We start from the raw sequence: 57,671 nt of genomic DNA, 5'->3' as shown, positions 1-57,671 counted from the left end.
CTCGATTGAAAATGTAAGAAAAAATGACAGAAATAATATTAACCCGTTGGTCAACTTTCGAGGAGAGGAGGGGGGATAATCATTAAATGGAAGATTCACCGAACTTGTTTAAAACCCCTTCTAATCTACAGGAAACGGAAATGCATGCCGACGGGCAAGCCAAAATAGCTATCTATTTCATTCCGCCTTTTGCTTTCTTAGACGGTGGTCCTGATTGAATCTGTGCAATAATTTACCAGATCCAAGAAGGCATGAAAGTAGCGTTTTTAACTATGTGAGTGGGATCGACTTCGCATCTCCCCATAATCGTTCCAGGGAATAATAAGCCCTCATTTCTTCTGTCATGACATGAATACAGATTTCTCCGTAGTCCAGCAGTATCCATCCTGTGGCGTCTTTCGGAAGATCTGTAATGTGATTTCTTCTTTCCGCTAGTTTGAGTGGTTTCATGTACTTTTCGATATCTTTTGCAACGGAACGCCCTTGGGTTTCCGACTTAACTGTGGCGATCACAAAAATCGAAAGATAAGAGTTAACATCCCTTAAATCTAGTGCTTCAATATTCTCACATTTCTTATCTAGTAGGCTTTTCTGAATTTTCTTGAGATGTTCTATGGTTTCTTCGCTAATGGGTGTCATTTTATTCCTTTGAATTTTGAAAATCTTCGCCGAGGACTACTGTCGCATCCAGACCTAGGTCTTTCCGTAAGGCAAAGTAAACTTTCCTTCCTTGAAACGTTTCGGAAATGGTATCGGTATACTGTGTATTTCCAGATCTGTTTAAAATAATACTTTTGTCAAAATTGGAATCCCAAGCATTGTCAACGGACAACACTTTTAGACCTTTATCATTTAACAAGGCTTTGCCGTATCTTGCCAGTCCACTTTTAGAGGTACCATTTAGAATTTCAATACGTGCTCTTTCACCGTCTGAATAGTAGCTTGATCTAACGTCGGAGGAGAATTTGTTAAAAGCAACTTTTACTGTTTCTTCATGTGTCTTAAGTATCTCATCCTTTTTTTTGACTCGGGCAATGGGCTCCGCCGGCAACTCAGAAACACCAAAATGAACTCTATCCTTCTTAAAAAATTCAAAAAACAATTCCCAATCCTTTAACGAGAGATTGTTGTTTATGTGATCGTGTAAGTAGCCAATTTTTTGTTTTGATAGAAGATCGCGTTTTTGGTGAAATGTTTCAAATAGTGATAAAATCGTATTTTCTTGAATCTCTAAACGATGAATGTAAGAAAGTAATTTTCGATCTTCCAGATAAGAAAGAACATCGTAACAGTCCTCCCCATCCAAATTGTAAATCCGATTGACCCTTTTGTATTTTTTGGTGATTCGATTAGACCGAGGTTCAAAAAATAATTCCATTCCCCCAAGCAAATTTACGATTTGATGAAAATTTGTTTCTGTGATCACGATCTTATGCTGAATTGAGTGGTCCAAGGTATCCTCTAGAGACGAATAAATTTCGTCTGGAGCGTCTTTGCCGTAATCTTCCAACGTTTTTTCATCTTCAAATGAAGTTAATGGGTTCACGAAAAATAAAGCAGCCTTCTTCTCCTGATGATAAAATTCTGCATAGAATGAAAATAGATAATCTCCGTTATCTGATATCATACTGATCAGGTAATTTGTTTTTTTAGGCCCGCTTAATTTCAATTCGCTCCCGATGTTGGTTTTGTTTTTTAAAAATAGCGTGAGCATGGCAACGAGTAATACTGCCCCTGCAATCGAAAGGAGTAAAAATGGTTTCTTTTGGTTTACTTGAGATTCTTGTAGCATAATGTTTTATAGTTTAGCTAAGTTTTGATTATAGGTTTCGATTGTTGATTTATGAATTTTACTTTTTGAGTCGAGCAATTGATTTATAGTTTTAGAAGCCTTCAAATAGATTCCAAAATGAAGATTTTTTTCTGTTTCAAGAACCCAGTCTTCTAACTGGTTTTGTTTGAATGCAAATTCAGATCCTAAAAAATCACTCGCGTAAAGGATTTTATCGAGCTCACTCATTTCCACTTTTCCAAGAGTATGAGACCGGATCGCAGAAAATATTTCCTGATTTTGAAAGCCATATTTTGTTGCTAAATAAATTTCAGCACTAAAGGCATGGTATGCTTCTTCAGGTATACCATCAAGTTCGATATCGTGGACATGCTCAAAAAGATTTAAATGAAATTCCTTTTTCTTTTGTTTTGTAATGTCATGTGTAATGCCAGCTAAAAATGCCATCTTGGGGGTATGAAAACCATTAATTGTCGCTAAACGTTCTGCCTGATGCGCAACACGGAGACAATGTTCCCATCTCGTAATTGTTATTTCCTTGGGAACTTCCTGCAGAAAAAATTCAATCCATCTGTCGATTGATTTCATAAAGAAGATGCAAACCATCCGATGGATTTAAGGTAGTCATATGCATCTGAAACCATCCAGTATTTCGCATACTCAATTTCTCTTTCATTTCTTAGTCGCGAAGAAGAAACGTCCCAGAGTTCATTGGATAGAACAATCGATTTATTCTCCAAGACTAAATTTGGAAATTTTATTGGAAGAGGTGATATTGTTTTTCGTCGTAGTATAATGTACCCTTCTAAAATAAAATCGAGATCAAGAAACCTGTGCCATTCCTGTAGTCCAGACAAACTGTCTTCTCCGATACAGAGATGTATGGATTCCTCAGGGTACTCATCCTTTAATACTTCGACTGTATTGAACGTATAACTTGCAGTAGGACGCAGTAATTCAGAATTCCGGATTTCGATTTGTTCATTTAATAGTTCTTGAAATGTCAATTGGCAGAGTTTGAGAATCTCCTGAGAACTAAGAGATTTTTCCTCTTTGAAGGGAGAAATACGATTTGGAAATATGAATATCTTAAAGGCAGACGGAAAGGTTTCCCTCAGTTGTTTCACTATATTGAAATGTCCTAAATGGGGAGGATCAAAGCTACCCCCGTATACGATGATCATTTACTTTCGAATCTGACCATTTCCCGTAACATAAGTAGTCGTTGTTGTTAAATGAACAAGTCCCATCGGTCCTCTTACATGAAGTTTCCCCGTTGAAATTCCTACTTCGGCACCTAATCCAAATTCACCGCCATCATGAAAACGAGTTGAACAATTTACAAAAATGGCTGCGCTATCTAGATTCAGTTGAAATTCACGAATTTCTGTTTCATCCTCGGAAAGTATACATTCTGTATGTCCGGAACTATGCGTTCGAATGAAGTGAAGAGCTTCCTCTAATGATGAGACCATTTTTACACTCAATCTTAAATCCAGGAATTCAGTTTGGTAATCCTCTTCCGTCGCTAATTTACCTTGAGGAAAGATTTTAAGAGCTTCTTCATCTAATAATAGATCAATGCCTGCCTCGTTTAGTTCGCCGAGCAAATCCACGTTGCCGGGGTAATCTTTATGTAAAATTAGATTTTCTAGCGCATTACAAACTCCTGGCCTTTGTGCTTTTGAATTTAGCAGAATGGGTAGAATCAGTTCCTTATTTGCTGATTTCGATACATAAAGATTTGTTACACCTTTGTCATGTTTTACGACGGGGATTTTGCTATTCTGTGATACAAATTTAATCAGAGCTTCACCACCTCGAGGAACGACGATATCAATAAGATCGTCCAATTGAAAGAAGGGGAGCATCGCTTCCCTTTCTGTATTTGTAACAAATACAACTGCAGACTCATCGATTGATTCTGTTTTTAAGGCTTCATGAAACAGTTTACTCAATATGAAATTTGAATGGAAGGCTTCTGAACCTCCGCGAAGTATACAGGAATTTCCAGATTTAAAAGAAAGCGAGGCGATATCTATGATTACATTTGGTCTGGATTCAAATATTGTCATCACCACACCGATAGGCACACGTTTAGTGAGAAGTTCTAAGCCATTTGGCAAGATAACACCACGAACGACTTCTCCCACAGGGTCTGGGAGGGCTTTGATCTCCTCAACACTTTGGATCATATTTTTGATTCGCTTGGGATCGAGTAAAAGTCGATCGAGGAGGGCACTAGATAGGCCTTTCGCACGTCCACTTTCCATATCCTTTTGATTCTCGGTGATGATCGCTGTTTCATTTTCATGAAGAAGAGATGCAAGCTTTGATAAAACTCGGTTTTTGGTCAGCGTGTTTAAGGCTTTGAGTTTCCTGCTCGCCGTTTTTGCACGCACTGCCAATTCTCTTGCTTCTGACATAAATTTTTCTTCCCTCATGGATTTACGTCTCCTCTTTGCTTATCGAAAAAAAACGATTTTGAATTTCTTTTTCATTCAATAGGTGGTGTTGCATCTCTTTATTGGCAATTAAAGTACCAAAGCTAGGATCAAGAAAGAATTTTGAGATTGCATTTTTAACTTCACCGTTGATAATTCCGGTAAAAATTCCGTTTGGTAACAGGAGTTTTGCGGCTTTTAGTTTGGTTGCCATTCCACCTGTACCAGGCCCCGAAGGACCGGTCGCAAATTGCTCCTCTTTTTCAGTCACTTCTTCAAGCAAATCGATTTTAGTATCGTGCACTAGGAAACCATCTACTCCTGTAAGGATGAGAAGTAAATCTGCCCCGACGATGGAAGCTACAATTGACGACAGAATATCATTATCTCCTAAATTGATTTCTTCCGTCGATATAGAATCGTTTTCATTTACGATGGGCAATACACCCCAGTCAAGTAGCTGTCGAAAGGTTGTCTTTAAATTGATAAAATTTCTGTCCTCATTTAAGTCGCGCCTTCCAAATAGAATCTGAGCAATCGGAATGTTAACTCTGCTAAAAAAACTTTCATATATATTAAGCAGGCGGTTTTGACCCATCGCGGCAAATGCTTGTTTCTCGGAAAGTGTTGGTGTAAAAAAAGAACCTTCTTTTTTTATTTCGGAAAATAACTTTTTCCCTTGGGCAATGGCGCCAGAGGAGACTAGAATGATCTCCTTACCCGCATCACGAAGATCTCTAATGTCTCCTGCTAGTCCGAACAAAAAGTCATTGATTTTATCGTTCGATCCTGAGACTCTTGCCGATCCAATTTTGATTACAATCGTTTTGGCATTCTTAATTATTTCTAAATAGTCTTGTCTCGACCGTTTCATTTCATTCTTTCCGAAAAAAAGACTGCATCAATGCGGTCTAGTAAGTAGTCGAGATTGGTTTCCTTATCAGCCGAAATCAAAATGATCTCACCAAACTTTGAATAATTCTGTTTGATTTCCTCCGTGAAAGAAGGATCATCCCAGATATCAATTTTATTGATAACGAGTAAAAAAGGTTTTTCTAAAAGTGTTTCATTATAGGAACCTAACTCGTTACGAAGCATTTCGAGTTCTTCCTCTAGATAGAGATTCCCCCCATCGAAAAGAAACAAAATCCCTTGGACCCTTTCGATATGTTTTAAAAAGGAAAGTCCAAGTCCCACACCCTGAGAAGCGCCTTCGATGATTCCAGGAATGTCTGCGACCGTATAACGGAAACTGTCGTTATCTCTATGAACGACACCTAAATTTGGGGAAAGAGTTGTAAAAGCATAACCCGCGATTTTTGGATGGGCATGGGTTATTTTTGCAAGTAGGGTAGATTTTCCTGCATTCGGAAGACCCACAATCCCAATATCTGCGAGTAGTTTTAATTGGAGGATGATATCAAACGAGTCACCATCTTCTCCTGGTTGCGAAAATCTCGGAGTTTGGTGGGTCGATGATTTGAAAAATGTATTGCCTTTGCCTCCGCGACCGCCTTTGGCAATGACGTATGTTTCGCCTTCTTTTGTGAAGTCGTAAATCAGTTCCATAGTTGTCTGGTCAAAAACTTGTGTTCCAATGGGAACTTTGAGCGTTAAGTCACCGCCATTCTTTCCATGTTTGTCATTTCCTGAACCAGACTCACCATCTTCTGCCGCATACATACGATCGGGTAGATAGTTTTCAAGCGTCATAATGCGAGATTCGGCAATGAGAATTACATCGCCACCTTGACCACCGTCACCGCCATCCGGGCCGCCAAACTCAACAAATTTTTCTTTGTGAAAGTGAACAGCACCTGGACCACCATGTCCGGCCTTTACTCTTATGGGAACTTCGTCTATAAAGCTTGTCATGTTTTCCAATAAAAAAACCCGTTGGAGGTCATCCTCAAACGGGTTTTTCTGGCACTCACACCTTGCATTCGCAGCAAGTAGTGAGGCGTTAGTTTTTCGGGTAAACCGATACTTGTTGTCTTTCTTTAGTTACGTGCTCGAAAGTGACAACGCCATCAGTCAAAGCAAAAAGTGTATGGTCTCTTCCGATTCCGACGTTTTTGCCTGGCTTAAATTCAGTTCCGCGTTGTCTTACGATGATATTTCCAGCGATTGCTAGCTGGCCACCGTATACTTTCACGCCTAATCGTTTCGATACCGAATCACGACCGTTCTTTGTGGATCCCCCACCTTTTTTTGTAGCCATTTTTTACCCCTTTATGATTTCTTCTGAGATCTGAATCGCATTTCCATGTTGGGAGGCTAAGTTTTGGAGGCCGAACCTGACCATCTCACCGATTGTTTGAAAATCAGCTAAATGCTCGCTCTGAACCATAAACCTTAGAAAACCTTCCCTTTTACTTTCTGCTTCCAATCTTTCCTTCCACCCTAGGTAGGAATGAACGGATTGAAGAAGAACGGACACACCAGCGCAGAGGAGATTTTCCCCTTTTTCTCCAAATTCCTTTGGAGCGTGACCTTCTATTTGGAAACCTGCGATCTTACCTTCTTTATAGTATATTTTTGATAATATCAATTAACCACTGATAGAAACTACTTGGAATTTTTGGAGTTGCTGTCTGTGTCCCCAAGCTCGTTTGTAATTTTTACGTTTTTTGTATTTAAAACCGTGGATTTTTTCACCCTTACAGTCTTCAATCACTTTCAAGGTAACTTTCGCACCAGCGAGAGCAGGAGAGCCGATATTGACTTTGTTTTCATCGGAAAGTAATAAAACTTTCGCATCAAAACTATTTCCAACAGCATTAGAAGTCTTATCAGCAACGAAAAATTGGTCAGGAGCAACTTTAAATTGTTTGGCTCCGAGTTCTATAATGGCAAACATATACCTTTCCTAATCTCGAACAAGTGGTTCTTACCAGGATTTCTATGTCTACTAGCTTGTCAATTTTAAATCCACATCGACAGCTGAATGCTTTCCGAATTTTTGGTAAAAACAATGGAAATTCGAAATATTGCTATCATTGCCCACGTTGACCATGGGAAGACCACCCTTACTGATTGTATCTTACGCCATACTGGCGCGGTCACTGCGAAAGAAGACAGAGAACGAATCATGGATTCCAATGCTTTGGAACAAGAAAAGGGGATTACTATCCTCGCGAAAAACACTTCTGTGAAATACAAAAACACACGAATCAACATCGTGGACACTCCAGGCCACGCTGACTTTGGCGGAGAAGTGGAGCGAGTCTTGTCGATGACAGACTGCACGTTGCTCCTTGTGGACGCCTTCGACGGTCCCATGCCTCAGACACGTTTTGTGTTGGGAAAGTCCCTCCAGCTCGGCCACAAGCCCATTGTCGTGGTCAATAAAGTGGATCGTGATGGTGCGAGACCCGCTTTTGCCGTGGATAAGGTATTTGATCTTTTCTCAGACCTCGGTGCTACCGAAGAACAACTCGATTTTCCTATCATCTACGCCTCTGCAAAACAGGGCTGGGCTGTGAATGAGCTTAAAGAAGCTCCAGGGACAGGCATTGAACCTCTCTTAGATAAGGTTCTGGCACATGTTCCGCCCGTAAAGACAGACGACACAAGACCTCTCCAATTCCAAGTTGTTGCTCTGGATTACAATGAATACGTGGGACGTATTGCCATAGGTAAGATGTATGCTGGTACCATTAAAAAAGGCCAGGACGTTACGCTTGCAAAAACGGACGGTAAGACTGCAAATTATAAAATCTCGAAAGTATACGGCTATGAAGGCTTACAAAGATACGAGATAGACGAAGCAAATTCGGGTGATATCGTCGCTATCGCTGGGATCCCTGACATGTTCATTGGAGATACAGTTTGTGATATGGGAAATCCACTTCCTTTGCCTGCGATCCAGGTAGAAGAGCCAACGGTTTCCATGTTCTTTATGATCAACAACTCTCCCTTTGCGGGTAAAGAAGGGAAATTTGTCACGACAAGAAACCTTCGCGAACGCCTAGACAGGGAATTAGAAACAAACGTTGCCTTAAAACTCGAAGAGACCGATGACAAAGACCGATTCAAAATCTTGGGTCGCGGGGAACTTCACCTTTCCATCTTAATTGAGACGATGCGACGTGAAGGATACGAGCTCCAGGTTTCGCGACCAGAAGTGATTTTAAAAACAAATGAGCAAGGCGAGAAAACGGAGCCTTACGAAAATTTGGTGATGGACTTACCTGAAATTTATTCGGGTCAAGTGATCCAAGAACTCAATCGCAGAAAAGGTGAACTCCATGGCATGGAAACACACGCTTCGGGGATCACTCGTGTTGAATACGAAATTCCAACAAGAGGACTCATTGGTTTCCGAGGGCATTTCATCTCTGAAACCAGAGGTGAAGGTGTGATGTCTAGCCGTTTCCTTCGCTATGATAAATACAAAGGCGAAATCCCAGGTAGAAAGAATGGTGCTTTGATATCCATGGACTCAGGAGATGCGACAGCCTATGCGCTTTGGAAAGTGCAGGAAAGGGGTGACCTTTTTATCGAACCACAGGTAGCAGTCTATCCAGGTATGATCTTGGGGATGAATTCTAGAGAATCTGATCTAGAAGTAAACCCTGTGCGGGAAAAGAAGTTAACGAACGTTCGTGCCTCTGGTTCTGACGAAGCGATTCGACTTACGCCACCAAGAAAATTAACTTTGGAGCAATCCATAGAATTTTTAGATGATGATGAACTTTTGGAAGTAACACCACAGAGTTTGCGCCTTCGGAAAAAAGTTTTAGATGCGGCAATGAGAAAAAGATCTGGTGGTGGAAGAAACTAAACTGAGTTTCTAAACCATCATAGACTGTTCTAAAAAAAGCCCAGGGTAGAAATGCCTCGGGCTTTTTTATTATGAATTCGCATATCCACTAACACTGCGCATCGTTACTTGGTTTGCCAGAGCGTACAATCGTTTTAGATAGAGCGCGGTGACCTTATCCTTCGGGTTTACCTTGAGCACCTGATCAAAATATGCCTTGGATTCGCGGTACATCTTCTCATGAAATAATTTGACTGCTTTGTCATAAATTTCTTTTGTTTCCAACTTTGCGGATTTACTTTCCTGCTCGTCCCCGTCCAAAATTTCATAGATCGAAACTGCTTTCATTTTTCCTTTTACTTTCACTCGGTCTAGAAAACGGAAAGAATACGATCCTTCTCTTTTCACTTCCGCAACCGTCTCCTCACTTACCGCAATTTTTGATCCATAAATTTTTGTTAAATTTTCAATGCGAGAGGCTAAATTGACTGTGTCCGAAATGACTGTTCCTTCGAGCCTTTCTTCGGCACCAATGGTTCCGAGCATAAGTGATCCAGTATGGATTCCTATCCCTATTTCAATCGGATCATAGCCACGATTGTTTCGATAGGAATTGTATTCTTTTAAATACAATTGCATCTCAATGCCTGACCTTACTGCATCTATCACTGATTTATCAAAAAGTGCCATCACTGCATCTCCAATGAACTTATCAATGAATCCACGATTCCTTTGGATGATAGGACTCATTCGACTCAGGTAGGAATTGATAAAATTGAAATTTTCTGCGGGCGTCATTTTTTCGGATAGAGTTGTAAAAGCACGAATATCACTAAAAAGGACAGACATCTCTTTTTGGATTTGGTCACCTAACTTTACGTCCAAAATTGATTCTTTTCCTAGATTGGAAAGGAAATCTCTAGGAACAAACCTAGCATAAGACTCAGTCAAAATTTTCTGCATTTCCAGAGTTTTTGCCTGAGCTTCTTCTTTTTCTCTTTTGATAGTGTTGATGCGTGAGGCTAAGGCAAAGGAAAGCAAAACCACTTCCAAACATGACCCTACGTACAATCCATAATCGGTAAAAAAATTGGATTCAATCAGATTCAAAAATTTCATGATCACAAAAAGTCCACTTAAGATTAACATCGTAAAGGCGAGAAGATAATATCTTGCAGGTCGGTACTGACGTAGATAGCTAAAGACTCCTGCATAAATGGCAAGCATGATACTAGGAACGCTAAGGACTATCGCAACGATAATATTAACATTTCTAGGTAAAATGAAAATCAAAGGGAGAAGTAAAAAATTTAAGGCAGCTCCCATTTTTAAAATTAAATTTAACTTTTGGGATAGACCTTTGATATTTAAGAATGATTTTGCAAAGAGTAAGGACATGCTCATACAAATTGAGGAAAAAATTACATAAAGATTTTGCTGCCACCAAGGACTTTCACTCCAAAAGTATTGAAATCCAAGTCCGGTTAACACTAGTTGGATGCCGGAAAGACCGAAGATATATCCTATATAATAAAGATAACTGACATCTTTCACCGAAATAAATATGAACAAGTTGTAGATTAGCATCACAAACATAATGCCAAAATAAAAACCTAGTCCCTGCATTTGTTTGGAATCATGAAGATAAAAATCATCTTGGTTCCAAAGATGGATGGGGAGTATGAGACCTCCCATGGTGCGGATCCTTAGGTAAATGGTTTTCACTTCGCTTGGCTGGAGAGTTATTTTATAAATAAAATTTCGATGAATGGACTTACGAACATGGAAGGGGTAGCTCATTCCCGATCGAAACATTTCATATTCGTTTTCCGTCTCTCCCGAAATCGGATGATAAAAATCCACCTCGTCAATATTATTATAATCAATTTCTAAAATTGATGTCGTAGAATTAGGAGAGCCATTTCTCAAATCAAGTTTTAACCAGTGGCTAAATGAGGTGTGTCCAAAATTTAAAGTCTCTTGTTTGGATGGAACAAAGTGAACATTGGGATGGTTTGCCCTAATGTCCGCGATTGTGTATTTAGAATCTCTGTCTTCGAAAAACGATATGTCTCTCCCAATGAGAGATCCATACTGTAGGTCGGAGACATCTATCGCGAAAATATTTGTTGGAAAAAACAGAAAAGGGAGTAGGTTGAAAACTATGAAATAGCAAAAATTCAGCAATTGATTTAATTTCCTTTCCATCGGATATAGAGATACCAGGCGACTTATCGCTGTTAAGACGCCTGGTGAGAAAACAATACTAGAATCCGAATTTTTTTAACGCATCACCGCCAGGAATTTTTTTCAACTCCTCGCCAATTTTGCCCTTGATTGCTCCCTTAACGGCACCGCCGATCAAATCCGAGAGGGAGCCGATTTCAACTCCCAAGGTGACGGTAGGATTTCTCAAATCACCAGAGGTTTTAAAGGGAATAAAAATTCTCTCATCTTTGATCAAATTTCCTAAAATCTTGTTCCGCAATTCCTTAGGATCGCCCTGACCTTTCGTTGCTTCTTTAATTTTTGCATCGACTCCAGAAATAGATTTTTTAGATTCATCTTCCTCGTATAACATACCCATTCTCATTTCATGGTAATTTGTCGGTATCACGAGAAAGGACCCTTTCTCAATTTGCAGATCATAATTTTTAGAAGGGAAGGTGGGTTCATCCAGGAAGGTTACTTTTCCATCACTGTATGCAATTTTGAATTTCACATCCTTTTTAAGAATTGATTTTTCTTTCAACTTGTCCAATTTTAAACCGGCTTGGTTGAGCAATGGCAATTCTCCTGCTATGGCGTCAAAGGCTGCGAAACCAGAAAGAAAAGAGTTTTCCTCCATTTTTACATTATAAACAACACTCGGATTTACTAAACCCGATTTTTCAACAAACGGTTGCAAGTCTCCATCTGTATCCAAAAGAAATTTAGCAGCTTCTTGTTTGTTTTTACCTATGATCGTAACATCGGCGTCAAAGCCAACTCCAACGTGGTTATGCGAGGATAGATCACTTCCATCGATGTCGATATCAGATAATTTGAAATTCAAATCTTGAACCTTAATCACTTGCCCCGTTTTTTTCATTGTTACTTGAATGTCGCCTTTTTCTGCTCCCACGAGTCCCATCTTGATGGCAACAGGAATATCTTTGGCGGTAAAAGGCTCAGAGGGTTCGTCTTTCGAGGCCCTTCTTTCTTCTTCTGCTTCTTTTTTTCTTTCCGCTATGGCTTCGGGAGTGAGAGCGGGATTTGGTTCGCCATTAACAAGTGCCGGAGATTTAAATAAGGTCGTGAGGTTATTACCGCCATTTTCAAACATGATAAGAGATACTTTTGGCTCACTGATCAAAAGTTTTTTAAGTTCAAATTTTTTCTGTAAAATTCCGATTAGAGAGAGTTTGATATCTGCTTTGCTAATGGAAATGACAGAGGATTTGAGAGGCTTTCTTTCTGGAAGCGGTGTTCCTTTATCAGCCACATCATCACGGTAAGTTAGTTGAATCCCTTCTACTTCGATACTAGAAAGGGCACTAAATAGGTTGATATTGACCTTATCTACATTTGCCCTCACATTGATGGCAGATTCAATTTGTTTTACCAGAAATTCATTGGTTAAAAAACTTCCTGCAAAAACAAGAGCCAATACGAGTACGATGATCAATAGACCAAAGAACCCACCTACGCCGTAGATGATTTTTTTCATGCGATTCTCCTAGATTTTTATATATAAAATGAAAGTAATATCGAAGGAGAATTTTCGGAAGTAAAGAAAAAAATTAAAGAAAACGGATCGAGCTAATGATATTGGATAGGTCGCTGAAGGTCTCATCCCCAATTTCCTCATCTGAATTATAAGTAGCGAGTAGCATTTGTTTCTGGTTTGCTATGATATAGGCAAGCCATTCTCTGTCTTCAATTCTAAATTCGCAAGCCCGAATGGAGGTTCCCTCCTCGTTTTCAAACTCAGCTACCATCTCTTCGTCATAAGCAATGCCATGAATTTTGAGATAGTTTTCAAGTTCCTGGTTTACATCAAAAGAATCTACTTTTGACTCAAACGCATAAAATTGCAAGGCACCGCCTGATTCCGGTTTAAAGAAGGCTGGAATTTCCTCGACTACCATATGCTCCCAATTAGCGGGATACAAAAGAGAATACCATCCCTGTGGTGATCGGAATTGTTTGTACATAGGTCTTGTCATAGAAATAAGAAATCCCTTTTCTTTCCAAGAAACTTGGCCAATCATGACAGTAAAATGATTTTCAAGCTAAGGGAATGTACTTTGATTCGGTTTTCGAAATTCCTCTTCCTCCTTTTCCTTCTGCCGACTCATTTATTTTCCCAGTTTGCGGGTTATTCTCAGGCAGAGTCTGGGAGTTATAATGCGGCTCTCTTCTCTAATGGAGCGGGGTTGCGTGACCCAATGGCAAATCTATCTGGAAATCCCGCTTTTTTGGTTTCGCACGGAAAAAACCTAGCAGAGGCAGGTGGAATGGGGATTTCGGCCGAGAAAGCCCTAGGACCTGTCATCTTCAATGGGGGCGGCTTCTACAGGATTACGGAATCCTTTGGTGTGGGTGTTCGTTTTAAACCGGTTTATACACGATTTTTTCCTTCCGACGAGAGATTGATCAATTATACGGGACAAACCGTACTGAGTTATAAATTCAATGATTCTATTTTTTTAGGAGCGGGACTCGGACCGAGCGTTTCGACCCGACCAGGTGGTTACAGCACATACTCCTTGAATGCTTTTGCATCCATTGGAATCCTCTTTGAAAAAATATCATTGGGAATGGTGGCTGAAAGTCCTGGCACGAACCAGTTTAGTCAATATCTCGGAACAGATACTTTAAAAGAAAGATACCCGGAGAAAATTTCGCTTGGGATACAATATGATCTCAACCAAAGTTTTTTTATTTATGGCGAAATGGTAAGAACCTTTTGGGAGCACGCTATGTTTTCGCAAAATGGTTTAGAAGAAAAGCCACCATTTCCCGTAAGTAGCTCTTACTCAGGCACTTTCGGTACGGGATACCATATCCTTCCGAGTTTGGATTTCCTCATGGCTCTATCAAAATTTTACAACGCGACAAGCAATGGGGCTCTCGATCCTGTGTACGGTTTGTCCGCGGGCATCAAATCAGAAATATTACCTTCCGTTTTTGGAGCCGGGGTTCTGGGAAGTTTATATCTACAGAGAACAGGAATCAGAAAAACTCTAGAGTCCTATGAACCAGAGACTCGTCTTGGCTTTCAAATCCAGACCCAATTCGAAATTGCAAAATCCGACATAAATTCGTCTGGCATTTAAGTAAACTGCTATAAATATATACTCTTCCTCTAGGTATATGTGTAAATTACGTACACTATGTAGAAAAATCCATGATTAATCGGCTTTTTAGAGCGAGATGCCTAGTCGGTACGATTTTTGCAATGCATAAAGGAAAGGTACACCAATGGTTGATTTCAAAGTATCAAAACGTATGCTCGTAAACTTCCGAGGCCAAAACAAGGTCGTTGGGGGTTTAACAGACAAAGATAAAATTTCCATTCTTCTTTATATATCCAAAGAATTCGCAAATCTAGATAAGGAAGATCAATTATTTTCAAAAGTAATGCTCATTTGCCAGGAGATTTTCGAATCGGACAATACGACACTCAGGTTATGGGACGGTGAATTTTTAGTCCCCGTCAAGTTTGTAAAAGAAACAGAACCTCCACGAAGAAATTTAAAATCAGGAGAGGGGTATTCGGGTACGGTATTCGAATCGAAAAAATCAATCCTTGTCAATGACCTAAGTAGGTCTCCCGATTTTATTGATGAAGAGGAGAAAACGAGATCCGTCATGTGCGTTCCGATCATGCAAAAGGAAGAGATACTTGGGACTCTCGCAGTCGAAAGCAATCGAGAGAATTTTTATCTAGTCGATGATTTGGAAATTTTAGAGGCCTTAACTTCTCAGCTCGCATTGGCATTATCAGGCGTTAGGTTGATAGAGGGTTTGGTGACTGCACGTGCTAGAGAAGCAGCGATTTTGAACCAATTAGAATGGGATCTGAAGATGGGGCGAAATGTCCAAAGTCAAATCCTACCGCAGGACTTGAGCGCTTGGAATGGTGTTTATTTTGCTTCGCATTGGGAACCGATGGCCGAAGTCAGCGGAGACTTAGTCGATATTGTTCGGCAGGGGCATTCCTTAACTGCCATCAATATAGATGTCTCTGGTCATGGCATTCCAGCAGCACTCGTAACGATGGCCATCCACCACCAGTTTCGTCGTTCTGTCATGGCAGGGCTTGGTCTCACAGAGATCATGGAAGAGCTTGGGGAAAATTTAAGGGAACAATTGCCTGAATCCACTTACTTTACTGCTTTTATGGTTCGGATCTTTAGTGATTATACCTTTGGGTATGTGAATGCAGGGCACCAACGAATGTTACACTACAAATCGGCCGATGATGCTTTTGTATCCTATGATACCAAAGGTGTCCCACTCGGCATTTTACCAGTGCGCAAGTCTGATTATGAAGAAAAGCAAGGCAAACTGGATCCAGGCGATTTCCTATTACTGATTTCGGATGGTTTCAGTGAACAAAGAAATCTGAAAAAAGAAGAAATTGGTGCAGAAAGATTACAATCCTGGTTGCATGATGAACGTCAGAAGCTGATGGAGGATGGGAAGGGAAAGGTAGATCTGCAACGCCTATCTCAGAATTTTCTGAATCGATTTCGAGCCTACCAAGGAGATGCAAAGATCGGTGACGATTTATCTTATTTATTTTTATACTGTAGTGATTCATTGCCGGAAGCTTCGCATTACATTCAGTTAGCGAAACAGGCGAATACAAAAATGAAAAATGAGGATGCTTATGCCCTCGCATCAAAAGCATATTCGATTGATCCCTCTTTAAAAGAAACGCTGATGTTTCTTGGAAAGATCCATTATCGAGACGGCAACTTTATAGAAGCGATACGTTATTTAGAAGCATATTTGAAAACATCTGGCGATAACACCGCAAGTTCCCATTTTATGATGGGAAGGGCTTATTATAAGGCAGGAAAGATTGCGGAAGCAAAACGGGCACTCAAGATGTCACTCTCTTCCGATCATTCTTTTTCCAAAGCAAGTATATTACTTGCCCAGTGTTATCTAAAAGAAAATGCGAAACCCAAAGCAATTAAGGTATTACAACAAGGTGTCAAGAATACCCCGCAAAGTACGGAGTTACGGGCATCGCTCATTAAATTGGAAAACCTCTCCAAAAAGGCTAGTTAGGTGGTTGATATGTTAAGAAAGAAGAATTTATATTTTCTTCTGTTGTTTGTGAGTTCACTTTTTTCATCCTCCCTATTTGCGGATGATATTTCGATAGAAAAATTGCAAGAAAGGCTCACTGCCTTGGAAGCAAAACAAGAGACAGCTGCGCTGGAAGCAGATTGGGTCTGGACTTGTATCGCTGCTTTCCTTGTTTTCTTCATGCAAGCTGGATTTGCTTACGTTGAAGCCGGATTCACGAGAGCTAAAAACGTGGTAAACATTCTAATGAAAAACTTTTCCGATCTAACTGTGGGCGCATTTGCATTCTGGCTCGTTGGTTTTAGTATCATGTTTGGTCCGCAAATTTTCTCTGGCATTGGTATCGGCTTTCCAAGAATTGCAGAAGGACTACTTAATACAGAATCAGGAGATATGGATCCCGGGAATTACACTTTTTTCATGTTTCAAATTGTTTTCGCGGCAACAGCTGCAACGATTGTCTCGGGAGCGATGGCCGAAAGGACGAAGTTTGCTGCCTACCTTGCATTTTCTGTTGTGATCACTGGACTCATCTATCCTATGTTTGGCTCGCTTGCATGGGGAGGTTTATTCGGTAAAGCAGGCTTTCTTGAATCATTAAATATTGGTGCTGGTGCCGATGGTGAAGGTGCAAATTTCCTCGACTTCGCGGGATCTACCGTTGTACACAGTATAGGCGCTTGGGCAGGTCTTGCCGGAGCCATAGTTGTTGGACCAAGACTTGGGAAATTCCAATCCGATGGTCGGGTTTTTCCGATCCTTGGGCATAATATGTCGATGGCTGCCATAGGTGTTTTCATTCTTTGGTTTGGATGGTTCGGCTTCAATCCAGGTTCCACGACCTCAATCAAAGGCGGGAGTTTTGCTCAGATTGCAGTCGTGACTCATATGGCTGCCTGTGCCGGAGCCATCAGTGCAATGGCTTTAACCTGGTTCTTATTTCAAAAACCTGAGATTGGACTGACTTTAAACGGGGGCTTGGCAGGTCTTGTTGCGATCACGGCACCTTGTGATAGCGTGAGCATCACAGGAGCAGTTTGTATCGGACTTGTTGCAGGAATCCTAGTGGTTGTGAGTGTACTCTTCTTCGATAAAATTAAGATTGATGATCCGGTTGGCGCTGTTTCCGTACATGGAGTCTGCGGCGCCTGGGGAACACTCTCAGTAGGTTTCTTTAATCTCAAGAGTGGTTTGTTTTACGGGGGAGGATTGAACCAACTTTTTGCCCAGTTTACGGGGGTATTGCTTGCCTTTGTTTGGGCATTTGGTATAAGTTTGGTGGTTTTTTATCTCATCAAAGTGACCATCGGGCTTCGCGTCTCGGAAGAGGAAGAAATCCTCGGATTGGATATTTTGGAGCATGGAAACGAGGCTTATCCCGTTTCTAAATAATCCTTGACCTTGGCTTCCCAAATTGGGAAGCCATTTATGTGCCGCGGATATTCGTAATCCTCCTTTTTCTGCTACCCATTATTGGTTGTTTTGAATACGAAGAAACGATTTTGTTTCGAAAACCAAATTCAGGGACGATCGAAATTTCGTATACAGTCCCACTCAAAAAAGAATCTGCCGAGTCCTTAATCAAATTCTTACCAACCGATCTCGATTCCATTCAGAATAAAATCAAGGGAAAACCAAACGTTGGTTTATTGATTCGTGATTTCAATTTTCGGGAACTTGAAAAATCAGAAATGCTCGAATCCATATTTAAAAGAAAGGGCCGTGTCTCGTACAAAATTGATTTTGAAGATCCAAGCCAGCTAGAGGGAGTTCTTGTTGGAAATTTTTCCGCTAAGGTCAAACTCAGATCTCTAGTAGTGAAAAGAGAATTTCCGAATCTTTCTGATTATAAAAAAGGAGAGGAAAGTGTCGGAGAAAAGAAAATATTAGGTGAAACGATTCGGCTTCTAAAGGATGGAAAAATGCAATTCCGAGTCCTCTTTCCAAAAGATTCTGAGTGCAATTCCAATCGAGGAGCTGTCGGTCTCGGCAATGTATATTATTCGTTTCTTTTGCAGGACACCTTAGAAAATCCCGATACAAAAAGCTGGGATTATAAGATTCGCTTTTACTAAATTAGATTTAACTTCTTACAAGTTTCAATATAGAGATCAAATCCTTTTAGGTTTTTTTCCTCAGGTATATAATGCAATTCATGTCTCAAGTAACGGTCAACAATGGCTGTCGGAAGCCTCATTTCATTCTGTATGATTTTATCCAAGTTATCGAGCCCGATGGTTAACGATTTCAGAAGCAACTCATCGCTAACGGGTCTTTCTTTCGGATAGGCCCAAAACGCAAAACAAAAGTAAAGTCCTGTGACTTCATTCCACCAGCTTGCTAAATCTATAATCTCATAATCCTTGGAAGTAGTATGAAGGAGTGCGTGGTCTCCAAAAAGAAGATGTGAGCCCTCACTTTTTTTCATCATGAGCTGAATCTCTTCTGCTTTTGTGGGAATCACGTTTAGAGTTAACTTATGTTCTAAGTAAAATAAGCACTGTAAGAGGGCAACACTTGCTCGTGAACCGCTATCCGTATAAATAAATTCTGGCAATTTTGATTCATTTCGATTTCGATAGAATAACACAGAGCGAACAAAATTTTTTGCACAGACTCCAACTTGTTTTGAGTAAGAAAGAACCGCCTTGTTTCGTTCACATTCAATCGATGAAATGAGTGCCAGATCCAATTCTCCTGCCTTGAGGAGTTCTACGAGGACACTCGGATTCTCAGAGATGATGTCATACTCGCTTGAATTCTCAAAATAATAGGTCAGTGGTCTAGCGTTGAGGTGCTTCACGATTCCGATTCTCATACAACCATGGGATTTTAAAAAACGACTTGTCATAGTAGAAAACTAAGGTGTTCTATCATTTGCGAGGCTCCATTGGACTTTAGAGCAACCTTAAACACGATCGGCGATCCTGAATTTGAATTCATCAAAGACTTAATTTATAAACAAGCAGGTATCTTTCTTGCTCCTCATAAAAAGATTATGGTCCAATCTCGGCTCAATACACGCCTTCGTTCCTTGAACATTGCATCGTATGAGGAATATGTAAATTTACTCAAAAAAGATCAAAAATTTGCTGCTGCCGAAATGCAGGAATTGATCAATCGTCTAACCACAAACAAGACCGATTTTTTTCGAGAGAATCATCATTTTGAATTTTTACGAGATGTCTTTTTCCCTGCATTAGAAAAGGCATCTCAAAGTGGTGGAGCTAAGTCACTCAGAATCTGGTGTTCCGCAGCTTCAACTGGGGAAGAGCCTTATTCCCTTGCTATCTCCGTTTACGATTTTTTTCAAAATAAGCCAGGATGGAATTTAAAAATCATTGCCTCTGATATTGATACGGCAGTGCTTAAAACAGCCGGGGAAGGTGTGTATCGATCTGAGCGTTTGGACCCTGTGAGCGAGGCTTTAAAAGCAAAACACTTCATAAAAACAACAAACGGTGAACAAACGTTTTACGAAGCGAAGGCCCACTTAAAGGCACTTGTAGAATTTAAACAGATCAATTTGCTAAACTACCCATTTCCTATCAAAGAAAAAATGGACATCATCTTTTGTCGAAATGTAGTCATTTATTTTGATAAGGGGACCCAAAAAACTCTATTTCAACATTTTGATGAGCAATTGAAACCGCTTGGGTATCTTGTTTTAGGTCACTCGGAAACGATGTTTGGGATTTCGGATCGGTTTAAATTTTTGGGTCATACCATTTACCAAAAAAAAGTTTAAGAATCCTCCCATAACTTTCTTAATTGTTTCAACATTTCATACGGTTCATATATGACCACGCGCGTATTTGCAAACACGTCTAAAAAACCCGCTTCATTTGGAAATCGAGGCACGATATGCTGGTGGATGTGCGGAATGGAACCACCACTATTTTTTCCTAGATTATAGCCAAGATTAAAACCAGAAACATGCCAATGTTTCTCCAGGACAGAAAGGCATTTTTGTGTTAGGTTGTGAATGTCAAGTGCTTCCGCCTCTAACAATTCAGAATAGCTAGTGATATGACGTTTGGGAAAGATGATGATGTGCCCTGGATTGTAAGGATAGAGGTTTACAGAGACGACGGAGAGATCGGTTTCAAAAATGGTCAGGTTCGGAACAAGAGCATCCTGATCTCTCACACCACATAAGATGCAGGCCACGGGAGGTCTATCCCCCTTTGCATAACTGAGCTTTCCTACACTAAAAAGATTTTTTCTATGTGAATGTTCTTCGAAGGAACCCATCAATACTTTCACCATCGCTTGAGTAATAAAGGATTGCAAGGATTTTGAAAAATATGAACAAAGAAAGTATCAAAGTGATCCAATCCCCTCACATTCCCGTTCTACCACGGCAGGTACTCAGCCTTCTTTCCCTTTCCCATACGAATCCTCCAAAATGGATTTTGGATGGAACTGCGGGCGAAGGAGGTCATTCCAAGTTGATTTTAGAAACCTTTCCAGGCGTAAACCTGCTTCTCATCGATCGAGATGCGACGATGCTCGAACGTGCTTTGGCAAATTTGCAAGGTTTTGAGTCGGTTCACCCCTTCCAAATGAACTTTTCGGAAGTGAATGACGAAATCCTGCAAAGCGTTGGCTGTCTTGGTTTGGATGGCGTGCTCGTCGATTTAGGTGTCTCTCTATTTCATTTTTTACATTCTGGAAGAGGGTTTACATTCAAACAAGAGGAGCCATTGGATATGCGTTTGGAGCCCGTACTCGGAAACCAAACGGCAGCTGACATTCTGAACTATAGCAGCGTTCTTACATTAAAAAAAATCTTTTGGGATTTTGGAGAGGAGAGATGGGCACTCAAAATCGCAAATAATATTGTTCAAATACGCCAAAAGACTAAGTTCCAAACAAATTTGGACCTAGCCAAAATCGTAGAAGCATCCATCCCCAGAAAATTTTGGCCTAAGGAATCCCACCCAGCGACGAAAGTGTTTCAAGCCCTTCGCATTGCCGTAAACGAAGAATTGGTTCATGCAGAAAAAGGAATTCGAAGCCTTTCGAGTCTTCTTGTTCCTGGCGGAGTGATTGCGTGCATCTCTTTTCATTCCTTGGAAGATCGTATTGTTAAGTGGGCATTCCGAGACTTGGAAGCAAACTCGGACTTTTCCATTCTAACAAAAAAGCCAATGATTCCGGAAGACGAAGAAATTCGTACGAATCGGGCATCTCGGTCCGCAAAGCTGAGAGGATTGCAAAGAGATTATCCGATACTTGATACAGATGAATTTTAAATTTATCCAAAACATGCCCTCATTTTCCGTTATAGCATTCCGCTTGGTTTTACCCTTGGAGCCACTCTTATACCTGATGCCTTTTTATGCTCTTTTTTACTTTAGTGTCTGGCAAGGGATCGAAACTGCCAAATGGAAACGATTGATTCACGAAAAGGCAATCGAAAAGGAAGATCTCATCCGAAGAAATGATGATTTAAAAATTGGGATTGTCTCGTATACATCGGCAGAGAGAATTGAGGCTTTGTATCGAAGGACCTATCAATATCTACCGATAAGTCTAGGGAATCGAATCATTACGATTGAGCTTCCCGCAGAGCCGAAAGCCGTAAAGAAGGAACCATTTTGAAAATTTCAGAAATTATAAAAAAGTTCCCAGAAATCAAACTTCGGAAAGGTGATCCCGAATTTGAAATTTCTTACATTTGGGCAGATACGCGCCTAACAAAAAAAGACGACATTTTTGTTTTACCAGAGGGACAGAGCGAACGTTATACTGCTTATTTAGAATCATTGTTCCAGCAAGGGGTAAAAACAGTCCTCATCCAATCGGGACAGATCAAAATTCCAGGTTTAGAAAATTTCGAGAATATTTTGGAGAGCGACCAGTATTTGGGAGACACACATGGTAAAGTTGCTCATTTACTCGCAGGCTCTCCGAGTAAAAAACTAAAAGTTATTGGAATCACAGGAACGAATGGAAAAACATCCTTAACCTTTATCCTCTTTCATATCGCCACAAAACTTGGAAAAAAATGCGGACTTATTGGAACGGTTCACATTCGCATCGGTGATGAAATTAAGGAAACAGGTTATACGACGCCAGATGCCTCTTCCCTAAATCTATTACTGAAAGAGATGATCACCAAAGATGTGGAATATGTTTTTGTCGAAATGAGTTCCCATGGTCTAAAATTAGGGCGAACAAGTGGTTTAGATGTACAAGCTGTCGGTTTTACAAATCTGACACAAGACCACTTAGATTTTCATCATGATATGGATGATTATCTGAATAGCAAGTTTAAGATCTTCCAATTATTAGAACAATCCGCTCTCAAAAACAAATTTGGTATTGTTGCCTCGGACGTTGCGGGCGGTCCAGAGATGATTGAGAGATTAAGTGAAGCAAAATTCACCTCTCCAATTTACTTACTCGGTGCTACTGGAGAATTTAATTATACACATACAAAGTTAAGCATTTTAGGTAGTGAATTCCGACTTCATAGAAAGGAAAAAAATTTACCATTCATTCATGTTCGTAAAGTATCCACCAATTTGCTTGGAAATTTCAATGTCTTCAATGTAAGTTTGGCTTCTTTTATTGCTTCGGAATTGGGTTTTGGCTGGGAAGCGATTATAAAAACCATTGAGGTCATTCCCACTGTTCCAGGCCGATTCCAAGTTGTAAAATCCCCAGATTTAAGCCGCATTGCAGTGATTGATTATGCGCATACTCCCGATGCACTCGAAAATATTCTGAAGAGTTGTATGGAAATCTCATCCAAACAGATTATATGTCTTTTCGGATGCGGAGGCGATAGGGATCGTACGAAACGTCCGATCATGGGACGCATTGCTGAGGAATATTCTGATTACGTAATCCTTACTTCTGATAATCCCAGAACCGAAAATCCAAAAATAATTTTGGAAGAAATCGAAGCAGGCTTTTCAAGAGGATTCAAGCGTTATGAGACGATTCCAGATCGAAGGCAGGCGATTGAAAGAGGTGTGGCACTTTTGGAAAAGGATGGAATCCTTGTTGTGGCAGGAAAAGGTCACGAAACCTACCAAATCATCGGAAAAGAAAAATTTGAATTTATAGATTATGAAGAAGTAGAGAAAGCATTTCACAAAATTTAACATTTAGGTCGATAAGAAGGGTATATGTTTCACTGGATTTATGATAGTTTTGGAAATGATCTCGGTATCTTAAGAATATTTCAATATGTAACCCTTCGGGCAATGATGGCGGGGCTTACATCTATGTTCATTACCTTTCTATACGGTCGCTTTATGATCGATTTTTTAAAATCTTTGAAGTTTAAAGAATCCATTAGAAATGATGGTCCGCAGTCCCATGCTTCCAAGTCGGGTACGCCCACGATGGGTGGCTTAATCATGATCATCTCTCTAACCATCTCCGTTTTGTTATGGGGGAATTTGAAAAATTTAAATGTGTTGTTGCTGATGGGATCTGCTATTTCATTTTGTGCATTGGGCTTTATGGATGATTACTTAAAATCCGTGAAAAAAGTGAAAGGTGGCATGCGAGCGAGAACCAAATTTTCAATCACGATTTTGATCGCCATTAGTGTCACTTCCTTATTCTATTTCGTGACAGGGAGCCCAAACACTGTCGCAAGTAAGGGCATACTTTTTGAGATAACCGATCTCTTTCTTCCCTTTTTGAAGGGACCATTTCTAAATCTTGGAATACTCGCGATTCCTTTTGCCATTCTCGTTCTGATAGGTAGTTCTCATGCAGTCAATCTGACAGATGGACTTGATGGGCTTGCCTCTGGGACTGTTGTGATTGCCACGGCAACAATGGCGCTTCTCGCGTATGTTTCAGGAACTCCGATTGCTGCAAATTATTTACATATTCCTTACTTACCTGGCGCTCACGAGTATGCCGTTTTTCTGGCGGGACTCAGTGGTGCTTTGATTGGCTTTCTTTGGTTCAATTGTCATCCCGCTCAAGTTTTTATGGGGGATACCGGCTCTTTATTTCTCGGCTCCACCTTGGGACTCTCTGCGATTATGTTAAAGAAAGAAATTTTACTCATCATACTTGGTGGTATTTTCGTCGCAGAAGCTCTCAGTGTGATCCTTCAAGTCGGCTCATTTAAATTGCGCGGGAAAAGAATTTTTAAAATGGCACCACTGCATCACCATTTTGAATTAAGTGGATGGTCAGAAGAGAAGGTAGTCATTCGATTCTGGATCATTGGTATCATACTTGCTATCGTTTCCTTATCAACTTTGAAAATCCAATAACAATGTTTCAGTCATTTGGTCAGTTTTTTAAATATGGAAACAAAAAAATTGACCTACCGTTCCTTTACGCTATCTTCATTCTCTTTGGATTTGGTGTCATCATTATGTTTAGCGCCTCAGTAATACCCGCCGAAAGGGAGTTTGCTGATCCTTATTATTATTTAAAAAAGCAGCTTGTGTGGGGCGGAGTAGGGATATTATTTTTTTTGGTTTTCATTCAAGTCCCTTATCAAATTCTCGTTAAATTTTCCTTTCCCTTTTGCCTTTTCAGTATACTTTTATTAATCTCCGTTTTCATACCTGGTGTAGGAAAATCAGTTGGAACTACTTATGGTCGAAATTTTAACCGATGGATTCAGATTGGTGGATTTCAAATTCAGCCATCAGAATTTAGTAAGATTAGTTTATTGTTATTTCTATCCTTATTCTTTCAAACTTTCGATCCTAAAAATATCAAATGGACAAGAAAAACTCTCATTTCTATTTTTACCATTTCTTCCATTTTGATTTTGATCGTCATAGAACCAGCATTTGGTACAACCGTTGAAATTTTAACTGTCATTTTCTTTTTTGTCATTATGACTGGCTTTCCCATGAAACGCATTTTGTTATTAAGTATTGCCACATTACCTCTGTTATTTGTTCTTGTGACGCAGGTGGGATATCGTAAAAAAAGATTAGAAATTTGGCTTGATCCTTATAAATATCGATTTGATGAAGGGCATCAACTTGTAACATCCTTTCGAGCATTTTTTGATGGTGGCACGTTAGGTAAGCCGATTGGTTCTGGCTATTCACATAGATATTTAGCTTATAGCCATACAGATTTTGTTTTAGCATCCTTTGTTGAGGATTTTGGCTTCCTTGGCTTTTCAATCTTTCTTGCGGTTGTTCTATTTTTGCTGCTTAGAATCTATTCGTTATTGCAGAAAGTTAAGGATAAACTAGGTTTTTATTTAGGGACGGGAATACTCCTCCTGCTTGCCATTCAGTTCCTGATCAATTTGTACGTAGTCACTGGACTTTTTCCTGTGACTGGTATTTCCCTTCCTTTTTTAAGTTACGGAGGATCATCTCTGATCACAATTTTTATATTGATGGGAATTCTTGCCAATATAACGAAAAGTGAGAATTTGGCATTATGAGTGAAACAGTTTTGATTGCCGCTGGTGGAACAGGTGGGCATATATCTCCAGGCGTGGCTCTCGCGGAAATTCTAATCAATAAACGTGAGCACTTCAAAATCTCAGATGTATATATACACTCTTTAACGCGTAATAAGGATAATCCTGATTTAATATCACCGCCGTGTGAAGTTCTTTGGCATAGTATGCCTCAATTTAAAGCGGTTTACTTTCTCATATTTCCGTTTCAATTTTTGATTCAGTTTGTAATAACTATCTTTAGCTTTCAAAAGCGAAGCATAACGTCGGTTATTGGTATGGGCGGGTATTCAAGTTTGCCTGCCATCTTATATGCCATATTATTTCGTAAAAAATTATTTCTGTGCGAGCAAAATTGCATTCCAGGTAAAATTACAAGGACCTTCCATAACTTTGCAAAAAAAGTGGCATTGAGTTTCCCGATAAGAGAGGAAGTTTTCAAAACAAAAGAATCTAGTGTGATTGGAAATCCCATTCGTTTGAAGGTGATTCCAGAACACTTGAATATTCGCCAGAACGAAAATCTACATGATAGTAAAAAGAATATTTTAAACGTATTGGTCTTGGGTGGCTCACAAGGAGCTCGACAGTTAAATAATATGATTTTGAAAACAATGGAAAATCCCGAGATTTCACAAAAGTTTAAATTTCGCTTATTGACTGGAAATTCTCTTTATGAGGAAACAAAAAATAAATCGAAGGGAAATACGGAAATCATTTCTTATTCAAACGATATGAAACCAAATTATGAGTGGGCAAATATCGTTGTTGCTCGTTCGGGAGCGGGTGTTCTTGCGGAGTGCTTAGTGTATGGTCTTCCGATGGTTCTCATTCCTTATCCATTTGCCGCAGACAACCACCAAAAGGAAAATGCGGAATATGTCGAAAACCAGGGTGCCGCGGTGATTATTCATTCGACGTCTGATGACCCGAGTCCCCTCGTGAAACATTTATTAGATTGGAAAACAAATCCTGAACAATTAAAAGAAATGGGTCACAATTCTTTAAGATTGTCAAACGTGAATGCCGCGTATTTGACCATTTCTTATTTTTTCCCACACTAGCATGAAATTTTCAATCCTTCCTGGTGAAACTGGCCTTTTGCTTGGAATTGGAGGCAGTGGCATGTCAAGCCTTGCTCATATTCTTATGGATATGGGCTATACCGTTTATGGTTACGATAAAAAAGAATCAGAAGTGACAATCCATTTAGCAGAAAGGGGAGCGATCATTTATCCTGATTTGGATTCAATTGATATCAAAAAAATTAACTTTGTAGTCTTTAGTTCTGCCATCAATGACAAGAACCATGAACTTTTTCAAGAAGTCAGCAAATTGAGCATTCCTATGTATCATAGATCAAATGTATTACATAAGATCTTCTCATTAAAGAAGTCCATTTCTGTGGCGGGTTCGCATGGCAAAACATCTACGACTGCGATGATTGCTCAAATATTGCTAGAAGAGGAGTATGATCCAACGGTTATGCTAGGTGGAGATACTTCGCTTTTCGGTAAAAAAGGTGGGAAATTTGGTAATGAAGAATGGGGAGTCTATGAATCTGATGAATCAGACGGTACTTTTTTACAGCATAAAGCTGAAATAAGAATTATAACAAATGTAGATAATGACCATCTTGATTTTTACCATTCCTTGGATAAATTACAACATGCATTCCTACAATATATTTCACCGACCTTAGCTGGGGTAGCCATCGTACAAGGACAGGATTCTGGTATCAAATTCGTTTTAAACCATATAACATCGGAAAATAATTTTGACCCGAATTTTAAACTTTATGCAATTTTTCCAAAATCAGAAATTTCAAATACGGAAACAGCAAAGCTAATCCAAAGTTTAACGAATAAACTAGCGGATAAGTTCCAGATGATAATCTACTCCATCGAGGAAGGCGGTTGTCGTTTTCAATTTTTAGAAAAAGAATTTTATCTATCCTTACCGTTTAGTGGTTCACATTATTTAACGAATGCTTTATGCGCAGTTCTTGGATCAAATGTTGTTGGAGTATCTCCGGAAAATTCGATAAAAACCCTTTCTCGGTATGTTGGAGTCAAACGTAGACAGGAAGTGCTTGGAATAAAAAACCAAGTGAAAGTGATAGACGATTATGGACATCACCCTACAGAAATCAAAACCGTTATCAATTCTTTGAAGCAAGAGTTAGTTGATGGCGGGACACTTATCGTACTATTCCAACCGCATCGCTATTCCCGCACATCGATCCTTCAAAAAGAATTAGCTGCGGCACTTGATTTTGCAGATTACTTATTCCTATTGCCCATTTATACGGCAGGAGAAAATTTAATTCCCGGTATTTCAGCCGAAACCATTGCAAAACATCTCAAATTAAAAAACGTAAAACTCTTAAAAGGTGAACCTAGTCTTGATATAGAAGTTATTGAAAATCAAACGAAAAGTGGAGACATCCTACTCTGTATTGGTGCTGGGAATGTTCGCGATTGGGGAATCGTATTTTTAAATCATACTAAAACGTAATCAGCATCGGAGAAACTTCTTCAATAGGACCTCTGAAATTTAAATGTCCCATTTTTCTACCGACTCTGCCTTCTTCCTTTCCGTAGAGATGAAGTACATACCTATCATCTCTTAACAATTCGAAAATAATGGTCATATTTTCTTGGTATTTATCTCCGATGATATTTTTCATCACTGTGGGCTTGGGATGTTGAATCGTAGGTCGAAATTGATCCGTAATTGCTGCTATATGTAGTTTAAATTGTGATACACTGCCACAATCTTGAGAAAAATGTCCAGAGTTATGGGGTCGGGGTGCAAATTCATTTAAGTAGATTTCCGTACCTTTGATAAAGAATTCAACACCCATCGTTCCTACATAACCTAGTGACTCTGCTAGAGCCTCAGCGATTTTTACTGTCTGATCGGATAGAGCTCCGTCAATTCTTGCCGGAAAAATCGAAAGATCTAAAATATGATTCTTATGTATGTTTTCAATCGTTCCAAAGGATTGGACTTTTCCATCGATAAATCTTGTTAGGATGACACTTACCTCAAGATCGAAATTAATTTTTTCTTCAATTAAATATTCTTCATCACCTGATTTAAAAGCAGACTCGAGAAACATTCTGAAGTCTTCCATTGAATTTATTTTCGTTTGTCCTTTCCCATCATAACCAAAGCGTAATGTTTTAATGATCCATGGAAATGGCAAATTACATACCTGATTGGTTTTATTTAAGAGAGCGAAGTTTGGAGTTTTTAATCCAAGCTTTTTTAAGTGTGATTTCTCAAGGTATCGATCTTGCGCAATCACAAGTGCTTGTGGATTAGGATAAATTTTAATATTTGATTTTGACTGGAATGAAGTTAAAAAATCGAGAGTAGCTTTTGGAATGTTTTCAAATTCAAACGTGAGGATGTCAATTCCGCGTAAAAAATCAGAAAGATTTGCTAGATCGGAGAATGCACCTTTCGTAACGGGCACTCCGATTTTTTCAATTGGAGAATGAGCATCAGGCGAATAACAAAAAAAATCAATACCATGATGTAATGCTTCTTCTGCCATCATTTGACCCAGCTGACCTGAGCCTAACACTCCAACTTTTAATTTTTTCATAAAATTAGAGAGTCAATTTATCGTTGAATGAGAGTGCCTCATTCTTTTGTTTATCTGCGAAAACTTCGAGTTCTTTCACAAGTCCTGGATTTGAAAGTGCCAGGATACGAATGGCAAGGAGAGCTGCATTTGCGGCTCCACTCGTTCCAATCGCCAAGGTACCAACTGGAACACCTTTAGGCATCTGAACGATGGAGAGCAAACTGTCTTTACCCGAAAGTGCTTTGGAAAGAATTGGGACACCAAGTACGGGTAAGGTGGTTAGTGCGGCTGTCATACCAGGTAAATGTGCAGCGCCACCAGCTCCGGCAATGATCACAGAATATCCGGCTCCTGCAGCGGATTTTGAAAATTCATAAAGTCGATCTGGAGACCGGTGAGCTGATACAATTTCCTTATCGTATGGAATTCCGAAGGATTCCAAAACGAGACAGGATTCCCTCATTGTTTCCCAATCAGAGTGAGAACCCATAATCACGGCAACTTTGCCTACTACCTTTGACATATGCTAATTCTCTTTGACTGCACTCTTCATCAACTCTTAAATGCAAGAAAGCAATCGACAATTCGTTCCATTTTCATAGAACGAGAGCCTTTTATGAGGATCGTTGAGCCTTTCGGATGGCGTTCATGCGCGATCTTCACAAACTCTTCAAAGTTAGAATGTGCATCAGAAAAAGAAAAATTGTTCCCTATTTTGCGTTTCGTGGCTATCCACTCTGCGTCTTTCCCATAAGTAATGAGCGTAACCTCTGGATACTGTCTTAAGGCTTCACCGATTTGTTCATGGTAGTATTTGGAAAATTTACCTAGTTCCTTCATGGAGCCAAGTACCAACACAAGAGGTTTCTTGTTTGCTAACTGGTAACTAGCTTGTATGGAAGATAACATGGATTCTGGATTCGCATTATAGGTATCATCGATTATTTGAAAATAACCTCTTTTTATATGCAATCGTCTCGCAGGTGGCTTATAGTTTCCAATAGCCTTAGCTATTTTTTGATCCTCTATTTTTAGGAAATTGCCAATCTCAACCATTCCTCGGACGTTACTCAGCAATGTTTTTCCAGGAATTTTCCACGTAATTTGATGTCCCTGATAATTTAGTTTAAATCCATTTTTATATTCTTGCACAATTTTCAATTTGGAAGAGGATCCATTCTTCCAAAACTGAAGGAGGATTCCCAGTTTTTTGGCTTTTCTACTTACAATCGAGAGATGATTTGCATCTTCTGGTAAAAACAGTATAGAACCTTTTTCCATTCCAAATAAAATGTCTGATTTTTCTTCTGCGATCCTTTCTGGAGATTTCAAATTTTCTACATGGGCTGATCCGATATTTGTGATCAACGCTAAATTTGGCTTTGACATCTTTGAGAGTCTTTCAATTTCTCCTCTTTGGTTCATACCCATTTCGATGATCGCTACTTTAGTATATTCCGTGATTCGAAATAAGGTAAACGGAACCCCGATCTCATTATTGAAATTTTTTTCCGTGATTACGACATCTCGTTTTTTTAAAAACTGAAATAAATTTCCGAGAAGTTCTTTTGTTGTTGTCTTACCGCTTGAGCCTGTCACGGCGATAAGAAGAGGTTGAAATCGCTTTCTATGAAATTCTCCAAGTTTTCCTAAACTAACAAGCGTATCTTCTACGAAGATCGCTTTCTGTAATTGCGATTCATTTAGTTTATTTAGGATTTTATTCTTTTTCTCGCATAGAAAACCGCTAGCTCCACGACTGAGGGCATCGATGATAAATTCATGTCCGTCTCGTTTGTCCTTTAGGGGAATGAACAAAGATCCCGTTTTACATTCCAAGGAAGAAGTAGAAATGGATGTAAAAAATAGATCCGATTCGATCCTTTTGAAATCGTTTGGATCCAAAACTGCCAGAATGGTTGACAAAGAATAGCGAAAGGTTGTGATCATATGACTCCTGACCAAACTAGCCGAAATGCACTAGTTTTGGAAGAAAAACTTTGAAAACAAACCTTAAAATCAATACTTTACTCGTGGGTTTGGGTCGGATCGCGTCAAGTTTGGAATTAGATCCCCTTCGTCTAAAACCATGTACGCATGCGGGAGTTCTTTTTTCTGCCTGGGGCTGTAAGCATTTTTCGCTCCATGGTATCTATGATATCGACCCCGAAAAAATAACCCAATTTCAAAAACAGTGGAAATTGGGTTCGGCTGATTTAGCCTTAACTTCAGAAGATTTCCTTGGACTAACGAGAAACAGAGGAAAGGATCAATTCAAAAAATATGATTTCGCAATCGTTGCCACAACGAGCATTACACATTTCGAGATTGCATGCCATTTGATTCGGTCGGGGCTGAAATTCATTCTCATTGAGAAGCCAGTTTCGCTAAACAGTCATGATGCGAAAAAATTAGCAAACTTAGCACTAAAAAATAATGTAAAAATTTGGATCAATCATGAAAGAAGGTACCACCCACGTTACCAGTACGTTAAGGAATTAATATCCACCGGAGCATTTGGAAAGATAGAATCAGTAAGAGCAAATGTTTTCACATCGGCAAAAAATCCTGGGCTTGCCTTTTCAAAGTATGGTGGAGGTCCGCTGCTGCATGATGGAACACATGCCATCGATTTACTATTCTGGATTTTGGGACCTCTCACCTTGCGAGCAGCACATGTGGTTCGACAAACTCAAAAAGCGATTGAGGATAGGGCTACTGCCTGGCTTGTAAACAAGGAACAAACAGAGGTTTTTTTGGATGTAGCGGGGGGACGAGACTACTTTCAATTTGAAATCGATATTTTTACAACAAAAGCACGATTCACTCTCTCTAATGATGGGTTTCAGTTTTTTGCTTCCTCTCCATCTCCACTTTATAAAGGTTTTCGCAGTTTAAAGGTTATGGAAGAGAAAAAATTGCCAGGTAGAGAAAAATCGAATCCGTTTCTTGGAATTTACCAAGAAATTTTAAAGAATGTGAAAGGAAAATCAGACTACCAAGAAGGAACCCTGAAAGATAATATAGACATACTGGAATGTATCGAATCAATTTACCAGTTTAGGCGAAAAAAATGAATCAAGAATTTGTACAAATCAAAAATGGCAGATCACTTCTCGTCTATTCCTTTGTCATTAAAACTTGGTTCGGATACTATCTCCTTTCAAAACTAAATCGGCGATTTTTATCTGAAGCAAACTGGGAAATTCGAAAGAAAATTTTCTTTAAAAAAAAAGGAAGAGAGGCAAAACATATATTCTTTCAGTTAGGTGGAGTTTATATAAAAATAGGCCAGTTTGTGTCCAATTTATTCCATATTTTGCCCGAAGAATTTTTATGGGAATTACAAGAACTGCAAGATAAAGTTCCACCAAGGCCGTTTCCAGAAATCGAAGGAAGATGGTCTCAAAATTTTTCAGTACCCTTACATGAAATTTTTACCAACTTGAATGAAGTGGCACATGCAAGTGCCTCAACAGCTCAGGTCCATATAGGATTTTACAAAGAAAAAAAAGTAGCGATCAAAATTTTATATAATGGAATCGAAGAACAGGCAAAAAGTGATCTAAAAACAATCAAACGAGTCCTCTGGTTTTTTGATCACTTTATCCTTTCGATCTCAGGAAAAGAAGTATCTTCCCAATTGGAAGAAATGATCTCGACAGAACTTGATTTACGAAATGAATTAAGATATCTGAAACGCACCAAACAAGCATTTATCGCAGAAAAAGACTTTGTTTTTCCAGAGCCAGTCTCCGAATTTTGCACAAAATCAATCCTTGTAACAGAGTTCATAGAAGGAAAAAAAATCTACGATTTTAAACCGGAAGAGCTAATCGCGAAAAAGAATCCTTATCTAGAAAAGATGATCAGAGCCTATCTTTTAATGATTTTTGAATTTCGATTTTTTCACGCAGACCCGCATCCTGGAAATCTTATCTTTTTAGAATCTGGTCAGCTTTGTTTTATTGATTTTGGAGCCGTGCAGGAAATCTCAGGTGATGAAACTCGATTGCTTGAGAAATTACTACTTGGCGCCATGAGAAAGGACTACCATTTAATGGCTGATACTTTATACGAATTGGGAGCCGTGAATGATCATCTGGGAAAAGAAGAACTTTGTAAGATTTTAAAATATTCAATGGATAAATTAAACCATATCCTGCTTACTACAAAAAATTTCCGGAATTTGGGTTGGGATACTTTAAAGCCAGGCGATGATCTTCGTTTTTTAAAGGAGATTCAAGTGAGTTTGAAGTTCCTGTTTAAGTCCTTAAAACTTCCACCAAACTTTCTTAGCCTCCATCGAGTCCTAGCTTTACTTCTTGGCAACTTTTCTTACTTAGATCCTAACCGTTCCTTATTTGAATATGCAGAAAAACCTTTTTCCCAAATTGTTTTAAAAGGCAGTTCTCTCAGAAAAAGATGGCGTGATGAGGGAGAAGAAATTTTAGCCAGTTCCCTCTCTCTTCCCAAAGAACTTTATGAATTTTTATACCAACTCAATCGTGGTGAATTTGTTTTCCAGTGGACCGAGGATAAGAAGGTCGGAAACAAGCAACTACTTCTCAGAGAACAATTTACGTATGGTGTTCTCGGTTCTATTTTTTTCTATTTCGGAATTTATTATGCCGAAAAATCTTGGAAAGAACCTAGTTTGCTATTTTATATTCTTGCAGGCATTGCTTTTTGGTCCTTTGCCCGGGCTGCTTGGTCGTATCAAAATAAGAAATAAGAGAAAAAAGAATCATGAAATTTCCAGAGAAACCATTTCTTTCCGTTTATAAGCCTTCCTACATAGTCTTTGTGCTATTCGGTCTGGCCTTAGATCTCATCAGTAAATTCGTGATCATCCAAAAGATGCAAGCGTATGAAAGCATTCCGATCTTGGGTGATTTTTTTCGTCTTTCACTCACTTTTAACACAGGTTTCGTTTTTGGACTTTTCCAAAACAACGCATTGCCTTCATTATTTGCCACTGGATTTGCCATTATATTTTTATTCTTCTACCGATGGACCAATTCAGAACTTGGAAATCCTTGGGGTTGGAACCTGGTCATGGCTGGCGCCTTCGGGAATTTTTTTGATAAGTTTTTTGTAAAAATTCCGGGCGAAGGCTTTCGGTTTGGATTCAGTCCAGAAAGACCAGGCATTGAATTTATTGGCGTGGTGGATTTTTTGGACTTCGAGTGGCCTGATTTCTTATTATTCGAGCGTTGGCCTGCCTTCAATGTTGCAGACTCTTGTGTATCCATCGGAATCGTGATACTCCTGCTAACCATGGACTGGAAAGAAGAAGAGAGTAGTCGAAGTTAAAGAAAAAAGTTTTCTTTAACGGTTACAGAAAGTGTTTTAAAAACCTCTGTATCTTCTTCTGACTTCCCAACCTTCCAATTGATACCAGATGGCGAAGCGTAAAGACTTCGCCCAGGTTTGCCCTCGCTGATTCCGCAAACCCGAATGATATGCATTTTCATCTCCTTCGATATCTTGGAGAAAAAATCCAAATCTTCCTCATACGTTCTTCCGCTTTCCTCTGAGGAAAGATGAAATACGACTTCCAGCCCCTCTGTTTTGAATTGGTTCCAGATCAGGGTGTCGTTGATATCTTCACCGACAAGGATTCCAAAACGAAGTCCGCCCATGATAAAAATAGATTCGGTCTCTCCTTTTGTGATTTCAGCCTCTTTGGAAGATGGATTCTTTTTATCATAAAAATCGACAAGCACAAGCGATTGCACTATGGGAGAAGAGGATACTAATTTTCCTTCGGCGTTTTTTCTATAATGAGAACCGCCCATGATCACACCTTGGTAGGTTTCTGAAATTTCTAGAAGGTGATCCTGGTATTCTTTTTCGTGTTTTGCGGCATCGTTTGGTGTTTGTGCTCGAAAAAAATGAGGAAAACCTTCAGGCAATAATAGGAAATTTGCCCTCTGGGCCGCAATTTTAGCAAGTTGGTCTTTAGTGAATTTTTTATGTAGGTCTTTTTGATAGACCGATATTTTGATAGTTGGCATTAAATAGGATTTCCTGAAGAAAGATCATCATCGTCTAAATCCTCAAACTCATCGATTTCATCTTTTGCATTTTCTGAACTCGACCCAGTTACGGGCGAGGATTTTGCTGCGGAAGGAGCAGGCTCACTGCCAAGGCCTGCATCATCCAATCCAGATCCTTCGGGAGGGGTTGTCTGCATTTCGATACCGAAAGATTCCTTCATTTGCTCAGGAGTCAATTCGACAAGACCACCATAGAGGTCGCCAGATTCAATTCTGTCAGAGAGGGCCATCACATAACAATAAGATTCCATAATGCATTGTTTGATCGGCTTCTTATTCAATCTCTTTTTGGCCTCCATTGCATCTAGAGAGATCACATCGTCCATATTGACGATGATCTCCTTTTTGGATTTCATATCCTTAATGAGATCGAGTAAGATATCTCTGACTTTTACATTAAACTCTTTTATGACCATTCGAACGGTTCTTGATTGGCCCGTTCGCTTTTGGTCTATGCCTGTCAGTTTTTTAGAAGCTTCAATATAATTTGCGCCAGGATTGGCTTTGTGTTTCTCTAGTTCTCTTAATATATCTAAATAAATTTTAAGCTGATCGGTAATGGACCTGGTGGATTCATAGATATCTAACATTTTCTGACGGTAGTCAACTTTAACACCGTTCACATGTGTAAGTTTAATATCAATTTTTTTAGTCGTCAGAACAAAGGAATACTCATCATCAAATTCCTTGAAGTATAAATAAGAGAGCATAGCCTTATCCCCATCGGGAACAAAATGCATTTCGTTGCGAGGATCAAATTTCTTTCGCAATTTTGGAATGGAATACATTTGCATTAGCCGTAAACCATAAGCTTGTTCCTTGCTTAGAACTACTTCTTCCTTTTCGGCATTTTTCTTATTTTCTTTTTCTTCTTCTTTCTTTGCTTTCTCTTCTTCTGCTTGTAATTTTGGATCAATGCCTCCAGGGACATTTTCTCCAGTTCGGCGTGAGCCAGGTCTTTCTTCAGGCTGAATGTCCAAAAGGCTTTCCATATAACGAGATATAAGCGGAATGTTTTTATTTTCCGCTCGTATTACCACTAGATATAATTTTTCAAAAAAAGTATCATACAGGGTATCGATTTCAGAAATGATTTTTTTCTTCTTAGAGGCATAGATTAGCGATGGTTTGTTTTCTACTTTTTGAAGTTCGTCGTAAGCTTGGATGAATGATTTTTTAAGTGTCTCCTGGTATGGATAGAGTATGTACATCCGTTTAAACAGTGAATAAATTTGTGATTTGACTCTCTCGATTGCGACCGGAGATTCGGGAGCGCTCATAATTGGCTCGGTAATGTCTGTTAGTTCTGGGCCATTGTACAACTTTTGAGCCATGGCAATCAGTTCCACGAGGAGTGGGTTGATTTTATCAAGAGCTGCTGAAACTGCCGGCGAGTGTGTTTGGTTGGCTAGAATTTCGTTAGCACTGTAATTGCATTCAATTAATGCTTGTTTGGCCTTCGTAGAAAACTCATGCATAAAACTTGGGTTTAGGTCGGCAGATCCGAAAGGAGTCACACGTCCCATCCAACATTTTAATTTAACAGAGAAGCGAGCCATAAAAGATGAAATTTCTTTCTCGTATTCTAATTTGGCATCGTTTGAAGACCTATTTTCGCCGCCACGGGAATCGCCATCTCTGCCCCCGCCACCTCCAGATCTGTTACGGGAACGTCCTTCGTCTGAACTTCCTCTGGATACCGTACTTGTGCGAACCTTTGGATCAGGTCTAGACTTTTTACTCTCTTCGGGCTTTGGATCCGGTTTCTCTTTGATGATTTCTCCACCGGCGCTTACGAATTTGTTGAACATATCCTTGCGAGCGGAATCGTCTAATTTACCGACTCCAATGGCTCTTTTTGTATTGTCGAATTCTGGCATTTTACCTGACCCGTTTACTACTCAATAGAATTAGATTCGTTTCAAAAAGCAATTTTTAATAGATTCCCCTGCAAAATCCATAATATTGGGGAGGAGGTCTTAAATGGCAGATTATATTCTTTCGGATGAGCTACGAGAAGCCGTACACGTAGCAGAAATCACAATGCGCCCCCTATTGCTCAAAGGGGAACCGGGAACTGGCAAGACCTTGCTTGCCAATTATGTGGCAGAAGCACGAAAATTGCCCTTATTTCGTTGGCATGTAAAATCGACGAGCCTGGCTAAGGAAGGTCTCTATTTTTACGACGCTGTGGCACGTCTTAATGATTCTCGGTTTCCCGAGGAGGAAGCCATGCTGAGAGTCAGGGATGTAAAAAATTACATTCGGCTTGGGGCACTGGGAGAGGCATTTGCAGACCCAAAAAAATCCGTTGTTCTCATAGACGAAATTGACAAAGCGGATATTGAGTTCCCAAATGATTTGCTACTGGAACTCGACAAGATGGAATTTTTCATTCCCGAAACAAAGGAGATGATCACGGCAAAAGAACGTCCTCTGATCATCATCACATCCAATAACGAAAAGGAGCTTCCAGATGCATTTCTCCGAAGGTGTATCTTTCACTATATCGAATTTCCCAAGCGGGAAGCGATGAAGGAAATCATACTTGCCCACTATCCCAGAATTAACACTGAGTTGATGGAGAAGGCGCTCGCAATGTTTTATACGATTCGAAAAATCGAAAGTTTGCGTAAAAAACCTTCCACAAGCGAGCTTCTCGATTGGATTCAAGTATTGTTACACACCGGAGAAACGCTATCTTCGGATCAAATCCCATTTGCAGGTACACTTTTCAAATCGGAAGAAGATTATCGAGTGCATTTAAATTAAATGTTTTTAGATTTTTTTTATAACCTAAGGAGAGAATCGATTCCCTGTTCTACGGGGGAACTGATTGCCTTCTTGCAGACTGTACGCAGCCTAACGGATTCGAGTGGGTTTATGACAATGGACACTCTATACCGTGTTGGCCGATTAAATTTTGCAAAGGATCTGAAATATTATGATTCTTATGATATAGGATTTGCAAAAACTTTCGCTGGACTTCAAGAAAAAAAGATCCAGTTGAGAGATGCGCTCTTTGATTGGTTGGATCAAAATATTGATAAATTGTTGTCAGAAAAAGAAAAAGAACAGGCTCCAAATTTAAGCATGGAAGATGTTTTTCGTGAATTAGAAAAGCGACTTCGCGAACAAACAAAAAAGCATGATGGCGGAAGCAAATGGATCGGCACTGGAGGAACATCCCCCTTTGGTAATTCAGGATTCAATCCAAACGGACTTAAAATCGGAGGCGAAGAAGGAGCAGGGAACCGAACGGGCGTGAGTTTATGGACAGAAAGAAATTATAAAGCATATAGAGAAGATGAGATCATTGATACGCGCTCGATTCAAATTGCCCTGAAGGAGCTTCGGTTTCTAAAAAAAGAAGGAAGAACAAACCTTAATATCAATAAAACGATCGATAAAACTTGCGAGAATGCAGGCGAAATCGAACTTGTGGAGGAAAAAGCACGTAAAAACTCACTTCGGTTGGTATTGATCCTTGATATCGGAGGAAGTATGACTCCCCATTCGGAAAGAGTGAGTAAATTATTTTCAGCAAGTAAGTCTTTATACCATTTTAAAGAAGTTCACAACTTTTTTTTTCACAATATTTTTCATGATTTCTTATTTGAGTCTCACGAATTCGAAGGAAGGATTTCTTTAAAACATTTCGAAGATAGGTTTCGGAAAAATACAAAATTGGTATTTGTTGGCGATGCCTATATGGCTCCCTATGAACTTTTTAGTGCACCTTACAACCCTTACTCTTATCATCGTGAATCAGAAGAGGAAAAATCGCGCAAAAGAAAGAGTGGAATCGATTCCTTAAAGGAGTTAACGGATAAGTTTCCGGATTCTGTCTGGCTTAATCCTGAACCTAAGCGATTTTGGGGAGCACCTACCATCGAAGCCATCCAAGAGGTTGTGCCCATGTTTCCTTTGACCATTGAAGGTCTTAGGAAGGCAGTTAAATCCCTACTAGGAAAGTAATCTTCTCGTGATTTTCAAATATATCACAGATTTTTATGCCGGCTGGACCGAATTCCTGGTCTGAACTAATTTCTAAGGTTTTTCTTGTCGTTAATTAAGATACGACATGGCCACTTTCTTTTCTTTTTCCAATATTTTAATTCTAGCAATCAATGTGGCAACGCTAGGATTTTATTATACTTTTTACCGATTCCACTTTTATCGATTTACGGAATCTTTTCTTCAGTATACGGCTTTTTCCTTCTCCGTATTTAGTGCTGGCGTCGCATTGGCAATACAAGCAACTATTTTGATCCTAATCCCATATCCTTCTTACGAATTCAAAGCATTGATCCTTTCTAGTTCGGTAGAAGAGTTATCCAAATTACTTGGAATCTATATATTCTTTCGTAAGAATCAAGATGAATTTACTGTAACTGATGGAATTTTTTATGGACTGGTGTTAGGCGGCGGATTTGGCCTTCTGGAAAATATACTTTACTTTATCGACACAGGATTATGGTCTCAAGTCTTACGATCCATCTCTGCGTTACCCATTCATATGATTAATGGAGGGCTCGCTGGTGCTTTCCTGATGATTTTTTTATTTTCTGGGCACGGTTTTATACGATGGATTCGGTTAATCTTTGGTATGAGTATTTGTATCTCTTTGCACGCTTTTTATAATTATTCATTATTCATTGACGCCAATATATTGCTAGTTCTTCCTTTGTGTATTTTATCTCTCTTTTTTTTATTAGAAATTACCATTGCAAAATCGAGAATTTTACTTCCTGGGTATGTTTTGAAGCTCATGAATATGACAGTCGAGGAATATGAAATCATTAGCCGACACAATCGACATGAAGGGTGGATACAAAACGTTCAAAAGCATATCTCAACGAGTAGTGTCAAATTATTGAAGATACCAAATTTAAGACACATCATAATTACGATTTTTTTTCTTATACCATCAATACTCTCAGCGGCTCTGCTAATTTATGATCCTGTCATCATTACAAAAATGTTTGTGGATCTGGAGTTAAAGGATTACTTTGCTTTGTTCATTATCTATCCGGCAGTCCTTGGTTTTATGTTTTTCTTTGCCGGTGTCTTAAATCCTTATTTTTTCCGAGATAGAATGCTTGCTGTTCCTTTATTTGGATCAGTCGATCTGAAAACTGAAAGATCCGAGGAAAATACTGCGTTGTTCCATATTTATTGGAATAAGTTTTTTATTCCTGTCTCCAAGGTATATCCGGAGAACACGCCAGCAATATTTGACTTTTGGATTGGGATCAAACAGTATGCAAAACTAAAAGGAAAAATTCTCTGGGTTAAAGAAGGAGAAGAAGGCAATTGTGGCGCCATGTGCGAGTTAGAGGAAATTCCGTTTCGATTTCTGATCCACTGGAATCTGGTGAGGTTACGTCAAAATTTCAAAAATCTTTTGATTCGAAATCGATATATTTAGACTAGAATCTTGCTTCAACTTCAAAGGAGTAATGCAATAAATTTCCCGTTGGAATAGGGGAAAATCTCTGCTTACTTTGTACGGAGGCTTCCACGCCTGGTTTCAACCAAACACTGCTCGTGTTACCATTTTGCGATTCCATCTGCCCCAGATAAAATGCATCAAACAGAGAATAAACGACAATCATAGATAAGAGTGCTGTGTATGCTTGGAATCTTCGATTGTGAAAGTCATACCGATCCGTTGAAAGCACATTACTTAGAATAAAAATTCTACCATCAGGAGAAGGCACATACTCTCTGTCATTATTGATTGCGTTCACAGATTGGTTGTACTCATAGAACATGCCGAGTCCGGATAGAATGGCGCCACTGAAAAGCAAGGCTGATTTTGTATATTTTTTATCTTGTAACGGAGCAATCCCGGGGATGACCTTGGGTCCGTTTTCGATGACAATTTCTGAGATTGTCTGAACTCGGTCCAATTGGAAATTTTTCATCTGATCAAAGGGTATTGAGATCGATGCCAGGCCCCTTTCTTTTGGCTGCAATACCCAGATTTGATTTTGGTTGGATACCAAAGTCGCGCTACCTTTAAAATCTCCTGCTTCCCAGATTCCCGAAATGCCAGGCTTGATGAATAAACTGTAATCCTCTTCTGGCGAAAAGGTAAGCTTTAATGTGACTATCTTGGCGAGAGGCAAAACATCGAGTTTTAAGGGATCTGCCTTCGATGTAAAAGAGACAGTGTTTTTTGTAATTCGATGTAGGAGTAGGTCACATCTTTCGGCAAGCATCGGTTTAAAATTTGTGCAAACAGGTACACCGTCATATCCTACGTCAATTCTCTCCACTTCTGCGAGTGGGATTTTACGTATTTTATTCTTCTCTTCTTGCCAATCCACGTGAGTCGTAGAAACACTTAGTGCTTTTCCGATGCTTGATGCACCGGACTTGAGGAATATCCTGTCAGCATGCAGAGAAATCCCCATACCCAGATAAAAAAATACGAATAATATACGAGGGAATATAGGATGTATTCTTTTGTACTGCAATCTGGATTCCATTCTCTGAAAACTCTATTTTTATGATAGATTTCTCACTTACAAATATCGACAATATCATTAGCGACCGTGATCAAAAGTAAAACTAAAACTACTAATTCTCTTCGATTTAAAATAGGCCTCTTTTATTCTCTACTTGCCTTACTCAATATTATATTTTTCACGGTTATGATCTTTGAAAATCAATCTGATCTACTTCTTAAAAATTTTCAATTTCAATCAGAAAATCTTGCAAATACAATCCTTGCGGATTTGCAGAATATTGGTCTCAAACCGGTTAGGGACGAAGCATTTAACGTTTTCAGAAAAACTTTAAAGTTATATGATATTGATAACTTTATCATCTTTCAAGGCGATGGTAAAATATGGCAAACGGAACCAGAAAACAACCAGGAATCTGCTACGGTCTCGGAAGCCCTTATTCGCAAATCGAAAGATGTCTCCTCAGATAAAGAAGGCAGTCTATTTAAAGCGCGCTACAGTCTTGATTTAAATGAAGAAGATTTTACAGTTGATTTCCTATTGCCCATAAAGGCAGCCAGTGGACAAGAAATATTTCTATCCACACACTTTAACATCGCTTCTATCCAGGAAAGATTGAAGCAACTTTACATTCAAGTTGCCTACGCTGTTATCTGGGGCGTTGTTTTTCACTTAATATTTGCAGTCTTAGTATATCGGGCCATATTCCGAAGAGTTGGACTCCTTGAGGCAGCTTCCAAGGAAATGACAGAAGGCAATTTGAAATCAAGAGTCTCGTGGAATTTTAAAAATGAGGATGAACTCGATAATCTAGGAAATTCCTTTAATAGCATGGCGAGTGAAATAGAGACGAAGGTAAACTTGATTACTAAGCTTAATGATGAAATCAATCAAGAACTGCAAATCGGAAAAGAAGTTCAGGAACTGTTTTTGCCATCCCCGAAAAAATATAAAAAATTTAAAATCGGTAAACTTTACCGACCTATGCGCGAAGTTTCCGGAGATTTATATCAATATTTTTATTTCGATGAAGGTGAGGGTAAAGAATTTTATGCTTTTTTCCTTGCCGATGCATCTGGACATGGTGTATCAGCTGCTCTAGTAACGGTGGTTATGGCAATGACTTTACAAGCCATCATGAAAGAAAATCATGATCCAATTATTGCTATTAATTTTCTCGGCGAAACCATTGCCAATCGATTACAAGCCTCATTTTTTGCCACGGGTGTTTTTGTCATACTAGATGAACCAGGGAAAATCAAATTCGTAAATGCTGGGCATAATGCTCCCTTTATGATCCGTCCATCCACGAAACAAATTACTTATATCGATAGCTCTGGACCACCCTTAGGAATGGGAGACGATATACAATACTCCCTAGTTGAGTTTTCCGTGGAGCCAGGTGATAAGATAATATTATATACCGATGGAGTCGTAGAAACACCTCTAAAAGACGGAAGTTTATATGGGCTGGATCGGTTTTCGAATTTGGTAATGGAGAATATTGAAAAATCAAATACTGAGATCGTGGAGCTTGCAATGGCAGATCTAGATCTAGTTCACGAAGAATATAAAGATGACGTGACAATGCTTGTCATAGAAATTCCGGAATGAGAAAATTTCTTTTCTTTCTTATATTTATACTACTATTTTGTTTTTTTGGTCTCGCATCACAGGCGATAGTAGGAGTAAAATTACAAGAATTGCGATTCGGAATCCTGAGAGACCAACTCATGAATTACGAACTTTCATCCCAGACTTTAAGAGAAAGATTGAAACAGATGTTTCTTTCGAAAGATGATTATCTTCAAGAAGTAAAAGTGAATGTCTTGGAATCCGGAATTATGAATTCCGAAACAAAAGGCATAGATCTGGAAATGGGATGGCAAGATAAATTTGGTTTGGCCGTCATCAATACGGTTCGTACGTTAAACTTTAAACCTTTCTTAGAACTGGAAGAGCAACAAAAAACAATCATTCGCCTGCAATTTGCCTTCTACATGGAAAGAACGAGAAAATTTTCCATTGCCAGCAAAAAATATGAAGAGCTTGAAGATATTCTCCAGGGATCGCTTGCCGATGAGCATGCTTTCACACTTTTACACCATGGCTACTGTTTGGTAATGATGGGAGAGAGAGATAGGGCGTTTGTTAAGCTTCGAAAGGCGATTGATTATTTCCCTGGAACACATTATGCTGAGAATGCGGAACTCTTAATTAGTTTTCTTGTAGAAAGTGACAAACGAAAATTAGAGTTTGAAAATTTAAATAAAAATCCCGAAGAACGAGTATTATCTTCATTTCAAGCCGGAGATTACGAATCTACGTTAAAGACTCTTGAATCGATTCCGATTCTCACAAAAGATCAATCCTATATCAAGGCGAGATCAATGGAAGAATTAGGCCGAACATCGAATGCGGTAAAGGAATACATTCAACTCGTAAAACAACAATCAAACAAGGAGGTGGCGATTAGAGCTAACAGACGATTGCTATTGATTGGAAATTTTTATCAGGAAAATAAATCATTAGCAGAATTTTCAAAATCTGAAGCCACCAGACTAGGCGACACAAAGGCAGTAGCCAATATTGAAGAAGGAAAGTCTCTGGTTTTAAAACCGATCATAATAGAGAAAATTTTAAAAGCAGAAACTTCAAATGTTGGCTCAGAAGAATCGAAAGAATTGGCTGAAATTAAAGATAGCTTGAAGGATTCCCTTCTCGAATCAAAACAGGAAACTCAAAAATTGATATCAGTCGTAGCGGAAGAAAAAATTCCGTTAGTAAAAGAGGACCGTCAAATACTGTTAAATGAGAAAAAAATTCAGGAAACTCCTGTCAAAGAAACAGCCATTCTACCAATAAAAAAAGAAGAACCAGTCCTTACCAAACTACAGGTAAAAATGAAAGATGGGAGACTTGTTTTATGTGATACCTTAATTTCTGATGGAACCATTGCCAATCTCGCTTTGGGCACATTTAAGCTATCGATTCCATTAGAAATGATTGCCGAAATCCAGACCAATAAATCGAACTCTATGCTTCAAATCGAAACCGAAGAAGGAACGAAAGTAGAATCCCTGCAATTGACTAGAACGGAATCAGGAATTTGGAATACAAAATCGAATCAGGTAGAGGGTGAAATCAAGGACTCCAATCTAAAATCAATCGGAGTCCAATAAATCTAATTTAAGGAAGTTCGGCTTCGCCTGCGAGGATCGTAAAAAATTTATCAAGGCTGGACAGTTTCAAGATCACCATCACGTCTTGACTCACATTGAGTAGAAAAAAAGTGCCTTCCTCGGATTTTAGCTTTTTTTGAAGGTTCGCTAGGAGAGCGATCCCTGAGGAATCGAGCAGTTTTATGTTTACCATATCAATAGCAACCGATTCGGCGCCATCATCTATAATCTTATGTAATTCTTTTTTAAGTGCGGGTGCGGAATATATGTCTAAAGACCCTTCTAGAGTCACTACTGTATGATTTTTTACTTGTTTTGTTGTGAAATTCATTGAACTTCCTGCTAGCTTTCTAAGTCTCCTGATTTACCTCTATTTTGTAAAGACTTTTTGCAACCAAGCGAGAACAGAGCAAATTTTTGTCTTTTTTTAGGTGATTGCCTAATGCTGGATTTTCTTTAAAATCTCTGTGACTGCTTGATTATAGCCATCAAAACCACCTTTGTCATAATCGCCGAGGGCTTTGTAATCCAAATCACCAATTTCGAGAAGCATCTTCTTTAATTCTTGCTCTAGATATTCTTTTTTAATGTAAGTCGACTCAAAAATCTTAGGGTGCACCAGTTAACCATTGCAAAGAATACAAAAAATAAAAGAACTTTTCCGATGCTTTAGTTGTAATCCTAGCGAATCAAAATAAATTAGAAAGAGATTTCATGGGAAGCCCACTTTGTATCCTAATCGTTGCCTCTGACCAAGAGGAAGTCTTTCGAATCATTCGAGAAATTAAATCACAAGGCTTTTCGCCGCTCTACCAAGTCGCTATGAGTAAAGAGGACTGGGATAAACGGATTCATGAAGAAGACTGGGATTCAATTCTAGTTTCCTTTCGATGGAACCCAGTGATTCCACCCATGAATCTGCTTTTAGATTTAAAGTCAAAACAACTGGATATTCCCTTTATCATAATCTCGCATCCGGAAAATTATAATGAATCCTTGAAATTAATGAGCGCGGGAGCCGCGGATATTATTGATGCAACGAATCTCTTCCGCCTAACGCACGTTTTGGAGAGGGAAAGGAGAGAGTTAGTTTTTCGAAGAGAAAAAGAGGTTACCCAATCCTATTTGGAGAAATCTTTAAAAGAGATTCAATTTCAAAATTACGCTGTCGACCAGGCAAATATAGTCTCAATCACGGATGCCAGTGGCATAATAACATACGTTAATGATAAATTTGTACAAATTTCAGGATTTTCGGAAAATGAGCTAATTGGAAGTTCGCACCGAATATTAAAGTCACAAGAAAAATCAAAAGAGGATTGGGAAAATTTCTGGCAGACGATTCGCCAAGGCAAGGTATGGCATGGCGAAATCAAGAATACAAAAAAAGATGGTTCTTCCTATTGGGTCGAAACTACAATCGTTCCTTTTGAAGACGATGATGGATCGGTCTTTCAATATATTGCCATTCATCATGACATTACCAATCGAAAGCTCGCCGAAGGCCAACTAACACATGATGCTTTCTATGATAATTTAACCGAACTTCCTAACAGGGCATTATTCCTGGCGAGAATTGAACAAAGAATTTTCGAATACAATTCGAATCAGGGCGGTTTTCCCATCGTCATTTCTCTAAATCTCGACAATTTTCGCAGGATCAACCATTCCCTTGGAAGTACCGCAGGTGATGATATCCTAAGAATCTTTGCAGATCGAATCAATAAATTTTGTGGAATTTCTGCCATTACGACTCGCCTAACTGCAGATTCTTTTGCTGTGCTTGTCGTAGATTTTTTATCGATAGAAGAGGGTTTAGATTTTGCCATTCGTTTGCAGGATCATTTGAAAGAAATCATTCCCTATAGGGGATATGATCTCTACCTGACTGCATCGTTTGGCCTAGCTGGTTTTGGAATGGGTGGAAAGGAAGCGGAAGAGATCCTCAAAAACGCGGAAATAGCCATGTTTCACACAAAAGAAAACAAGGTTGGTTCTATCTGCACCTTTAGCGAGGACATGAAAGAGAAAATTCATTACCAACTAGAAATTCAAAATGATTTGCGCAAAGGAATCGAGCGCTCCGAGTTTATTGTCTTTTACCAACCCATATTGGATTTAAAATCCAATGAGATTGGACACTGGGAAGCACTCGTTAGATGGAAACACCCAAAAAAGGGAATGGTTTCACCGATTGATTTTATCCCTATGGCAGAAAATTCGGGATTAATTCTTCCTTTAACCAAATTTGTTTTAGAGGAGACTGCAAAATTTATCCAGTCTGTTCTTGAAACCCGAGGAAAAACCATCGTCGTAGCGGTGAATCTATCACCCCAGGTTTTCCAACACCAAAATATATTCCACTGGATGGTTGATATCAAACAAAGATATGAAATTCCATACGAAACCATTCAGGTGGAAATCACGGAAAGTTTAGCTATGAAAAATATGGAGGAGACAGTTCCTATCTTGGAAAATCTTCGCGATATCGGTGTAAAGATAGCGCTCGACGATTTTGGTACCGGGTATTCTTCGCTTTCTTACCTTGAAAAATTACCTCTTTCCATTGTCAAAATAGACAAATCCTTCTTAAATAACGTAACCGCTGGATCAAAAGAAGCAAAGTTACTTGTATCCATAATCTATATGGCTCACGATTTGGGATTGAAGGTAGTCGCAGAAGGTGTGGAAGAAATTGCTCAATTCAAGCTTTTAGGCGAATTTAAGTGTGATATGATACAAGGTTATTTAATCGCAAAACCTCTTTCTAGAGAAGATGCGAATCACTTTTTGGAAAAGTTTACTGGACAAATTTATTAAGATTTCAACCAATTTCAAGTAATTCGAGGTAAAAATGAAGATCGTTTCCTTTTTGATTTATTCTTTACTATTATTTCTCCTACATTGCCAAACTTCTCCAACAGGAAGAAGACAACTCATTCTCGTTAAAGATCCAGAGATGAATCAATTAGGCGCAGAGGCGTTTTCTGAAATGAAAAAGAAAACTCCCATAGAAAAATCTGATTCTATCAATAAATACGTTAACTGCATAGTCTCGGCAGAGTTAGCTGTAAGCGAAGATACAACTGGCGTTACAGATTGGGAAGTTGTTGTTTTTAAAGACAATACACCAAATGCGTTTGCTTTACCTGGAGGTAAAATCGGTGTGCATACGGGAATACTTCCTGTAACTAAAACTGCGGACCAGCTTGCGGCTGTTCTTGGGCATGAAATTGGTCATGTGATTGCTAGACATGGAAATGAAAGAATATCTCAAAACCAAGTGGCACAAGGTGGGATGGAAGCTCTGACGAAAATCGGAAAAGGAGAAATGGCAGGCATCTTAGGTGGTGGCGCCAAATTTGGAATTTTGCTCCCATTCTCGCGTGCTCATGAATCGGAAGCAGACCTAATTGGTTTAGAAATCATGGCCAAAGCTGGATTCGATCCGAAAGAAAGTATTTCACTTTGGGAAAATATGAGTGCAATGAGCAGTGGAAAACCGAATGAATTGTTATCTACACATCCTTCTGACGAAACCAGAATGAAAAACTTAAATCAAAAAATGCCTGATGCCTTGCAACTGAGAGAAGAAGCGAATCGAAATGGTAAATTACCGAATTGTAAGCTTTAATGAATATTTACATCTAATCTTTAACCTTCCTGCTACGATACGCAGGAAGGTAGTATTTAATCTAGTCACAAACAAGTTTACGAGCTTGTACCTTACACTCTTTAGGTTTTCCCTCTTCCATAAGAGTTCCTTTTCCTTCAAGACCATCATTTTGAAATTCGCCATCTAAGGCCCGTCCGTCGCTAAACGTGTAAATGCCCTTGCCATTAATCTGACCTGACTTAAACTCTCCGATGTATTTGTCTCCGTTCTTAAAATGATATTCACCAAGTCCTTGGCGTTTGTCTTCAACGTAAATTCCACTAAATTTTTCGCCATCGACATAATCGAAATTTCCTTTGCCTTCACGTTGATCATTTTTAAAAGATCCAGTATAGATGTCGCCATTCTCATAAATGTATTTGCCAATGCCATTGACGCAATCGCCTTCGATACATCCTACTTTCTTTTCAGAAGAGCTCTCTTCTTTTTTTGATGGGTCGGATACATCAATACTCTCAACCTTTTTTTGATTGACTGAGTCTTTAGTAGTATCTGCAGATTCGCTGGATGCATCTTCAGATTTTGTTTCTGTAGAAGAACAATTGGTTAGTGAAAAACTAACCAGAATTAATAATAAAAATAAAGCCCTCTGAAAAGAGAGTAAAATCATGCGATCCTCCGAATGTAGGCTTTTAGTAAATAAGGAACGATCAAAAAATCAATTCAAAAAGTAGGTTTGAATTTGTTCGAATCGGTCCGTTTTTTGGCTTTTTTCGTCCATTTTATCGATTTTTTCGGAGTTCTCATCTATTGATTTATCGTTAGCTAGAAGTGAATCCAGATTCTCAAGCTCGGTGATAAATCTAGTTAAAGACCGCAATTGAATATTTTTCTGGCTATCCACCACTGGCGCGGTGAGAAAAAGTTTTGATTTCGCTCGTGTGATCGCGACATAAAAGAGCCTTCTTTCCTCTTCCAAATCCTCTTTCGTTTTGATCCGATTTGAGGGAAATTGACCGTCTAATAAGTGTAAGACAAATACGATGTCCCATTCCAATCCTTTAGAGGAATGAACGGTAGAAAGAGTTACATAACCTTCTTCTTCCTTTTCTTTATCGGGATAGATTTGATATGATTCGGTTGCTTCTAAACTCAAATAAGAAATAAAGTCTTGGATCGATGTACGATCCTTTGCCAGAATTCCGATGGTATCCAAATCTTGTTTTCGCTTTTCATGATCATCGTATTTATTCTTTAAGATCGGAGTATAATAGGAGAGCGTTGATTCATACAATTGTAAGCTTGCATTCGTATGTTTCGCTCGGAGCGAACTGATATATTCCAATAATTGGATTAGGCTTCGCTTAGCCTCCTTTGAGAATCCCAGCCAAAATGAATCATGCAAGATCAAATCACCAGAGAAATCTTCCAGTGAAATTGTCCTTTGCAAATTGTGTATCAATAAACTTGCTTGTTTTGGCCCAACACCTTCTTCTAGTAAGGCGATTCGTGTCAATGAGAGCCAATCTACCGGATTGACACAGATTTTTAAGTAAGAAATAATATCTTTTACATGAGATTGCTCAAGAAATTTTCTTCCGCCAAATTTCTTGTAAGGAATATTTTTCGCATTTAATTCTAATTCTAATAAATTCGTATGCCATCCAGAACGTGCAAGCACAGAGATATCCTTGAATTTGGAACCGTTTTCATTTTCTTCGATAATTTTATTTGCGATAAAGTCTGCCTCTGTTTCTTCAGAGGAGGCTTTATACAAACTCGGTTTTAAGCCTTTTTTCTCCTTCTTCGAGTATAATTGCTTTTTATACGTTTCAGAAAATTTCGAGAGAATGGAATTCGCCAGGTCTAGAATTTCTGGTTCGCTTCTGAAATTTTCTTCCAAGGTAATGGTATTTGTTTCAGGAAATATTTTAGGGAAGTCTAAAATATTTCGCACATCCGACCCACGAAAACCATAGATACTTTGGGCATCATCGCCAACTACCATTATATTCGAATGTTCGCTCGCAATTAAACAAGCAATATGCGCCTGTATTTTATTGGTGTCTTGGTACTCATCTACCAAAATGCACTTATAGATTTCTGCTGTTTGGATTCGAACATTTCGGTCTTCCATTAGCAGCTTACGTGTAAAGTGCAATAGGTCGTCAAAATCCAAACAGTTAGATTTGAATTTTTGGAGTTCATACATTTCTTTGATTGCTTGAATCTCTTTGGTTTCCCTGATAAATTGTGGATACTCACGGGTGATTGCTTTTTCCAGAGATTGATTGGTATTAAAGGATGAGGATATGATATCCAATAAAGTTTCCTTTTTTGGGAATCGTTTCACTTGCTTTTCGCGTAAAAAATCCTCTCGGCAAATTCCGATCAGAGTCGTGGCATCTTCGGTATCCAAGATCGAAAAATTGGAGGAAAATCCGAGTTTCATGGCATGTTTTCGAAGAAATTGATTTCCGAAAGAATGAAACGTGCCTCCACTCACTTTTTCCATTCGCCTATCCAATAGAAAGGAAGCGCGAGCTAACATTTCCGCAGCTGCCCTTTTGGAAAAACTAAGCAGTAAAATAGCTTCTGGTGAGACGCCTGATTGCACTAAATGAAACATTCTATGAACTAGAGTATTTGTTTTTCCAGTTCCAGCACCAGCTATCACAAGTACGGGGCCTTGGCCTGCCTCGGCAGCTTTTTTTTGGCTCTCGTTTAGATTTTCCCCTTTTTTCACAAGTATCATTTTTTTATACTTCAATCGATTGACAAACTGTAAATGGGCGGATTCTATAATTGTTCAGCCAAATATGTCCATGGATCCTTTAGAGTCACATTCTCAGAAAAAAGTTTTGGTCGTTGAAGACGAACGTATCATCGCGATTAACATTTGTGCCACTTTAAAGCAATACGGATATGACACGGAATATCTTTCCGATGGCATTCAGGTTTTGGAAAAAATCGAAAAAGCTCCCTTTGATCTAATACTAATGGATATTATGTTGGGTGGGGAAATTGATGGGATTGAAGTCGCTCGCATAATCAAAAAGAAAAAAGACATTCCAGTCATTTATCTTACGGCTTACTCAGATGAATCTACATTAGATCGTGCAAAAACAACAGAACCAGCGGGTTACTTAATCAAGCCATTTAATAGCCGTGATTTGTATGTTTCTGTGGAAATGGCGATTTATAAATCTCAAATCCAAAGGCAGTTGAAAGAAGTCCAACAACGACTTTACGAGGCTCAAAAATGGGAGACCATTGGACTAGTTGCGGCCGGAATTTCACACGAAGTCAATAACCCTCTCACTTCCATCATGAACTTCTCTGATCTAATTTCGAGGGAAGCAAGCAAATCTGAAAACATTCAGCTGATGGGATACGCAAAAAAAATTTTCGATGAGTCTGAGCGAATTGCAAAAATTATCAAAAATTTGGTAAATTACTCAGAGGCAACGACCAATCAAATTACAATTGTTAATGTACCAATGCTCCTAAACGATACTCGGTCCTTTCTGCATCAATATTTTTTGAAAGAAGGGATTCAATGTGAAATAGAATCGGAAACTGTTCCTGTCATCCATTGCCAACCACAGAAACTAAAACAGGTGATACTAAACTTATTACAAGACGCAAGGAGCAGACTGCTCAGCGAAACGGATCTCGAAGTTAGAAAGATAAAGGTAAATATTCGAAGTCCGGAAACATCTGGAGATAAAAATATTGTAGTGAGCATTCAGGACTCTGGCAGGGGCCAGACAAATCCACGGATGGGAAGTGCAGAAACGCTCGATATCACAAAATCCATTCTGATGGAACTGGGTGGAAAGATGACGAGAATCCAAGAGGATACCAAGGGATGCTGGGAAATTTCCCTTCCGATCAACAAACCGTTGGAAAAGGAGATCTAATTTTAGACGGTTAGGTTTGACGTGACTTAGCTTCTTTCGGGTATTGGATCAAAAAAGGAATAATCCACAACTTCTTCTTCGGTTCCTTCTTCGTGTCTTAAAAACGCATCGATCCGATTGGAATGTAGAAGCCATTGGTCTTCCGAAAAAAGTCTTTCCATATTATTTTTAAAATCACGAAAACAAGATTCGGCAAGTGGAATGTTCCCTGTAAAATCGATGAGGATCGCGAGAGAGATTTTATAAGCAAGCTCGTCTCTGTGATTTAAGTGGAGATCGGTCACTAAGGCTTGCATATTTAAGCGATGGTCTACGAGAATTTCCCTTCTATTTTTTGCTTCCGTAACGAATACATGATAATTCACCGTTCCTGGGATTCGCTCTCCCGTGTAGGATTTTGACATCTCACTCTCCCGGCGCCCCAATAAGCGACCCTTAAATTATGTCAGCTTGTAGTGAGCATCAATCCCTTTTTTTTGTTTAACTCCTAAATTTGCTATAAAAATAGGCAGGAAATCAAGGACTTGCTCCGTTGGAAATTGCTTTTCCCATTGCTTTTTTGACAGTCATTGAAATCCTCGTTTTATACTTTCAAAGCATCCTTTTCCCTGTGCGAAAATACTTACGACTTCTATTCTTGGCCACTGGAATTGGCATTATCTTTGATCTCCATTCACAGGACATCCAAGGCATAAAGCAGCTCTTTCCCGATTTGCCTGCAACCAAAACCAATCCAGGCGAAGAAGAGCGTAAACTGACAGCCAGTGCGATACAGAGGATTCTCGTTCAAAAATCTGTCGATAGCATGACCGACCGTGAGGTGGATGATAATCTTCGCAATTTGGGATTGAGTAGCCAGGGTACGATCTATGTCAAACGAGAACGTTTACGAGAGGCACTTGTCCCTGAACTCCCTCCCGAATTAACCCAAGAATCAATTCTCTCAAATCAGAAAAAGAAAGATCCTCCCATTCAGATTCAAAATGCGGCCGAAGGACAGCTGTTAAATATCGATAAGACCCAAGGCGGAGTGCTCGTTCTTAGAGGAAAGGTTCGCTTAAAAATTAAGGGCGGGGAACTGCTTGCCGATTCAGTTTCCATCGACTCCCAAAGACAAGAGGTTTATGCGGAAGGAGGCGTTGAATATAAAGATGGTCAGGCAAAGATAACAGGAGAAAGGTTTTTATACGACATCAAACTCAACCAAGGCGTTGTATATAATTCTAAGCTCAGTTACTATCCTTCCTTTTTCATTGGTCAAAAGCTTAAGCGATTGGATGAAAAGAGATACTTGATGGAAATGGGTTACTTTACCGCTTGTAATGCTGAATTACCTCATGACTCCTTCCAAGCTAAAAAAATAATTATCTATGACGATAAATCGGTCATAGCCTATAACCTAACGTTTAAAGTTGGGGGAACTCCCTTATTTTGGCTGCCTGTTCTTTACAATTCAGAGACCGGTAATGGATGGATGGTTCAATCCGGAAAAAACAATACGCAAGGCTGGTTTCTCCAAAATAGTTACCAATGGTCTGACCCGTATCCAAATTCTTTACTGTTAGCGAACGGATATAAGATCAGATTTGATATGTATGAGAAAACTGGTCAAGCCGCTCAATTGGAAATGTGGAAACTTTCACCAAATGTTAATTATAATATAAACTTAGGATATGCGAATTATAAAAAAAATACCATTACATCTGTGTATGAGGATCGATTCAAGAACTTTGGTATCGGTAACGTAGCGGTTACAAATACGGTAGATCGAGGGGAACTGTTTCCAAACACTGGTCTCGGATTCAGAAATACAGGTGTTGATTATGATCCATGGTGGAAAGCCGAACTTAGATTAAATGTCAAATCTAATGATTTCAATAAGGATGTAACTCGGAACCTTCAGGTAGGTTATGAAAACTTTAGCAACAGGCAATTCGACTATGAATTCGGGAATCGCTACCAACCCTCAAACTCAGTACAGTCATTGTATACTTACAGAGATGTTCGATTAGGGTTTATTCGAAATTTACTCAACTGGAATTTAAATTACACTGAGAATAGAGGGGATTTGAGTGTAAGTATTGGATTAAGCAGAACACTTGTATATCAGATCCAAGCAGATAAATATTTTTCCGCACAAGATACTTTACCTGTAGTTACGATAAAAAATTCAAGTCAAGTAGGGAACCTCCCTTTCTATAATAGTCCAGTTTACTGGGATTTGAATTTTCAATCCAATATCAGTCGATTGTATGGAGCACCCACCCAGTCAAAGATTCCAAATACAAGTATTACCGATCCGACAGGAAAGTATAACGATTTTGTATTGAGGACACAAACAAGCGTTTACGGAGAATCTGGATTTCGTTCCCCAATCTCTCTAGGATCATATGCATCCTTTACACCCAGCATTTACGCAGGTGCCACAAAACAAACGGCAGAGTATCCAGGAGTGGGCACAGCAGCAAACAGCCCTGATTTAGATTCAAATAAAGCATATAGCAATTTTCTAAAACAACAATCCTACCAATATGTTCGTCAGAGTCATACAGCAAGGATTGGGGTGCCAGAACTATTCTTTTCGACAACCTATCGTAAAATTGATGCTCAAAAAGCGGAAATCAAAGACCCGATCCTTGGAAATCAAAGGCAGCATGAAGCAGAGTTCTCGTTAGAGAGTTATGCGTTAAATGACATAGATATCTCTGTTCGCACGATACGCGATTTAAGAACCCTGTCACCTGACTACAACCCCGGTATTTCCAATATGCAAAGGTGGTATTATACTGTCGTCCGAGTGGGAGGTTTTATAGATTTTATTGATGGATTTCAAACTAGAAGACCTAGCCTTCTCGAGCGCAAAAGAAACTTCTATTCTGGAATCTTCATCAATAATGATTATGTTCATCATACTCCTCAGAATAGATCTCTCTCGAATAATTTAACCGTTTCTTACAAGATGGGTGGTTTCTCCTGGCCCATCATCCGTGCAATCAGAAGTTTGGAAGTGGGCTCAACTTGGTATCATGTTTATAAGGACAGTTACCTAGATAGTTACAGATTCTTTTTTAGAACTGATACGAAAATTACGAGGTATTCAGGAGTAGAATTAGAGCTTGATTCTCGTGTAACAGAACCTTGGCGTTTAACAGCACTTGCCCAAGGTCAATTTTATGCTTACTCCACCACACCAGAACTATTCACCGCACAAAATGGAACGAATTACGACCAAACAACGATTTGGGAAGATTTAGCATCGGGAACTGGAGCCAATGGTCAAGATAAAAGACAGAAGACCGTATTTAATATTAATCGTTTCATGATGACTTTTAAATTGGATCTACATAATTGGGAATATAGACTTGGTTATAGCATGAATTTAAGAGCATTGCCAGGTGGATTAACCGCAGACAATACATTAACATTTTATGATCAGTCAGTCTATTTTTCAGTCAATCTCACCAATTTTTCCTTCGGAGACTCTGCAACTTCACAAGCCACTAGAGTTCGACTTTATAGATTCAGAAAAAGACCCCTTGATGGAACGTCGGATGGTATTTCCGCTCAGGCACAATAAAATATGTTAAAAGAACGTAGCCAATCATTCAAACTTCTCTTTTTATTTACAGATTTATTTATCGCTTTCTTAAGTTTTGCCATCGCATTTTTGATTCGTTATTATCTTTCTGAAGATTCAGCATTTCAAAGACAAATTATAGATTTTGGAAATTACTTTGTTTTGGGTTTGGTATTAGGTATCTCTCAAGTGATCTCCTTTTTGTCGATTGATTTATACCATCCAAGACGAGGTTTATCTTTAACAGATGAATTTTTTGCCATCGCGTCTGGTGTACTCATCAATTTAATGTTGATTCTTGCATTTCTATTTTTCTTTCGCGGTGAAAGTTTCTCGAGACTTGTGATCAGTTATTTTGCTATCGCAACTATATTACTAAGTAGTCTTGCACATTTTCTTCTTCGTGGCATTCTGAGGATACTAAGAAGCAAGGGCTACAACCTTCGCTCGGTCTTGATTCTGGGAACAGGCAAATCTGCTCTTAGTTTTGCAAATACGATCAAGAAACACTCTATTTATGGTTATGCGGTCGTAGGTTTTATCCAGGGTAAAATCAATCTTTTGTCGAGAGGTTCCGGTTACCGAGCAGTTGGCAAAATTAAAGATTTAGAGGATTATTTAAAAGATAATGAAATCGATCTTCTGGTATATGCTCTTTCACATGATGAGGGAGATTATTTAAAAGAAGCCATCGATATCTCTGATTATTTAGGCATTGATTTAAAAGTAGTTCCAAGTTATGAAGAAATCATAACAGCAAAAGGTCGGGTTGAAGTCCTGGATGGAATTCCTATTATTTCTATACGAAATATACCTTTACGTCTTGGTTACAATCGAGTATTAAAGAGAACATTTGATATCATTTTTTCCGTTTTATTCCTTTTGATTTTTAGCCCGATTTATATTCTCATAGCAGCTCTAATAAAATTATCAAGCGCCGGACCCATTTTTTACAAGCAAGAACGAGTAGGTCTAGACAATCGAAAATTTAATATGCTAAAATTTCGTTCCATGGTTGTTCAACAAAAACAACAGTCTGATACTCTTTGGACAACTAAAGATGACCCTCGAGTCACAAAAGTTGGTGGGATTCTGAGAAAATTATCCTTAGATGAAATTCCTCAATTTTTAAATGTCCTCAGAGGTGATATGTCCGTTGTGGGTCCTCGACCAGAGAGACCTTTTTATGTAGAAAAGTTTCAATCGGAGCATCATCAATACATGAGGCGGCATGCAGCAAAAGCCGGGATTACTGGGTGGGCACAAGTCCAGGGATTAAGAGGAGATACCTCGATCGAAGAGCGTATCAAAGCAGACATATATTATATTGAAAACTGGAGTTTAGCATTTGATTTGAAAATCATTTTGCTAACTCCATGGAAGGCAATAGTCGATCGAAATGCATATTAAAAGGAAATAATTATGGATGAGAAGAATTTAAGGGACATCGCAGCTTTAGCTAAATTGTCGATCAGAGATGAAGAGATTTCAGGTATGTTGAATGATTTTT

Annotated in this window: 54 protein-coding genes (2 of these 54 only partly in view); 27 read left to right on the top strand and 27 right to left on the bottom strand. The window is 39.1% G+C overall.

What is annotated here, in order from left to right:
• The 11 genes from EHQ58_RS14630 to rplU form a co-directional block, all read right to left on the bottom strand.
• Positions 1-99, bottom strand: the beginning of a protein-coding gene (locus tag EHQ58_RS14630; RefSeq protein ID WP_246047373.1) for a TolC family protein. The gene continues 1,605 nt to the left of window position 1, outside the view; 99 of the gene's 1,704 nt are visible here — the first part of the coding sequence; it begins with the start codon at positions 97-99; its stop codon lies beyond the left edge, outside the window.
• A gap of 171 nt (positions 100-270) precedes the next feature.
• Entirely contained in the window at positions 271-639 is a 369-nt protein-coding gene (gene rsfS, locus EHQ58_RS14625) for a ribosome silencing factor (RefSeq protein WP_135624629.1), read from the bottom strand.
• 1 nt (position 640) lies between these two features.
• Positions 641-1,792: a LytR C-terminal domain-containing protein gene (locus tag EHQ58_RS14620; RefSeq protein ID WP_135624628.1), complete on the bottom strand. Its 1,152-nt coding sequence runs from the start codon at positions 1,790-1,792 to the stop codon at positions 641-643.
• A 6-nt stretch (positions 1,793-1,798) separates the two neighbouring features.
• Positions 1,799-2,380, bottom strand: a complete 582-nt coding sequence (gene yqeK / locus EHQ58_RS14615; RefSeq protein ID WP_246047372.1) for a bis(5'-nucleosyl)-tetraphosphatase (symmetrical) YqeK — start codon at positions 2,378-2,380, stop codon at positions 1,799-1,801.
• Positions 2,377-2,976 carry a nicotinate-nicotinamide nucleotide adenylyltransferase gene (locus EHQ58_RS14610; RefSeq protein WP_135624626.1) on the bottom strand — a complete coding sequence of 200 codons (600 nt, stop codon included), beginning with the start codon at positions 2,974-2,976 and terminating at the stop codon, positions 2,377-2,379. Before EHQ58_RS14610 ends, yqeK begins: the two co-directional genes overlap by 4 nt.
• Positions 2,977-4,236: a glutamate-5-semialdehyde dehydrogenase gene (locus EHQ58_RS14605; protein WP_135624625.1), complete on the bottom strand. Its 1,260-nt coding sequence runs from the start codon at positions 4,234-4,236 to the stop codon at positions 2,977-2,979.
• 4 nt (positions 4,237-4,240) lie between these two features.
• Positions 4,241-5,110 (bottom strand): glutamate 5-kinase, encoded by an 870-nt coding sequence (gene proB / locus EHQ58_RS14600; RefSeq protein ID WP_135624624.1) that lies wholly within the window; start codon positions 5,108-5,110, stop codon positions 4,241-4,243.
• Positions 5,107-6,111 (bottom strand): GTPase ObgE, encoded by a 1,005-nt coding sequence (obgE, locus tag EHQ58_RS14595; protein ID WP_135624623.1) that lies wholly within the window; start codon positions 6,109-6,111, stop codon positions 5,107-5,109. The genes proB and obgE overlap by 4 nt, the downstream gene beginning before the upstream one ends.
• Positions 6,112-6,199: 88 nt before the next feature.
• Complete coding sequence (gene rpmA / locus EHQ58_RS14590) at positions 6,200-6,457, bottom strand: 50S ribosomal protein L27 (protein WP_135624622.1); 258 nt, start codon at positions 6,455-6,457, stop codon at positions 6,200-6,202.
• Positions 6,458-6,460: 3 nt separating this feature from the next.
• Positions 6,461-6,787 (bottom strand): ribosomal-processing cysteine protease Prp, encoded by a 327-nt coding sequence (locus EHQ58_RS14585; RefSeq protein WP_135624621.1) that lies wholly within the window; start codon positions 6,785-6,787, stop codon positions 6,461-6,463.
• Positions 6,788-7,096 (bottom strand): 50S ribosomal protein L21, encoded by a 309-nt coding sequence (gene rplU / locus EHQ58_RS14580; RefSeq protein ID WP_135624620.1) that lies wholly within the window; start codon positions 7,094-7,096, stop codon positions 6,788-6,790. It abuts the gene before it with no gap.
• 114 nt (positions 7,097-7,210) lie between these two features.
• Between rplU and typA the strand changes: the two genes are divergently transcribed.
• Positions 7,211-9,022, top strand: coding sequence for a translational GTPase TypA (typA, locus tag EHQ58_RS14575; protein WP_135624619.1), 1,812 nt, complete (start codon positions 7,211-7,213; stop codon positions 9,020-9,022).
• Positions 9,023-9,091: 69 nt separating this feature from the next.
• Here the strand turns inward: typA and EHQ58_RS14570 are convergent, their stop codons facing one another.
• The 3 genes from EHQ58_RS14570 to EHQ58_RS14560 form a co-directional block, all read right to left on the bottom strand.
• Complete coding sequence (locus EHQ58_RS14570) at positions 9,092-11,188, bottom strand: 7TM diverse intracellular signaling domain-containing protein (protein WP_246047371.1); 2,097 nt, start codon at positions 11,186-11,188, stop codon at positions 9,092-9,094.
• A gap of 79 nt (positions 11,189-11,267) precedes the next feature.
• Positions 11,268-12,710, bottom strand: a complete 1,443-nt coding sequence (locus EHQ58_RS14565) for an AsmA family protein (protein WP_135624617.1) — start codon at positions 12,708-12,710, stop codon at positions 11,268-11,270.
• A gap of 73 nt (positions 12,711-12,783) precedes the next feature.
• On the bottom strand, positions 12,784-13,209 hold the full coding sequence (locus EHQ58_RS14560) for a hypothetical protein (RefSeq protein WP_135624683.1): 426 nt from the start codon (positions 13,207-13,209) through the stop codon (positions 12,784-12,786).
• 81 nt (positions 13,210-13,290) lie between these two features.
• Between EHQ58_RS14560 and EHQ58_RS14555 the strand changes: the two genes are divergently transcribed.
• The 4 genes from EHQ58_RS14555 (at position 13,291) to EHQ58_RS14540 (ending at position 18,384) form a co-directional block, all read left to right on the top strand.
• Positions 13,291-14,322, top strand: coding sequence for a hypothetical protein (locus EHQ58_RS14555; RefSeq protein WP_135624616.1), 1,032 nt, complete (start codon positions 13,291-13,293; stop codon positions 14,320-14,322).
• A 145-nt stretch (positions 14,323-14,467) separates the two neighbouring features.
• The gene (locus EHQ58_RS14550; protein ID WP_135624615.1) at positions 14,468-16,288 is read left to right on the top strand and encodes a GAF domain-containing SpoIIE family protein phosphatase; all 1,821 of its coding nucleotides are present in this window, start codon (positions 14,468-14,470) and stop codon (positions 16,286-16,288) included.
• A 9-nt stretch (positions 16,289-16,297) separates the two neighbouring features.
• Positions 16,298-17,701 carry an ammonium transporter gene (locus EHQ58_RS14545; protein WP_135624614.1) on the top strand — a complete coding sequence of 468 codons (1,404 nt, stop codon included), beginning with the start codon at positions 16,298-16,300 and terminating at the stop codon, positions 17,699-17,701.
• A gap of 38 nt (positions 17,702-17,739) precedes the next feature.
• On the top strand, positions 17,740-18,384 hold the full coding sequence (locus EHQ58_RS14540; protein WP_425460487.1) for an LIC11874 family lipoprotein: 645 nt from the start codon (positions 17,740-17,742) through the stop codon (positions 18,382-18,384).
• On the opposite strand, the gene EHQ58_RS14535 is transcribed toward EHQ58_RS14540, so the two are convergent.
• Positions 18,381-19,127, bottom strand: a complete 747-nt coding sequence (locus EHQ58_RS14535; RefSeq protein ID WP_135624613.1) for a menaquinone biosynthetic enzyme MqnA/MqnD family protein — start codon at positions 19,125-19,127, stop codon at positions 18,381-18,383. The two genes, EHQ58_RS14540 and EHQ58_RS14535, sit on opposite strands and share 4 nt — an antisense overlap.
• 72 nt (positions 19,128-19,199) lie before the next feature.
• Between EHQ58_RS14535 and EHQ58_RS14530 the strand changes: the two genes are divergently transcribed.
• Positions 19,200-20,057, top strand: coding sequence for a CheR family methyltransferase (locus EHQ58_RS14530; RefSeq protein ID WP_135624612.1), 858 nt, complete (start codon positions 19,200-19,202; stop codon positions 20,055-20,057).
• On the opposite strand, the gene EHQ58_RS14525 is transcribed toward EHQ58_RS14530, so the two are convergent.
• On the bottom strand, positions 20,054-20,563 hold the full coding sequence (locus EHQ58_RS14525) for an HIT family protein (protein ID WP_135624681.1): 510 nt from the start codon (positions 20,561-20,563) through the stop codon (positions 20,054-20,056). The genes EHQ58_RS14530 and EHQ58_RS14525 overlap by 4 nt on opposite strands.
• A 74-nt stretch (positions 20,564-20,637) precedes the next feature.
• On the opposite strand from EHQ58_RS14525, the gene rsmH reads away from it, so the two are divergent.
• The 7 genes from rsmH to murC are packed head-to-tail and all read left to right on the top strand — an operon-like array spanning position 20,638 to position 28,244.
• Positions 20,638-21,567 (top strand): 16S rRNA (cytosine(1402)-N(4))-methyltransferase RsmH, encoded by a 930-nt coding sequence (rsmH, locus tag EHQ58_RS14520; protein WP_135624680.1) that lies wholly within the window; start codon positions 20,638-20,640, stop codon positions 21,565-21,567.
• 13 nt (positions 21,568-21,580) lie between these two features.
• Positions 21,581-21,916 (top strand): hypothetical protein, encoded by a 336-nt coding sequence (locus tag EHQ58_RS14515; RefSeq protein ID WP_246047369.1) that lies wholly within the window; start codon positions 21,581-21,583, stop codon positions 21,914-21,916.
• Positions 21,913-23,427 carry a UDP-N-acetylmuramoyl-L-alanyl-D-glutamate--2,6-diaminopimelate ligase gene (locus EHQ58_RS14510; protein WP_135624610.1) on the top strand — a complete coding sequence of 505 codons (1,515 nt, stop codon included), beginning with the start codon at positions 21,913-21,915 and terminating at the stop codon, positions 23,425-23,427. Before EHQ58_RS14515 ends, EHQ58_RS14510 begins: the two co-directional genes overlap by 4 nt.
• A gap of 24 nt (positions 23,428-23,451) precedes the next feature.
• Positions 23,452-24,564: a phospho-N-acetylmuramoyl-pentapeptide-transferase gene (gene mraY / locus EHQ58_RS14505; protein WP_135624609.1), complete on the top strand. Its 1,113-nt coding sequence runs from the start codon at positions 23,452-23,454 to the stop codon at positions 24,562-24,564.
• Positions 24,565-24,566: 2 nt separating this feature from the next.
• The gene (locus tag EHQ58_RS14500; RefSeq protein WP_167883641.1) at positions 24,567-25,709 is read left to right on the top strand and encodes an FtsW/RodA/SpoVE family cell cycle protein; all 1,143 of its coding nucleotides are present in this window, start codon (positions 24,567-24,569) and stop codon (positions 25,707-25,709) included.
• On the top strand, positions 25,706-26,791 hold the full coding sequence (locus tag EHQ58_RS14495) for a UDP-N-acetylglucosamine--N-acetylmuramyl-(pentapeptide) pyrophosphoryl-undecaprenol N-acetylglucosamine transferase (RefSeq protein ID WP_135624608.1): 1,086 nt from the start codon (positions 25,706-25,708) through the stop codon (positions 26,789-26,791). Before EHQ58_RS14500 ends, EHQ58_RS14495 begins: the two co-directional genes overlap by 4 nt.
• Before the next feature lies 1 nt (position 26,792).
• Positions 26,793-28,244, top strand: a complete 1,452-nt coding sequence (gene murC / locus EHQ58_RS14490; RefSeq protein WP_135624607.1) for a UDP-N-acetylmuramate--L-alanine ligase — start codon at positions 26,793-26,795, stop codon at positions 28,242-28,244.
• Here the strand turns inward: murC and purK are convergent.
• The 3 genes from purK to EHQ58_RS14475 are packed head-to-tail and all read right to left on the bottom strand — an operon-like array spanning position 28,234 to position 31,275.
• Positions 28,234-29,343 (bottom strand): 5-(carboxyamino)imidazole ribonucleotide synthase, encoded by a 1,110-nt coding sequence (gene purK, locus EHQ58_RS14485; protein WP_135624606.1) that lies wholly within the window; start codon positions 29,341-29,343, stop codon positions 28,234-28,236. The two genes, murC and purK, sit on opposite strands and share 11 nt — an antisense overlap.
• Before the next feature lie 4 nt (positions 29,344-29,347).
• On the bottom strand, positions 29,348-29,848 hold the full coding sequence (gene purE / locus EHQ58_RS14480; protein WP_135624605.1) for a 5-(carboxyamino)imidazole ribonucleotide mutase: 501 nt from the start codon (positions 29,846-29,848) through the stop codon (positions 29,348-29,350).
• Between the two features lie 29 nt (positions 29,849-29,877).
• A complete protein-coding gene (locus EHQ58_RS14475) occupies positions 29,878-31,275 on the bottom strand; it encodes a UDP-N-acetylmuramoyl-tripeptide--D-alanyl-D-alanine ligase (protein WP_135624604.1) in 1,398 nt (465 codons plus the stop codon).
• A 50-nt stretch (positions 31,276-31,325) separates the two neighbouring features.
• Between EHQ58_RS14475 and EHQ58_RS14470 the strand changes: the two genes are divergently transcribed.
• From EHQ58_RS14470 to EHQ58_RS14460, 3 genes are read left to right on the top strand one after another with little or no spacing between them, the layout of a single operon-like run.
• The gene (locus EHQ58_RS14470) at positions 31,326-32,402 is read left to right on the top strand and encodes a Gfo/Idh/MocA family protein (protein WP_135624603.1); all 1,077 of its coding nucleotides are present in this window, start codon (positions 31,326-31,328) and stop codon (positions 32,400-32,402) included.
• Complete coding sequence (locus tag EHQ58_RS14465) at positions 32,399-34,060, top strand: ABC1 kinase family protein (protein WP_135624602.1); 1,662 nt, start codon at positions 32,399-32,401, stop codon at positions 34,058-34,060. Before EHQ58_RS14470 ends, EHQ58_RS14465 begins: the two co-directional genes overlap by 4 nt.
• Before the next feature lie 14 nt (positions 34,061-34,074).
• A complete protein-coding gene (locus EHQ58_RS14460) occupies positions 34,075-34,641 on the top strand; it encodes a lipoprotein signal peptidase (RefSeq protein ID WP_135624601.1) in 567 nt (188 codons plus the stop codon).
• Here the strand turns inward: EHQ58_RS14460 and EHQ58_RS14455 are convergent.
• Together EHQ58_RS14455 and EHQ58_RS14450 are read right to left on the bottom strand one after the other, a co-directional pair.
• Positions 34,638-35,345 carry a carbon-nitrogen hydrolase family protein gene (locus tag EHQ58_RS14455; protein ID WP_135624600.1) on the bottom strand — a complete coding sequence of 236 codons (708 nt, stop codon included), beginning with the start codon at positions 35,343-35,345 and terminating at the stop codon, positions 34,638-34,640. The genes EHQ58_RS14460 and EHQ58_RS14455 overlap by 4 nt on opposite strands.
• Positions 35,345-37,267, bottom strand: coding sequence for a hypothetical protein (locus EHQ58_RS14450; protein WP_135624599.1), 1,923 nt, complete (start codon positions 37,265-37,267; stop codon positions 35,345-35,347). Before EHQ58_RS14450 ends, EHQ58_RS14455 begins: the two co-directional genes overlap by 1 nt.
• Before the next feature lie 103 nt (positions 37,268-37,370).
• Between EHQ58_RS14450 and EHQ58_RS14445 the strand changes: the two genes are divergently transcribed.
• The 3 genes from EHQ58_RS14445 to EHQ58_RS14435 all read left to right on the top strand — a co-directional run bounded on the left by EHQ58_RS14445 (position 37,371) and on the right by EHQ58_RS14435 (position 40,818).
• A complete protein-coding gene (locus EHQ58_RS14445; protein WP_135624598.1) occupies positions 37,371-38,159 on the top strand; it encodes an AAA family ATPase in 789 nt (262 codons plus the stop codon).
• Positions 38,160-39,365, top strand: a complete 1,206-nt coding sequence (locus EHQ58_RS14440; protein WP_135624597.1) for a VWA domain-containing protein — start codon at positions 38,160-38,162, stop codon at positions 39,363-39,365.
• A 106-nt stretch (positions 39,366-39,471) separates the two neighbouring features.
• A complete protein-coding gene (locus EHQ58_RS14435) occupies positions 39,472-40,818 on the top strand; it encodes a PrsW family glutamic-type intramembrane protease (protein WP_135624596.1) in 1,347 nt (448 codons plus the stop codon).
• 1 nt (position 40,819) lies between these two features.
• Here the strand turns inward: EHQ58_RS14435 and EHQ58_RS14430 are convergent, their stop codons facing one another.
• Entirely contained in the window at positions 40,820-41,872 is a 1,053-nt protein-coding gene (locus EHQ58_RS14430; protein WP_135624595.1) for an LB_137 family protein, read from the bottom strand.
• Between the two features lie 78 nt (positions 41,873-41,950).
• Between EHQ58_RS14430 and EHQ58_RS14425 the strand changes: the two genes are divergently transcribed.
• Together EHQ58_RS14425 and EHQ58_RS14420 are read left to right on the top strand one after the other, a co-directional pair.
• Positions 41,951-43,477, top strand: a complete 1,527-nt coding sequence (locus EHQ58_RS14425) for a SpoIIE family protein phosphatase (RefSeq protein WP_135624594.1) — start codon at positions 41,951-41,953, stop codon at positions 43,475-43,477.
• On the top strand, positions 43,474-45,045 hold the full coding sequence (locus EHQ58_RS14420; protein WP_135624593.1) for a tetratricopeptide repeat protein: 1,572 nt from the start codon (positions 43,474-43,476) through the stop codon (positions 45,043-45,045). The genes EHQ58_RS14425 and EHQ58_RS14420 overlap by 4 nt, the downstream gene beginning before the upstream one ends.
• Positions 45,046-45,052: 7 nt before the next feature.
• On the opposite strand, the gene EHQ58_RS14415 is transcribed toward EHQ58_RS14420, so the two are convergent.
• Both EHQ58_RS14415 and EHQ58_RS14410 read right to left on the bottom strand, forming a co-directional pair.
• The gene (locus tag EHQ58_RS14415; RefSeq protein WP_135624592.1) at positions 45,053-45,376 is read right to left on the bottom strand and encodes an STAS domain-containing protein; all 324 of its coding nucleotides are present in this window, start codon (positions 45,374-45,376) and stop codon (positions 45,053-45,055) included.
• A gap of 108 nt (positions 45,377-45,484) precedes the next feature.
• On the bottom strand, positions 45,485-45,664 hold the full coding sequence (locus tag EHQ58_RS14410) for a hypothetical protein (RefSeq protein WP_135624591.1): 180 nt from the start codon (positions 45,662-45,664) through the stop codon (positions 45,485-45,487).
• Between the two features lie 95 nt (positions 45,665-45,759).
• On the opposite strand from EHQ58_RS14410, the gene EHQ58_RS14405 reads away from it, so the two are divergent.
• Positions 45,760-47,865, top strand: a complete 2,106-nt coding sequence (locus tag EHQ58_RS14405) for a GGDEF domain-containing phosphodiesterase (protein ID WP_135624590.1) — start codon at positions 45,760-45,762, stop codon at positions 47,863-47,865.
• 34 nt (positions 47,866-47,899) lie between these two features.
• Positions 47,900-48,679, top strand: a complete 780-nt coding sequence (locus EHQ58_RS14400; protein ID WP_135624589.1) for a M48 family metallopeptidase — start codon at positions 47,900-47,902, stop codon at positions 48,677-48,679.
• 61 nt (positions 48,680-48,740) lie between these two features.
• Here the strand turns inward: EHQ58_RS14400 and EHQ58_RS14395 are convergent, their stop codons facing one another.
• Together EHQ58_RS14395 and EHQ58_RS14390 are read right to left on the bottom strand one after the other, a co-directional pair.
• The gene (locus EHQ58_RS14395) at positions 48,741-49,331 is read right to left on the bottom strand and encodes an MORN repeat-containing protein (protein WP_135624588.1); all 591 of its coding nucleotides are present in this window, start codon (positions 49,329-49,331) and stop codon (positions 48,741-48,743) included.
• Between the two features lie 48 nt (positions 49,332-49,379).
• Complete coding sequence (locus EHQ58_RS14390; protein ID WP_135624587.1) at positions 49,380-51,416, bottom strand: ATP-dependent helicase; 2,037 nt, start codon at positions 51,414-51,416, stop codon at positions 49,380-49,382.
• A gap of 70 nt (positions 51,417-51,486) precedes the next feature.
• Here EHQ58_RS14390 and EHQ58_RS14385 point away from each other — a divergent pair, with 70 nt between their 5' ends.
• Entirely contained in the window at positions 51,487-52,584 is a 1,098-nt protein-coding gene (locus EHQ58_RS14385; RefSeq protein WP_246047368.1) for a response regulator, read from the top strand.
• Positions 52,585-52,610: 26 nt separating this feature from the next.
• On the opposite strand, the gene EHQ58_RS14380 is transcribed toward EHQ58_RS14385, so the two are convergent.
• Positions 52,611-52,988 (bottom strand): LIC_14007 family protein, encoded by a 378-nt coding sequence (locus EHQ58_RS14380; RefSeq protein ID WP_135624585.1) that lies wholly within the window; start codon positions 52,986-52,988, stop codon positions 52,611-52,613.
• 206 nt (positions 52,989-53,194) lie between these two features.
• Between EHQ58_RS14380 and EHQ58_RS14375 the strand changes: the two genes are divergently transcribed.
• The 3 genes in view from EHQ58_RS14375 to gatC are tightly spaced (at most 6 nt apart) and all read left to right on the top strand, a layout consistent with a single transcriptional unit that may run on beyond the window.
• Positions 53,195-56,161, top strand: a complete 2,967-nt coding sequence (locus EHQ58_RS14375; RefSeq protein ID WP_135624678.1) for an LPS-assembly protein LptD — start codon at positions 53,195-53,197, stop codon at positions 56,159-56,161.
• A gap of 3 nt (positions 56,162-56,164) precedes the next feature.
• Entirely contained in the window at positions 56,165-57,571 is a 1,407-nt protein-coding gene (locus tag EHQ58_RS14370; protein WP_135624584.1) for an undecaprenyl-phosphate glucose phosphotransferase, read from the top strand.
• Positions 57,572-57,577: 6 nt separating this feature from the next.
• Positions 57,578-57,671, top strand: partial view of an Asp-tRNA(Asn)/Glu-tRNA(Gln) amidotransferase subunit GatC gene (gene gatC / locus EHQ58_RS14365; protein ID WP_210412833.1) — the start only. Its footprint extends 197 nt past the window's final position; the window shows 94 of its 291 coding nt (coding positions 1-94); the start codon lies at positions 57,578-57,580; its stop codon lies beyond the right edge, outside the window.

It is taken from the genome of Leptospira ognonensis (assembly GCF_004770745.1).
GTDB classification, from domain to species: Bacteria; Spirochaetota; Leptospiria; order Leptospirales; family Leptospiraceae; genus Leptospira_A; species Leptospira_A ognonensis.
The sequence above is the reverse complement of the archived record's forward strand: the minus strand, read 5'-3'. Positions and strand labels throughout refer to the sequence as shown.

Bases quoted from the DNA above. Each gene is read 5' to 3' on its own strand.
- EHQ58_RS14515 (WP_246047369.1), top strand. From the start codon at position 21,581: ATGCCCTCATTTTCCGTTATAGCATTCCGCTTGGTTTTACCCTTGGAG.
- EHQ58_RS14370 (WP_135624584.1), top strand. From the start codon at position 56,165: ATGTTAAAAGAACGTAGCCAATCATTCAAACTTCTCTTTTTATTTACA.
- EHQ58_RS14475 (WP_135624604.1), bottom strand. From the start codon at position 31,275: ATGATCACAACCTTTCGCTATTCTTTGTCAACCATTCTGGCAGTTTTG.
- EHQ58_RS14465 (WP_135624602.1), top strand. From the start codon at position 32,399: ATGAATCAAGAATTTGTACAAATCAAAAATGGCAGATCACTTCTCGTC.
- EHQ58_RS14405 (WP_135624590.1), top strand. From the start codon at position 45,760: ATGGGAAGCCCACTTTGTATCCTAATCGTTGCCTCTGACCAAGAGGAA.
- yqeK (WP_246047372.1), bottom strand. From the start codon at position 2,380: ATGAAATCAATCGACAGATGGATTGAATTTTTTCTGCAGGAAGTTCCC.
- EHQ58_RS14620 (WP_135624628.1), bottom strand. From the start codon at position 1,792: ATGCTACAAGAATCTCAAGTAAACCAAAAGAAACCATTTTTACTCCTT.
- proB (WP_135624624.1), bottom strand. From the start codon at position 5,110: ATGAAACGGTCGAGACAAGACTATTTAGAAATAATTAAGAATGCCAAA.
- EHQ58_RS14440 (WP_135624597.1), top strand. From the start codon at position 38,160: ATGTTTTTAGATTTTTTTTATAACCTAAGGAGAGAATCGATTCCCTGT.
- EHQ58_RS14390 (WP_135624587.1), bottom strand. From the start codon at position 51,416: ATGATACTTGTGAAAAAAGGGGAAAATCTAAACGAGAGCCAAAAAAAA.
- EHQ58_RS14415 (WP_135624592.1), bottom strand. From the start codon at position 45,376: ATGAATTTCACAACAAAACAAGTAAAAAATCATACAGTAGTGACTCTA.
- EHQ58_RS14545 (WP_135624614.1), top strand. From the start codon at position 16,298: ATGTTAAGAAAGAAGAATTTATATTTTCTTCTGTTGTTTGTGAGTTCA.
- EHQ58_RS14525 (WP_135624681.1), bottom strand. From the start codon at position 20,563: ATGGGTTCCTTCGAAGAACATTCACATAGAAAAAATCTTTTTAGTGTA.
- EHQ58_RS14550 (WP_135624615.1), top strand. From the start codon at position 14,468: ATGGTTGATTTCAAAGTATCAAAACGTATGCTCGTAAACTTCCGAGGC.
- EHQ58_RS14495 (WP_135624608.1), top strand. From the start codon at position 25,706: ATGAGTGAAACAGTTTTGATTGCCGCTGGTGGAACAGGTGGGCATATA.
- rplU (WP_135624620.1), bottom strand. From the start codon at position 7,096: ATGTTTGCCATTATAGAACTCGGAGCCAAACAATTTAAAGTTGCTCCT.
- EHQ58_RS14610 (WP_135624626.1), bottom strand. From the start codon at position 2,976: ATGATCATCGTATACGGGGGTAGCTTTGATCCTCCCCATTTAGGACAT.
- typA (WP_135624619.1), top strand. From the start codon at position 7,211: ATGGAAATTCGAAATATTGCTATCATTGCCCACGTTGACCATGGGAAG.
- EHQ58_RS14380 (WP_135624585.1), bottom strand. From the start codon at position 52,988: ATGTCAAAATCCTACACGGGAGAGCGAATCCCAGGAACGGTGAATTAT.
- EHQ58_RS14560 (WP_135624683.1), bottom strand. From the start codon at position 13,209: ATGACAAGACCTATGTACAAACAATTCCGATCACCACAGGGATGGTAT.
- murC (WP_135624607.1), top strand. From the start codon at position 26,793: ATGAAATTTTCAATCCTTCCTGGTGAAACTGGCCTTTTGCTTGGAATT.
- purE (WP_135624605.1), bottom strand. From the start codon at position 29,848: ATGTCAAAGGTAGTAGGCAAAGTTGCCGTGATTATGGGTTCTCACTCT.
- EHQ58_RS14435 (WP_135624596.1), top strand. From the start codon at position 39,472: ATGGCCACTTTCTTTTCTTTTTCCAATATTTTAATTCTAGCAATCAAT.
- EHQ58_RS14535 (WP_135624613.1), bottom strand. From the start codon at position 19,127: ATGAGAATCGGAATCGTGAAGCACCTCAACGCTAGACCACTGACCTAT.
- EHQ58_RS14455 (WP_135624600.1), bottom strand. From the start codon at position 35,345: ATGCCAACTATCAAAATATCGGTCTATCAAAAAGACCTACATAAAAAA.
- rpmA (WP_135624622.1), bottom strand. From the start codon at position 6,457: ATGGCTACAAAAAAAGGTGGGGGATCCACAAAGAACGGTCGTGATTCG.
- EHQ58_RS14500 (WP_167883641.1), top strand. From the start codon at position 24,567: ATGTTTCAGTCATTTGGTCAGTTTTTTAAATATGGAAACAAAAAAATT.
- EHQ58_RS14385 (WP_246047368.1), top strand. From the start codon at position 51,487: ATGGATCCTTTAGAGTCACATTCTCAGAAAAAAGTTTTGGTCGTTGAA.
- EHQ58_RS14450 (WP_135624599.1), bottom strand. From the start codon at position 37,267: ATGCCAGAATTCGACAATACAAAAAGAGCCATTGGAGTCGGTAAATTA.
- EHQ58_RS14420 (WP_135624593.1), top strand. From the start codon at position 43,474: ATGAGAAAATTTCTTTTCTTTCTTATATTTATACTACTATTTTGTTTT.
- obgE (WP_135624623.1), bottom strand. From the start codon at position 6,111: ATGACAAGCTTTATAGACGAAGTTCCCATAAGAGTAAAGGCCGGACAT.
- EHQ58_RS14605 (WP_135624625.1), bottom strand. From the start codon at position 4,236: ATGAGGGAAGAAAAATTTATGTCAGAAGCAAGAGAATTGGCAGTGCGT.
- EHQ58_RS14565 (WP_135624617.1), bottom strand. From the start codon at position 12,710: ATGAAAAAAATCATCTACGGCGTAGGTGGGTTCTTTGGTCTATTGATC.
- mraY (WP_135624609.1), top strand. From the start codon at position 23,452: ATGTTTCACTGGATTTATGATAGTTTTGGAAATGATCTCGGTATCTTA.
- EHQ58_RS14400 (WP_135624589.1), top strand. From the start codon at position 47,900: ATGAAGATCGTTTCCTTTTTGATTTATTCTTTACTATTATTTCTCCTA.
- purK (WP_135624606.1), bottom strand. From the start codon at position 29,343: ATGAAAAAATTAAAAGTTGGAGTGTTAGGCTCAGGTCAGCTGGGTCAA.
- EHQ58_RS14395 (WP_135624588.1), bottom strand. From the start codon at position 49,331: ATGATTTTACTCTCTTTTCAGAGGGCTTTATTTTTATTATTAATTCTG.
- EHQ58_RS14460 (WP_135624601.1), top strand. From the start codon at position 34,075: ATGAAATTTCCAGAGAAACCATTTCTTTCCGTTTATAAGCCTTCCTAC.
- rsfS (WP_135624629.1), bottom strand. From the start codon at position 639: ATGACACCCATTAGCGAAGAAACCATAGAACATCTCAAGAAAATTCAG.
- EHQ58_RS14445 (WP_135624598.1), top strand. From the start codon at position 37,371: ATGGCAGATTATATTCTTTCGGATGAGCTACGAGAAGCCGTACACGTA.